Here is a 57671-nt window from a genome sequence, read left to right as displayed (position 1 = left end):
TGGGTACCGGCGGCGTTGCACGCGATGACGAACACCTGGTTGTCGACGGCGCGAGCGGAGGTCAGCAACCGCCAGTGCTCCCGACGCGGGATCGGCCAGGCTGCCGGTACGATCACCAATTGCGCTCCGGCGAGGCCGATCTCGGACCAGAGCCCGGGAAATCGGAGGTCGTAACAGGTGGTCGCGGCGACCGGGCCGAAGGCTGTGTCCACGGCGTGGACCTGCTCGCCCGGTTCCAGCAGCCGAGCCTCCTGCGACTGATATCCGAACACGTGCACCTTGCTGTAGTGGTGCACGACGGTACCGTCCGGCCCGAGCAGTACGGCGGTGTTGCGCAGGCGGTTCGAACCACGATCCTCGACGATGCTGCCCGCGTGGACGAGACAGCTCCGTCGACGCGCGATGGCAGCCATGGTCGACACCGTGGGCCCGTACAGGTCCTCGGCCGAGGCCGGATAGTCGTCGAAGTGGTTGTAACCGACCCGCCACAGCTCCGGCAGGACGATGAGGTCGATGTCGTCGGGCAGGCCGTCGACGAGCGTGCGCACGCGGTCGAGACGATGTGCGGCGGTCTCGTCGTCGGGACTGGCCACCTGGACCAGTGCGATCTTCATGAAGGTCTCCTCGGTACAGATCTAGAGATGGGAGTGGCGCAGGGAGTCGTGCGTGGTCCGAAGGTGCTCGCGCACACTGCGAACCGCCGCGTCGACGTCTCCTGCCCGGATTGCGTCCGCGATCGCCCGGTGCTCGACCAGCACCTGCTTCTTGCGGTGCTCGTCGTTCATGACGATGCGGACACCCATGCGCATCTGGCGATCGCGCAGTGAGTTGTAGAAGTCACCCATGAGGCTGTTGCCGGCCGCTCGGATGATCGTCGTGTGGAATTCGAGGTCGTGCGCGATGAAGTCGACGGGGTCCTGGTCGTCTTCCTGCTGTTGCAAGAGGAGCGCCAGTTTGTCCGGGACGAGTCCCGGCCGCGGTGCCACCTCGTGCACCGACCACTCCTCGACGACACGTCGCGCCTGCATGACCTCGTCGACATCGCGATCCGACAGCGCCGGGATGTAGGCCCCCTTGTGTGGAACGCGGCGGATGAAACCCTCCGCCTCGAGCCGCATCAGGGCCTCGCGGACCGGGGTGCGCGAGATTCCCGACGACGCCGCGACCTGAGCCTCGGACAGAAACATCTCCTCGTCGCGCGGGAGCGTGATGATGGTCTGCTTCAGCCATTCGTAGGCGAGTTCGGGCGCGGTTGTCGTGCCGGAGCGCGATGTCGACATGATGTGGTCTCCTCTCAGAGCGTCACCGAGCAACGGCGGTGGACGGCTGCTGCTTTGTGCCGGTCGTGGTCGTTTCGCCTGCGGCGGTGCGATCTTCGTCGGGTTCGTGATCGAGCCCCGCGTCGTCCCTCGTGGTGCCGACCGTCGCCAGGTCGACCGACTGCGTCTCGCGGGCGATGATGGCGGCGATCAGTGAGATGACGCCCATGACTGCGAGGTACGCGCCGATGGCGTAACCGGTGTCGAACCAGTTGTAGAGCGCGATCGCGATGATCGGGGCCAGCGAACCGGCGAGCACCGAGGCCAGGTTGTAGGCCAGGGAGACACCCGAATAGCGGACCTCGGTCGGGAACAGCTCGGAGAAGAACGCCCCGATCACCGCACTGTAGGCCGCGAAGATCAGCAGACCGACGGAGACGGCGACGATGATCGCCACGGTGTTCTTGGTGTCGAGCAGCCCGAAGAAGACGAAGGCCCACACAATCGTCGCCAGGGAGGCCGAGATGTAGATGGGGCGCCTGCCGATCCGGTCGGCCAGGATGGCGAACAACGGAATCGTCACCAGGGCCACCACCATTCCGATCATCACGGCGTTGAGCCCGGTCGATCGGTCGAGGTCGAGGATCTGGGTCAGATAGGTGATGACGAACAGCGAGAAGATGTAGAAGCCGGCGTTCTCACCGAAACGGGTGAACGCTGCCAGCAGGATCTGACGCCAGTACCCACGCACCGCGGCCCCCAGGGGCATCCGGCGGGTCTCCGACTTCGCCTTCTGCTGTGACTTCTCGAAGAGCGGGGTCTCGGCGACGTAGAGGCGCAGCACGAGCCCGACGATCACCATCACGGCCGAGAGCGCGAAGGCGATCCGCCAGCCCCAGGACAGGAACGCTTCCTCCGACATCACCCCGGACAGGATCGCGAGCGCACCGGCGGCCATGAGATTTCCCAGTGGCGGACCGAGATTGGGCCAGGACGACCAGAACGCCCGGCGTGTCGAGTCACCGTGCTCGCTGACCAGGAGCACTGCACCACCCCATTCTCCGCCGAGCGCGAACCCTTGGACCAGGCGCAGGAAGACCAGCAGCAGCGGCGCGCCGACACCGATGGCGGCGTAGGACGGCAGGAACGCGATCAGGAAGGTCGAGACACCCATGAGCATGAGGCTCGCGATGAGGGTGGCGCGCCGGCCTTTGACGTCGCCATAGTGGCCGAGCACCGCCGCGCCCAGCGGTCGGGCGATGAAGCCCACAGCGTAGGTGGCGAAGGCCAGCATGGTGCCGACGAGCGGGTCGTCGGCGGGGAAGAAGACCTCGTTGAACACCAGCGCGGCGGCGGTGCCGTAGAGGAAGAAGTCGTACCACTCCACGGCGGTTCCGGCGAGGCTGGAACCGGCGATCACCGGAAGGCTGGTGTGGGATCTACGACTGCTAGATTTCGTGGTGGCAGTTGCCATATGTCGACTCCTCAGTCGAATCGTCGTTGCGTGACGACTGCGCGACCGGCGCCTACCTGCCAGTAGGCGAACGTCCGGACGTGCAGGTGGAGCTGTCCGGCTCGGTGGTTGTTGCTGCAACCACCGAGCCACCCCGAGACCATTGATCACCGTGTGAAGCGGACCACATCAAGGCCGTACACCAGTTGTATACGACCCGTACACGATCGGGCAAGGGGCGTAAACGAATTGTCACGGAAGGCAACCTGGCGGTAACGCGGCCGCGGCGAATGTCCAGGCCGCGCGTCGTTTCGGGGGCGTATGCGGGCCGATACGGTCGGTTCGAGACGCACCGGGACATATCCTGATCCGATGAACAGCCTCGTCACCGTGGTCGTCGTCGACGACCACCCGTTCTTCCGCGACGGTGTGTCCCGGGGCCTGACGGCCAGTGGCCGGGTGCGGGTCGTCGGCGAGGCGGGCGATGGCGCCGCGGGTCTCGAGCTGATCCGACGCGAGAACCCCGATGTCGCGGTCGTCGACCATCAGATGCCGCTCATGACCGGCGTCGAGGTCGCGCATGCGGTGTCGCGGGACGGGCTGGCGACGAGGGTGTTGCTGCTGTCGGCGGTCACCGACGGCCCGATCGTCTTCCGGGCGCTGCAGGAGGGTGCGGCCGGTTATCTGTCCAAGGATGCCGATCGCGACGACATCGTCGGCGCGGTGACTCGGGTGGCACGAGGCGAGACCGTGGTGCCACCCGAGCTCGCGGCCGGACTGGCCGGCGAGATCCGGGCGCAGACCCAGCGTGATGCGCCGGCGCTGAGCGAGCGGGAACGACAGGTGCTCACGGGTTTCGCTCGTGGACAATCGATCCCGCAGGTAGCCGCCGAGCTCTACATCGGTGCGTCGACGGTCAAGACCCACACCCAGCGTCTGTACGAGAAGCTGGGCGTGTCCGACCGCGCGGCCGCGGTCGCCGAAGCGATGCGCCGTGGCCTCCTCGAGTAGCGCGGACCCCGCGAGTCGGGGGTCCGACGCGGGCGACAGCGACAGGATCGCCGGGGCCACACGCTATCTGGGTCTCGACGAATTCGCCGACGAGCCGCGGATCCACAACATCCTGATCGATCACGCGATCCGCGGGATCCGCATTCAGGTGGTCCTGCGGTTGTTCCTGTCGTTGTTCGTGTTGCTGACCGTCAGTCTCGATCCACCCGCGCACGCCGAGACCTTCAGCGTCGTGACCGCACTCCTGTACGCGGCCTGGTGCATCGGTGGGGCGATCGTCGTCGTCCGACACGAGTCGGCAATGATCCGCTACTCGTGGATCGCGTTGCCCATCGACCTCCTGCTGCTCACGGCGCTCGCCGTGGCGGCGAGCCGGTCCAACGAATTGAGTTGGACCACCGACGTTCTCCTCAGCGGTTTCGTCCTCGTGCCGATGATCGCGGCGATCGCACTGCAACCCAGGACATGCGCCGTGGTCGTGGTCGTCACGACCGCGGTGTACGCGGTCTCGTCCGCGTTGGCTCGCACCTCGAATGGCGAACCGTGGTCGGTGATCGTGCTGCGCGTCCTCGTCGTCGCGGCGCTGGCCGTGGGCGCGATCCTGCTGTCCCGGTTGCAGCGATCGCGGGTGACGACGATCGGGGCGCTCGCCGCCGAACGCGCCCGATTGCTCGATGCGACGATGGAGATCGAGGAGCGCGAACGGCGGGCCCTCGCCGACAACCTGCACGACGGGGCCCTGCAGTACGTGCTGGCCGCGCGTCAGGAACTCGCCACACTGCGCGATTCCGCCGACCCCGTGACCCTCGACCGCGTCGACGGTGCACTGCGCGACGCCGCCCAGCTCCTGCGTTCGACGCTGAGCGAGTTGCACCCGGCGGTACTCGAACAGGCCGGGCTGTCGATCGCCCTGACCGACCTCGCCTCGTCGTTCGGCAGCCGCGCCGGCGCACCCGCGGTCGCCGTCGACACCGCAGGCTGGCCGCCGGAACTGCGGACCTCTGCCGACTCGCTGCTGTTCGCCACCGCCCGCGAGTTGCTGACGAACGTGATCAAGCACGCGTCCGCGACGTCAGTCGATGTCACTGCCGAGTTCGACGATGGACGAGCGCGTCTCGTCGTCGTAGACGACGGCACCGGACTGCCGGCCGACATCGACGTCGACGAGCTGATGCGTCGGCGACAGGCCAACGGCCACATCGGACTTGCCTCACGACGCGTGCGTATCGAGGGCAGCGGCGGCACGTTGTCGCTGTCGAAGCATCCGGGCGGTGGAACCGTCGCGGTCGTCGAGGTACCGGCCCGCGGAGTGTGACGCGCGGAGCGCACATCCCGAATCGGTGTCCCCCGATCGGTGGATGCAGCGTTCACCCCCACCATCACCCGGTCAGCGGAAACCACCACACCCACATCCCGAGGAAAGTCACTGGTGTCACCACAACAACCCCCACACCACCGGGAGCACACCATGAAGACCACCACCCGCATCGCCACCGCCACCCTCGGACTCGCCGCCGCAACAGGCATCGCCCTCGGCGCCGCCGGAGCAGCCCACGCCGGCACCCTCCCCATCACCCGCCCCGGCGAACCCACCGTCGCCATGACCATCACCAACCACACCGACAAGCCCGAATACCTCCAAGGCGCCAACGCCGACGGCGGCCAATGGGTCAACGCACCCCAACACATCCTCTACCCCGGCGCCACCGAAACCATCACCGCCACCGCACCCTTCACCAACCACCTCGACGTCAACGCCATCTACCGCATCGGCGCCTTCGGCCCCACCGCCAACTACCAACTCACCAACCACCCCCACAACGTCAACACCGCCATGAGCACCATCTGGGGACCCCACGCCCAGAACTACTGGATGAACAACCACATCGACACCGGATACCCCCAGATCAACGTCGGCTTCGACCAGTGGTGAGAAATCCGAGAGGAGGATGAGGGGATCGGTTCGGGGGTGGTGCTCCCGCCCCCGAACCCCGCCCCTTTCACCATAAGTCAGGGACCGGGGCTTGCGGCAAGACCCCGGTGGCCGGGCACAATCGCTCGACGACCGACGACTGGGAGGGCAATCGATGCCAGACATGGCGGACACACCGGAACGTTTCCGGGTGCACGAGTCCGGGGACTATTTCCACGGCACCAAGGCAGATCTCCGCGTCGGCGACTTCCTGAGACCGGGTCACCGGTCGAACTACCGGCCCGAGCACATCTCGAACTTCGTCTACATGACCAAGGTGCTCGACGGCGCCGTGCTCGCGGCCGAGATGGCCGTGGGTGACGGTCCACCCCGGGTCTACGTCGTGGAACCGCAGGACGACGTGCACGACGACCCGAACGTCACCGACAAGAAGTTCCCCGGCAACCCGACCCACTCCTACCGGAGCGCCCGGCCGGTCCGGGTCGTCGGCGAGATGACCGATTGGGAGGGTCATTCACCGGAGTACCTCGAGCGGTTCCGCGCGGGGCTCGAGGAACTCAAGAAGCGTGGCGACGCGGTGCTCTACGACTGAAGCGCCTCACCCGATCCACCGATCCCGTCCGCAGGACGCGAGAGTGTCGCCAGTCGACGTCGGCTCCGACCAGTGGTGAGGTCGGAGTCCCTCGGGTGAGCGGATGACACCCGCTCACCTCCGGTGGGAGGAAACGGGCCCGCGACCGATCGCCGGTCGCGGGCCCGCCTGCTGCAGTGTCGAACTCACGGATCAGGGAAAGATGTTCTCCAGCGATCCGAATGCTCCGCCGGCACCTGATGCGGCGAAGTTGGTGGTGCAGCCGTTGAACGAGACGTTGTCGACGTTGACCTTGCCGGTCTTCTCGTTGGGCTGGCTCGAGATCCCGTAGTGGTCCACCACCGTGGTGTGACCCTCGGTGTTGGCCGCCTTCACCAGATCGTCCAACGTGGCGTTGGTGCCCTTCTCGATGTCACCGAGGTCGCGCGTGGCCCACCACTGATCGGAGCCGGCGGCGTCCTGCTTCCCCGCGCCCGCCGGAGCGGTCCAGACGAGCGTGGCAAATCCGTTGCCCTGTCCGGTGTTCGCCCCGGTCACGCGGATCTGCCAGTTCGCCTGACCGTCGGACTTCTCGAAACTGAGCGGTTTGGTCGCGGCGTCGGCCAACTCGAGCTGTCCGGCACGGTGGTACGAGGCCTGGCGCGGTGTCTGCTCGGAGGTCACGAACTCGAGCGACCCGTCCTGGTCGACGACGGTGGTGGCGGTCACCTTGCCCGCCTGGCCCTGCTCGTCGCCGAAGGTGTTGCCCCACCCCGCGGGGTTCGCGGGTGTCGAGGTCCTGGCGCAGTTCGCCTCGGATACCGGGGCTGCGGTGGCCACCGCGGGAGCGATCAGAGCCGCGACCCCGAGGGCCGCGCCAGCTGTGGTCACACGGATGAGATTATTTCGCACTGGTTCTTTCCTCCTTTGTCATTCGGTCCATCGATCTCCCGCAAGCTAACAAAGAGATTTATCGGATACCAGCGCGATTGACGGGAATTGAATGAGGAACACCTTTACACAGCGAACCTGACCAGCACGCACATCGCACAGTGGACTATGCCGTATGTGCTTTTCTTGATCCGGAACTCCCGACCATCTGCCTATTCCGCACTGCCCTCTGACCGTGCGTCGGATCCCGTTGACCGTGCACCCAATCCCGTTGACCGTGCGCCGGATTTCGTTGACTGTGCGCCGTATTTCGTTGACCGTGCGTCGGATCCCGTCGACTGGACTCAGGGGTCAGAGCGTTGTCGCGATCCCGCCGTCGACCGGGATCACGGTGCCGGTGAGATAACAACCGGCACGGCTGGCGAGGAACACCACCGTCCCGATCATGTCGTCGGCTCGACCGATACGCCCCAGCGGCGAAGCCGCGGCGACCTCGTCCCCCAGCTCGGCCAGGATCGGCGCCATCATCTTGGACTCGAACGGCCCTGGCGCAATGGCATTCACGGTGACGTGGCGCGGGCCGAGGTCCCGTGCGAGATGCCGCGTCAGCTGGTGGACGGCCGCCTTGCTCGACGAGTAGGAGTACGACGCGGTGCGCGGCACCCGGATCCCGTCGACGCTCCCGATCATGATGACCCGCGACGGGTTGTCAGCCGTTGCGGTACCGGTCAGCAACGGCAGCAGCGTCTGCGTGAGCACGAACGGCGTCTGCACGTTGAGCTTCAGCACCCGGTCCCAGGCCGAGTCCGGAAACTCCTCGAGCGGCGCGCCCCAGGTCGCACCGGCGTTGTTCACCAGGACGTCGAGGGTGTCGGTCTCCGACGCCACCTGCTCCGCGAGCGCGCGCGCACCCTCGGCGGTCGACAGATTCGCTTGCAGCGCAGTGAGTCCCGCAGCGCGCGCGTCGGCGAGCGCGTCATCGTTGCGGCCCGTGATCAGCACCCGGGCCCCACGGTCGTGCAGGCCGTGAGCGATCATCGCCCCGATACCCGACGTGCCACCGGTGACCAGCACCGTCTTGCCACTCACATCGAACAGGTCAGAAGTCATCGTCGTCGGTACCTCGGTGCTCGTTTCTCCAGGAAGGCGGCGGTCGCCTCGCCCCGATCTTCGGTCATCGCCGTGATCATCTGCTGCCGGTTCTCGAATTCCACGGTAGCACTGAAGGAATCGGACTCCACCGCGGCCCACATCCCGACCTTGGTGAGCTCCACCGACAGCGGCGGATTGGCCAGGATCGCTTGGGCCGTCGAGTGTGCCCGATCAAGCAATTCCCCGGGCTCGGCCAGATCGACCAGCAATCCGTACCGCTCCGCCTCGACGGCCGTGAACTTGCGTCCCGTCAGCATCAGTTCGTGCGCCCGGCCCGTCCCCACGAGGCGCGGGAGCAACCAGGACACGCCGATGTCGCAGGCGGAGAACCCGGCCCGGATGAACCCGACCGCGTACACGCTCGTCGTGGACCCGATGCGGATGTCGCTCGCGCACACCAGGGCCAGACCACCGCCGGCGGCGGGCCCGTTGACCGCGGCGATCACCGGCTGGCGCAGCCCGTGCAACCGGCGTGCGAGACCGGCGATGTCCTGCTGGCGCTCGAACATCGGGATCACCCCACCGCGGTCGGTGACGGAATCGTCGTCGCCGTAGCCGTTCAGGTCGAGGCCGGCGCAGAACGCGCGGCCCGCCCCGGTCAGGATCACGACCCGGCACCCGGGATCCTCGTCGACGGCATCGAGGGCACCGGTCAGTTCCCGAACCAGGTCGACGTTCAAGGTGTTCAGCGCGTCCGGGCGGTTGAGGGTGAGCGTCGTGATCTCACCGTCGCGCTCGATGAGGACCGCCGGCATCAGAGCGGCTCTCGATCACCGGGGCACAGCATGTGTTCCATGACCTGTTGGTACCACCGCCGGGTTCCGATCCGTGGCATCTCCGCGCGGGCCGTCGTCGAAACGACCCGGAAGCCACCCCAGGGAAGTCGACCGACGACCTATCGTCCCCGGCGGCCTCTCCTGGGGCGGTTCTCAGCGCGAGGGCAGAGTCGTCACCGATACCCGGCCGCGCGCAGGGCAGCCATCAGGTCCGAGCGGGATCCGGCGTCGAGCCTGCGTCGGATCCGGGCGACGTGGTGTTCGACGGTCTTCGCCGAGATGTACAGTCGCTCACCGATCTCCCGGTAGGTGAAGCCCTGGAGTAGTTCGTGGGCGACCTCTGCCTCGCGTTCGGTGAGCGGTCCACCGATCGGCGGGGTGCGACGCCGTTCCTCATCGGCCGAGCGGGCGGTGTCGAGGAGCCCGGCCGCGGTCGACGGGTCGTCGGTTCGCTGCGCGGCCATACCTGCGAGCCGGGCTGCCTCCCAGTGCAATCCGACACTCCGCAACGCGTCGACCGCCGCCGTGACCTCAACCGCGGTGGCGGCGACAGCCTCGGAGTCATCGGGTGTCAGCGACACCCAGACGCGGGCGGCGACGGCGAGCGAGCGGGCCGTCCGGTTCTCCGCCGCTGCGAGGTCGAGACGAGCCAACCGGTGCGCCATGGCGGTGTCGTCATGCGCGGTGGCCGCTGCCTGCACGCCGGCGAAGTCCCAGAACTGTGTCCATGCCGGGGGATCCTCCAGACGGGCGAGCAACCGGTCGGCGGTGTCCACGTGTCGATCGACCGCCGACAACCGGCCCACACTCGCTGCGGCGATCCAGAACTCGCCGAACGCCCGCAGCAGAAAGAGGTCCACCTCGGTGCCGGCGAGCAGCGACAACCCGTGCTGCCACGCCGCGGCCAGTGCAGCAGCGTCGCCTCGGCGTCGTGCGAGTCCGAGTCGAATCGCCTGCCATCGAAGACGTTCGGGCACAGGAACCGGATCATCCGACGGGATCAGGCGCGCCGTCATCTCGAGATCGCCGACGGCCAAGGCGATCTCGGCGTCGATCAGGGCGCGCCCGGACTCGGGGGCCACCGACCTGATCGTCTGTGCCCCGACGATGTCACCGTGATTCAGCGCCACCGCGGTGGCCGCCTGCAGAATCCGGCCCGCATACGGACCCCGGAACCCCGCACCCCCGGCCGAGAGCCCCCGGATCACGGCGTCGACCGCGTCGTCGCCGGTGGGCGCGTCGTCCGCATCGCCGAGGGTGGCCAGCAGCCCACGGGTCACCAGCGACCGTGCGGCCCTGCTTGCGACCGGCGCGCGGCCTCGATCCGCCGCGGCGATGGCGGTGACCGCCGCGCGATCACCGACGGCGAGCAGGGCCACCGCGGCCGGGAGCGATTGCACCCCGGACGAACTCGAGCCGACCCACCGGTGGAGGTCGGCGGCATGCGACGCCAGTCCGCGATGCGCGGCGACGGTGGCGGCGAGCTCCACCCACTCCGCGACCCCGGGGTCGGCCGGACCGGCCGTCTCCAACCGCTGATCGGCCGCGTCGCCCGCGCCATCGAGGTCACCGGACGCCAGTGCTCGTTGCGCCATCAGCAACCGGACGTCATCGCGTCCCGGCGCCACCCGGTCGGCGGCCCGGAGGAGGACCGCCGCCCGCGCCCCGGTGGCGTCGGTGGCGCCGGCCAGCAACGCGTCGACGATGCGTGGGTCGTCGACACCGGCCTCGGCGGCCAGCAGCGCGGTGTCCGGGGTGAGTTCGGCCGCGCGCAGTGCGGCGACGACGGATCTGTGGCGGAGCTCGCCGATCCGTCGGTCCCCCAGCACATCTCGCAACGGTCCGGCGGCGGCCGACACGAAGACGTCCGAGCCGCGCAACAGGCCGCAGCCCCGTGCCCGGTCGAGAGCCCCGGCCGCGGCAGCCCGGTCGACTCCGGCCGCGTCGGCCAGGCTGTCGGGGTCGAGGGGCGCCCGGACCGAGGCGAGGGCGAGCACGGCGAGCGTCAGCGGATCGAGCCCGCGCAACAATCGGTGATGCCAGTCGCGGGCCACCCGTTCGACGATCGCGATCACGTCGGCGGACGGTTCGTCGGCGGTGTTCCCGACGCCGAGTCCGGCATTCCGGATCGCCTCGAGTGCGCTGTCGACGAGTACTGGGGCACCACCACAGCGTCGGCGGATCTGCGATGCCGTGGTCGGGTCGAGCGTCAGACCCGTGCGCGTCGCGCGGGTCAGGACGTCGGCGGTGCCCAGAGCCTCGAGTTCGAGGACGGCACCGTATGGCCGGGAGCGGTCCCGGAGCAGGCGGACGCTCGGGTCCAGTTCCCTCGGTTCGGTGGTGGCGATCAACCCGATCGTCCCGGCGTCGAGCATCCCCAGGGCGGTCTCGATCACGGGCCCGGGCCACAAGTGCATGTCGTCGGCGAGGACGAACACCGGGCCGGTCTCGCTGCCCGTGGGCAGCCCGACACTCACCGGGAGACCCCGCTGTCGCAGTTGTTCCCGGACGCCGCCCAGCAGCGTCGACCGTCCGCTTCCCGGGGTTCCGACGACCACGGCGCACAGCGGATGGCCGCCCTGCGCGCGGTCGACGACGCCCGAGATCCACGACGAGATACGCGACGCAGCGGGTGACAGGTCGCCGATCATCGAGACCGGTGTCGTCGGCGTCATCGCACAGACCAGGGGTGGCCGGGAGTCACCGGGCTCAGCAGTCGACGCCGATGACGCCGGTGACGCCGCAGACGATCTGGCCGGTGCCGTCGAGGACCCGACCGGGAGCTTCCAGGACCCCGCCCGGGGTGACTCCGCCACCCCCGGAGCCGCCACCGGTGCCCGGATCGGGGACTTCCGGTTCTGGCTGGCTGGGCACCGACGGGGTGCCGGGTGCCGACGGGACCGACGGCGCCGCCGGAGCCGGTCCCGGCGCGGGTGCGGGTGCCGTCCGGCCAGGGGTGGTTCCGGGGGCGGGCGCTCCACCCGTCGGCGTGTTGGTCGCGGCGCGTCCGGGTGTGCCGGTTCCGGCGCCGGGAGCCCGGGTGCCCGCACCGGTCACCGGCGCGGCCGAGGTTCCCGGACGCGCACCCGCCACCGTGGTACCCGGACCGCCCCCGGGATTCGGGGACGAGGTCGCCGTCGTCGTCGCTGCTCCCGCGGGTGGGGGCGTGGACTCCCCGACCGAGCCGACGAGTCCGGTGCCGACGGAGAGTCCGGTTGCCGTCACGAGCGCCAGGGCGGCGGCGCCGAGCGTGATCAGCGTGCCGCGCTTGCGTCGCGACAACCGCGGGGCGGGTTCGGTCACCGGAGTGCTCGGCGCCGGGGCGATCTCGCGGAGCGGGCGCTCGTCGGGCGAGGCCGAGACGACGGCAGTGGTGGAGGCGGCGGGCGCGATCGCCGACCGGTGGGCGGCGAGTGCGGCGCCGGCCATCAGTGCGCCACCGGCCGCCGAGGCGGACGCCGGGTCCGGGTCGCCGACGACCGGCAGGCGCAGGGTCGAGGACAGCATCTCGGTGACGAGCGGGATCGCGGCACCGCCACCACCGAGGAGCACCGCGGTCGCACCGGCCGGATTCAACCCTGTCGCGGCCGCCCCGGAGGAGTCGAGGCCGACCGCCGAGGCCGTGAGCGCTTCACGAACCAGCGCAACCGATTCCAGAACCGGGGCGCGGAGCAGATCCTCGATGTCGTCCCGGACCAGCCGCGCCTCGGTGCGGACGTCTCCGACCCGCACGTCGACGACGGTGTCGGTGTCGACCGACAGACACTCCTTGGCCCGTCGACAGTCGCCACGCAGCCGGTTCACGTCGTCGAGGATCGCGCCGCTGCGCTGCGGGTCGGCAAGGCCCGAGTCGACCTCGGCGTCGGCACCGGTGACCCGGAGCGTGTGCGCCAGCACCAGGCGGTCGAACTCGTTGCCGCTCACCGTCTCCAGCCGCACCGGGCGGCCCACCGGAGCCGCGTCGGAGCCGGTGGTCAGGACGGAGACGGTGACGCCGGTCGCGCCGAGATCACAGACGACGACGGTGCCGTCGCCGAAGGCGCCCTCGGCATGCTCGGCCGCGGCCAGGGTGGCGCGCGATTCGGGAACCCAGGTCGTCGACTCCGCCGGCACCGCGTCGGGGTGGGCCGCGAGCGCTGTCCTGGCCTCGTCGACGGCCTGATCGGTCCAGTTGTCGGGAAACACGACACTCAGGTGCGCGTCGTCGAACCGTGACGAGTCCGTCCCGAGGTCGAGCCGGGCGAGCAGCGCTGTGACCGCGTCCGCGTAGATCTCGGCGGCCGCGATCGTGTGCCCGTGGTCGTCGAGCATCGGTACCGGGTCGCCGACCCGGGCGACGAAGTCGTCGGCATCCACCAGAGCGGAGGTCTCGACCGAGACCGCACCCTCCCAGGAATGTTCCGAGGCAGCTACCGCGACGCTGTTCGCGGTCCCGATCTTCACACCGATCCCGATGGCCATGACGGTCACTCCTGTTCGCACCTGCAGACGGTGGTCGGTGACGGTCCCTCATCTCGAGCACACCGTCGATGTCACGTGCCCCGGCCCCGGCGGTGCACGTCACCCAGTGTGTCGCGCACTGATGCCCAGGTGTTAGCCCTTCGGCGGAGATTAGGGGGAAAGTCCCGACACCCCTATACGTGGGATGCGACGAGCCCGGCCCCAGCCGAATCCCCGGGGGCGCCGGCCCACCCCCCTCCTCGACAGGACTGGGGATTTACCCCGATGTCGTCCGGCGCCGGAGTCCATACGGTCGAACTCGACACGGGATCGAACTCCGATCTCCCCGACGCAAGGAACGACGCCATGCCGAGCAACGCGGTACTCGACTTCATCCTCGGTCTGCTTCGCGACGAGGAATCCTTCAACGCCTACTGCGGCAACCCCCAGGCCGCGATCGATCGCGCCGGTCTCACCGGCGTCACCCCGGCCGATGTCTCCGCGGCAGCACCGCTGGTGGCGGATGCCGGCCTGGCCGCCGGGGCCGGCGGCGGACTCGGCGCGATCATCGGTGCCGGCGGCGGCGCCGTCGGTGGGGCCGTGGGCGGCGCAGTCGGCGGGGGTGTGATCGGCGGCGGTGGCGTCGGCCTGGGCGGTCTGAACCTCGGCGACATCAATCTCGGCGGCGGGAACGTCGCCCTGGGCGACGTGAACTTCGGCGGAATCGGTGGACTCGATCTGGGCGGCTTCGGCGTGGGCGGACTCGACCTCGGTGGAATCGATCTGGGTGGAATCGATTTGGGCGACATCGACTTCGGTGGTCTCCTCGGCGGCATCGGGCTGGGTGACATCGACCTCTCCGGTCTGTCGCTGGCCGATCTCGATCTCGGCGGCGTCGCCTTCGGTGACCTCGACCTGGCCGGACAGCTGGCCGTTGCACTCGGCGCGGCGCTGTCCGCCGGTGTGGGTGCCGGCGGCGCGGTCGCAGCGCAGTTCGGTGCGGCACTGGGTGCAGCGCTCGACACCGTCGTCGACCGTGGGATCGAGATCGCCGCAGGCATCGGGCCGGTCATCGCCGGGTCGCTGGCCGGCGCGATCGGTGCCGAAGGCGCGCTGGTCGCTCAACTCGGGGCTTCGCTCGATGCACTCCTCGCCGCCGGCGCCGACCTCGGACTCGGCCTCGGGGGCGGTCTCGCCGCGCAGCTGTCGGCCGCACTCGGTGCGGGCGGCGCGCTCGCCGGTTCCTTCGGTGCGACCCTGGGCGGTCTGCTCGGTGCGACGATCGGTGCGGGCGGCGCGCTCGGCGCCGACCTCGCGGCCGCACTCGGCGCCGGTCTCGGTGCGGGCGGTGCCATCTCGGCGGTCCTCACCGGTGCCCTCGGCCTGGGCGCCGAACTGTCCGGCGATCTGACCGCCGCACTCACCTCCACTCTCGACGTCGCCGGCGACCTCTCCGCGACGCTGTCGGGTCTGCTCGACGCGCAGGCCATCGCCGATCTGTCCGGCGAACTGGGCGCCACCCTCAGCGGCGCCCTCAGCTCCACCCTGGCCGCGGGCGGTACGGCCGCCGCGTCGCTCGGCACCGCACTGGGCGTGGCCCTGACCTCGACGGCAGCCGCGACCGGTGGCCTGGTCCTGACCGGCGCAGCCGGTGCGAACGCCGTCCTCGGCGGCGCCCTGACCGCCGCACTCGGTGTCGGCGGCGGCGCTCAGGCCGGACTCGCCGCGGCACTCGAATCCGTCCTCGAAGCCGGCGGGATCGTCGACGTCGAGGCACTGCTCGAGGCAGGTGGCGATCTCGGTACCACTCTGGCCGGAGCCCTGTCCGCCGGCCTCGAGGTCGGCGGTGAGGCCGCAGCCGGTCTCGGCGCGGCCCTGGGCGGCACGCTCGCCGCGGCACTCGAAGGTGGTCTCGCAGCCGACCTCACCGCCGGACTCGGTGGCGCACTCGACGCCGGACTCGGTCTCGGTGGCGCACTCGAAGCCGGGGTCGGCGGGGCACTCGACGCGGGTCTGGGCCTCGGTGCCGGACTTGGCGCCGGTCTCGGTGGCGCCGTCGAAGGCGCCCTCGGCGGCGGGCTCGGGGTCGTGGGCGGGCTCGGCACCGAACTCGGCGCCGCGCTCAACGGACTGCTGTCGGCCGGCGCCGGCCTCGACACCGCGCTGAGCACCGTGCTCACCGGCGTCCTGGGTGCCGCCGCGGGCGCCGATCTGGGAGCCGCGCTGGGTGGCGCACTCGAACTGGGCGGCGTCCTCGGTGCCGACCTCACGGGTCTGCTCGAGGGCGGCCTGGCCACCGATCTCGCCGCGCAACTGGGTGCGATCGTCGGCGGAGGCGGTGACCTCGCAGCCGGACTCGGCGCCACCCTGGGCGGCGTGCTGGGCGCGACCACCGGCATCGAGGGCATCCTCGACGCCGCGGCCGGTGCCGGACTGAACCTCGGCGAACTGCTCGCTGCGGACCTCGGCGGCGCACTCGGCGTCGACGGCGCACTGATCGCCCAGCTCGGCGGCGCGCTGGACGCCGCACTCGACGCCGGCGCAGGACTCGGCCTGGTGACCGAGACCGCGGCCGACCTCGGCGGAACCCTCGAGACCGTGCTGGCTGCCGGCGGCGATGTCGGCGCCGACCTGGGCGCATCCCTCGGCGCCGTCCTCGGGACCGCGCTGAGTGGAGAGCTCGGCGGTTCGCTGGCCGGCCAGCTGGCAGGCGGAGCCGAACTCCCCGCGGCCCTCAGCACCGTACTCAGCACCGCGCTCGACGTGGACCTGTCGGCCACCGACGGCCTCGTTGCCACCCTGGACTCCACCCTGGAGGCGACAGGTGGTCTCGGCGGGGCGCTGACCGGCGAACTCGAGGCGATCATCAACCCGAGCCTCATCCTCTCCCCCGAGGGCACCATCACCGTCGGCGGACCGATCCTGGTCACCGAGGGGCTCGGCGGCACGGTCGTCGACGGCCTCACCGGCAACCTGGGCGCCGGCACACTGGCCGGCCTGGGCACCGTGGCCGAGACCGGCACGGACCTGGTGGCCGGAGTGGACAGCACCCTGCAGGGCGGCCTCGGCGGCACCCTGGAGACCGGACTCGCCGGGCTGGGCGCCGGGAGCGGAGCGAGCGGGCTCGATTCAATCGGCGACGCCGCACTGGGGGCCACCGCCGGTCCGGTGCTCGACGGCGCGCTGGGTCTCGACTCCGGCACCGGCCTCGGCGGCGGCCTGGGCGGGGACCTGGGTCTGGGCGGGGACCTGGGCCTGGGTGGCGCACTCGACACCGAGCTGCCCGCGGATGTCACTGCCGACCTGACCACCGCGATCTCCGGCGCCGCCGGCGGTGCGGCAGACGTGGCCGGCGCGACCGCGGGCTCGCTCGAAACCGGGATCGGCGGCACCCTCGACACGACTGTCGGCGGAACCCTCGACACGACGACGGACGTCGTCGGTGGCGTGACCGGCGGACTGACCGGTGGCACGGTCGCCGGTGGCGGCGTCGGAGCAGGGGGCGAGGCCGACAGCGGTCTGGACCTGGGTGGCGCGGCCGACACCGGAGCCGGACTCGGCGGCGCACTCGACACGACCGTCGGCGGCGTGGCCGACACGACCGCCGGCCTCACCGGCGGATTGACCGGGGGCCTCACCGGCGGCCTGACCGGTGGCCTCGGTGGCGACACAGACACCGGGATCGGCGTCGACACCCCGGACGCCGGACCCGAGGCCGACTGACCCATCCAGGTCGGCAACCCGCCCCGGGACCGCTCACCGATCCAGCAACCCTGGACGTGGGCAGGTCCCGGGGCGGTCCTCGTCCGATGCCGACCGGACACGCCGACTCACCGCTACCGTGAGGACACCATGACCACTCCACCCGCCGAACCACCTCGGGTCGGCCGGCACGCCGCCGACCGGGACGCACCCGAACCCGACCCGGTCCCGGCACCGCCGACCCCGACACCGCGGACGCCGACACCACCGACCCCGACACCACCGGCCGCGGTCACGCCGGCGCGATCAGCCCCCACCGCAACGCCCCAGTCGCCCAGCACCATCGGCGAATTGCTGTCGACGATGTCGGACGTGGCCCGGGAGGCCGGTCGCAACGATCTCGTCAGCCGACTCGACGGCGCACGCACCCGGATCACCGACCCCCGGCTGCGGATCGTCGTGGTGGGTCAGCTGAAGCAGGGCAAGAGCTCTTTCGTCAACGCGCTGCTCAACCTCGACGTGTGCTCGGTCGGCGACGACGAGACGACCGCGGTGCCGACCGTCATCTCGCACGCCGCGCAACCGTCGGCCCATCTGATCGTCGACGGCCCGGCCACCGACAGCCGCATCCCGGTGCCGATCGAGGCGATCGCCGGCATCACCCCCGATTCCCCGCTCGCCGGTGGCCGCGAAGTTCTGCGTCTCGAGATCGAGGCACCCGGCCCGTTGCTCGCCGACGGCCTCGTCCTGGTCGACACCCCCGGCGTCGGCGGTCACGGACATCCCTATGCCGCAGCGACATTGGGTATGGTCGCAGCGGCCGACGCAGTGCTCGTCATATCCGATGCCAGCCAGGAGTTCACCGCACCGGAGATGGCGTTCCTCCAACAGGTGGCCGGTCTGTGCCCGACGCTGGCGTGCCTGGTCACGAAGACCGACCTGTATCCGCACTGGCGGGCCATCGTCGACGCCGACCGGTCGCATCTGCAGACCGCGGGCCTCGACGTCCCGCTGCTGCCGGTGTCGTCGGTACTCCGTTCCCACGCACTGCGTCTCGGTGACGAGAAACTGAACGCGGAGGCCGGGTTCCTCGATCTGTACCGCTATCTGCGCGAGCGCGTGGTGGCCACCGCGCGACAGGCGACGCGAGCCACCGTCGCCACCGATCTACGAGTCGTCAGTGAGCATCTCGCGCTCACCCTGGGCAGCGAACTCGCCGCCCTGCGTGACCCCGAGACCGCCGGCCGCGCCGTCGGGGCACTCCGGGAAGCCAAGTCCGACGCCGAGGCCATGCGCCGACAGTCCGCGCAATGGCAGCAGACGCTGGCCGATGGGATCGCCGATCTCGCCGCCGACATCGACCACGACCTGCGGGACCGTCTGCGTGCGGTGACCCGGGAGGCCGAGCGGGCGATCGACGAGGGCGACCCGGGGGTCGACTGGGAGCAGTTGAGCGAGTGGTTGGCCGACCAGACCGCGGCGGTGATCGGCGACAACTTCGTCTGGGCGCACGAGCGTTCGGTGTGGCTCGCCGAACGGGTCGCCGACCACTTCGCGGCCGCCGGCCAGAACTCGCTCCCCGACATCGACGTCGCGGATCTCACCGGCGTTCTCGACTCGGTTGCCGAACTCGCCGAACTCGACAGCGGCCGAGTCGGTGTCGCCCAGAAACTGCTGATCGGGATGCGCGGCTCCTACGGCGGCGTGCTGATGTTCGGCCTCATCTCGACGATGGTCGGCATGGCTCTCATCAACCCGGTGTCCGTCGGCGCCGGACTGTTGCTGGGTACCAAGGCCTATCGGGATGACAAGGAGGCCAAGGTCCTCGAGCGTCGCGCGAAGGCGAAGGTCGCCGTACGCGCCTTCACCGACGACGTCAGCTTCCAGGTCGGCAAGGAGTCCCGCGACCGGCTACGGGTGATCCAGCGAGTCCTCCGTGACCATTTCACCTCGGTCGCCGAACAGACCGCGCGCTCGATCTCGGAATCCCTCAGTGCTGCACAGTCCGCCGCGACCCTCGCGGACTCGGAACGATCCGGACGGGTTGCCGAACTCGAATCGCGGCTCCATGCGGTCGCCGCCCTGCGCAGAGCGGCCGACCATCTCGATCCCGACGACACCGCCGCGGAGCTTCCTCACCGATGACCGACATCGCCCGTGTCCGAGGGCTTCTCGAGGCCACCCGCGCCGCGCTCGCCGACGACCCGCATGCACAGGCCGAGCTCGACGTGTGCGCCCACCGGTTGTATCAGCCGGTGCGGATCGCGCTGGCCGGTTCGCTCAAGGCAGGCAAGTCGACGCTGCTCAATGCCCTAGTCGGACAGGACATCGCCCCCACCGACGCCACCGAGTGCACACGTGTGGTCACCTGGTACCGCAACGGACGGTCCCCGTCGGTCACCGCGCACGTCGACGACGGCCGCGCGGTCGGCATCCCGGTCACCCGCATCGACGGCCGGTTGGGCTTCGACTTCGGGCGCCTGACCGCCGACCGCGTCGACCGCCTGGACGTCGAATGGCCTGCGCGGGCGCTGCAGTCGACGACCATCGTCGACACCCCGGGCACGGCCTCGCTCTCGACGGAGCTGTCCGCGTCCACACTCGCGCTCCTCACCCCCGACGACGGCCTGTCCGGCGTCGACGCCGTCGTCTACCTGCTGCGTTCCCTGACCGCCACCGACACGACGATGCTGCGCCGCATCGGTTCGGCCATCGGCGGATCGTCGGGTCCCCTGGGCGTGATCGGTGTGGTCTCCCGCGCCGACGAGCTCGGCGCCGGCCGGATGGACGCGATGATCTCGGCACATCAGATCGCCGGGCGGTTCGCCGGCGAACTCGAACGCACCGGGCTCTGTCAGGCGGTCGTGCCGGTCGCGGGACTCCTGGCGCTCGCCGCCCGGACGATGCGGGAAGTCGAGTTCCGCGCGCTGGCAGAGCTGGCCGCGACCCCGGGTCCCGATCTCGAGGCGGCACTGCTCACCATGGACCGGTTCTCGCGCCCCGACATCCTGCCTGCCATCCCGGCCGATCTGCGCCGTTCGCTGGCCGAACGCTTCGGCGCCTTCGGCATCCGCATGGCGGTCACGCTCATCCGGTTCGGCGCCACCTCGTCGTCGGCGCTGGCCGCCGAACTCGTCGAGCGCAGCGGGCTCTCGGAATTGAGTGCCATCATCGACACCCAGTTCGGCCAGCGCGCCGACCAGCTCAAATCCCATTCCGCACTGGTGACGATGGATCACCTTCTCGCCGCCTCACCGTCGGCGGGAGCGCGCGACGTCCGGGCCTCGGTCCGTCGGGAGCTCGCGGACGTGCACGGCTTCCGTGAACTGCGTCTGCTCGGCACCATCCGGGCCGGCGGCGTCGATCTTCCCCCGGATCAGGCGGCCGAGATCACCCGACTCATCGGCGGATCGGGCATCGATCCCGCGGTCCGCCTCGGGCTGCCACCGACCGCGGACCTGTATGCGTTGCGCGACGCGGCCATCGAGGCCGCGCGTGTCTGGCGGGCGCGTGCCGGCCATCCGCTCCTCGGTCCGGCGTCGGCGTCGGCATGTCAGGTCGCGGTTCGCAGCGCCGAGGGCATCGTCGCGCAACTCGACGCGGTGGTCCGGACCGGCGACGTCGAGGGCTTCAGCGCAGGGAGGCTGTGACCGACCGGGTGTAGGCGATCCCGGTGGCGATGACCGCAACGAGGGCGGCGGCCGCCGGAAGCCACTGTGCGACAACCGGCATGCCGATATCGGCCAGGGCGGTCGCGGACGGACTGACGGTGAGATGGAACGCCACGGCGCCGGCGACAGCCGCCGCGGCACCGATCGTCAGGATGGTGCGACCGGACCATCGGCTGTCCCAGAGTCGGGCTGATCCCCACAGACCCAGGACCACCACGACCACGGCGATGACCGCGCCGACCATCAGTGAGATGTCCACGGCACGTGCGGCGTCGGTTCCGCTCTCCGGGTGGGCCCGCACGAGATCGGCGGCCAGTGTGGACCGAATGTCGTTGAGGGACAGGAGTGTCAGTCCCACGGTCACGATGACGAGGGCGACCGACACCAGCCAGCCGACGATCACGTACCGGACGGCCGCGGCGCGTCCGGCCGGCCGTTGCGGACGCATCGGCGTGACGGCGACGCGTGGGCGGGGCGGTGGGGAGCCGTCGGCGTTCGACATCCCTCGATGGTAGTTGCCCGACGACTCCCACCCGTCGAACTCGGCGCATCCTCGTGTCCGGGTCCGCATGTCCCCCGATCGGTGGATGCAGCGTTCACCCCACCCATCACCCGGTCAGCGGAAACCACCACACCCACATCCCGAGGAAAGTCAGTGGTGTCACCAACACAACCCCCACACCACACCGGGAGCACACCATGAAGACCACCACCCGCATCGCCACCGCCACCCTCGGACTCGCCGCCGCAACCGGCATCGCCCTCGGCGCCGCCGGAGCCGCCCACGCCGGCACCCTCCCCATCACCCGACCCGGCGAACCCACCGTCGCCATGACCATCACCAACCACACCGACAAGCCCGAATACCTCCAAGGCGCCAACGCCGACGGCGGCCAATGGATCAACGCACCCCAACACATCCTCTACCCCGGCGCCACCGAAACCATCACCGCCACCGCACCCTTCACCAACCACCTCGACGTCAACGCCATCTACCGCATCGGCGCCTTCGGCCCCACCGCCAACTACCAACTCACCAACCACCCCCACAACGTCAACACCGCCATGAGCACCATCTGGGGACCCCACGCCCAGAACTACTGGATGAACAACCACATCGACACCGGATACCCCCAAGTCAACGTCGGCTTCGACCAGTGGTGAACCAGCCCGGACAGACACAGAATGCGTCGTCCGTATCGGATTTCGATACGGACGACGCATTCTGTGTGGGATCGAGCTCAGGGGCCGGCGGTGGCCCCCGTCAGCGGCGGCGACGCCGCCAGGACCTCGTTCTCCTCGTCGGTGAAAGTCCTTGCGCGTGAAAGGAACCGGACGCCTTCCGGTGCCTCGAGACTGAATCCGGCGCCGCGACCCTTCACGACGTCGAGGATCAGCTGGGTGTGCTTCCACAGCTCGAACTGGTCACCGTTGATCCAGACCCGTACAGCCGGAATGGGTTCGGGGAGTTCGATCTCGCCGACCAGCACATCCCGCTGGCCCACTCGATACTCCCCGACCGGGTAACACATCGGGGCCGAGCCGTCACAGCACCCACCGGACTGGTGGATCATGAGGCCGCCGTGCAGCTCCGACAACTTGGTCAGGAGCTGCACGGCGGAGTCTGTGGCGACCACGCGATCAGGAACACTCTGCTCGGCGGTCATCGTCAATCACCTTCTCTTCGCTGGTACTTGCACCGCTATCGCGTGGAGAGGGCCCCGCTGCTCACCGCTCACGCGAGGAGCGCGGCCCCCTGCTCCCTGAGGTGCGAGGAGCGCTAGCGACGAGCCTCGAAGGGTCAGAAGAAACCCTTGGCGCTCTGAGCGTAACCGACCAGGAGGTTCTTGGTCTGCTGGTAGTGCTCGAGCATCATGAGGTGGTTCTCGCGACCGATACCGGACTGCTTGTACCCGCCGAAGGCGGCGTGCGCCGGGTAGTCGTGGTAGGTGTTCGTCCACACCCGGCCGGCCTGGATCTCGCGGCCCGCCCGGTAGGCGGTCGCACCGTCACGGCTCCACACGCCGGCGCCGAGCCCGTAGAGCGTGTCGTTGGCGATGTGCATGGCGTCGGCGAAGTCCTTGAAGGTGGTGACCGCGAGGACCGGGCCGAAGATCTCTTCCTGGAAGATGCGCATCTTGTTGTTGCCCTGGAAGACAGTCGGTTTGATGTAGAAGCCGCCGGCCAGGTCGCCGTCGAGTTCGGCTGCCTCTCCGCCGATCAGCACCTCGGCGCCCTCGTCCTTGCCGATGGCGAGGTAGGAGGAGATCTTCTCGAACTGATCGTTGGAGGCCTGTGCGCCCATCATCGTGTCGGTGTCGAGGGGGTTGCCCTGCTTGATCTTTCCGACGCGGTCGACGGCCTTGGCGATGAACTCGTCGTAGATGTCCTGCTGGATGAGCGCGCGGCTGGGGCAGGTGCACACCTCGCCCTGGTTGAGCGCGAACATCGAGAAGCCTTCCAGCGCACGGTCGAGGAACCCGTCGTCGGCGGACATCACGTCGTTGAAGAAGATGTTCGGGCTCTTGCCGCCCAGCTCGAGGGTGACCGGGATCAGGTTCTCCGAGGCGTACTGCATGATGAGCCGGCCGGTGGTGGTCTCACCGGTGAACGCGATCTTGCGGATACGGTTGCTCGACGCGAGCGGCTTGCCCGCCTCGACGCCGAACCCGTTGACCACGTTGAGGACTCCGGCGGGAAGCAGGTCGCTGATGAGGCTGACCAGGTACAGGATCGACGCGGGTGTCTGCTCGGCGGGCTTGAGCACGACCGCGTTGCCGGCGGCGAGCGCGGGCGCCAGCTTCCACACCGCCATCAGGATCGGGAAGTTCCAGGGGATGATCTGGCCGACGACGCCGAGCGGCTCGTGGAAGTGGTAGGCGACGGTGTCCTCGTCGACCTCGGAGATCGAGCCCTCCTGGGCGCGGAGGGCGCCGGCGAAGTAGCGGAAGTGGTCGATGGCCAGCGGGATGTCGGCGGCCATGGTCTCGCGGACGGCCTTGCCGTTGTCCCAGGTCTCGGCGACGGCCAGCTTCTCGAGGTTCTCCTCCATGCGATCGGCGATGCGCAGCAGGGCCAGCGAGCGCTCGGCGACGGGGGTCTTGCCCCATCCGGGTGCGGCCTTGTGGGCGGCGTCGAGCGCGAGGTCGATGTCCTCGGCGGTCGAGCGTGCGACCTCGCAGAAGATCTTGCCGTCGACGGGCGACGGGTTCTCGAAGTACTGACCCTTCACCGGCGGGGTCCACTGTCCGCCGATCCAGTTGTCGTAGCGCGACTCGTAGCTCATCACCGAGCCATCGGCACCCGGCTTTGCGAAGACGGTCATGGTTGCTCCTTGCGTGTGGGCCTCAAGCTGAGGACGCTCTGCGGATGTCACACGGGACACCGGAGGCGTCCGTTGTGATCTGCTCCACACTCTAGGAGCGGGGTGGTTGCACAAGCGTTGCAACGTTGGCCACCAGCTGTTCACGCAGCTCAGCCGGTTACGCCCCGTACCGCTTGTCCAGGAGTCGGATGCGTCCGCCGACGACGGCCCGGTCGGGGTCGCCGACCGGCAGGCGGTGTTCGAGGCGGCGCCAGGCGGCGAGGTCGTCGCGTCCGTGGGTCGACGACGTCCACCGGCGCAGGGCCGCGACGTCGCCGGACGCGAAGAGACGCGACCGCAGGTCTTCCCGGAGTTCCTCGAAGATGTCGACGATGCCCGGCGCGCTCGACTCGGCGAGCAGTCCGCCGCGACCTAGGTCGTCGACGACCGACGCGAGGTCCGAACCCGACGCGATGCGCGACCGGAGGGTGTCGACGTCGGAGGTGATGTCGAGAGTGAGGCGGTAGGGCCTGCTTGCCACGACGTCGGCACCGAGGTCGCGGCGGAGCCGGGAGATCTCGGCTCGCACCGTGACCGGGTCGAGCCCGTCCTCGGCCAGCTTCAGCGCGAGCTGCTCGGTGTTCAGTCCTTCCGGAAATGCTTGTAGCAGAACGAGTATCTCCGCATGTCGACGGGACAGCGTGCGGGCGCCCGGCCCGTCGGCGACTCGGTGCCAGCGTCCCGAACCGTCTCCGAGGACGGTGAGATGCGCCGCGCCCTGCGGTCTGGGCGCCGGATCGAAGGTGGACGGGTCGGCGAGGTCGACAGCACCCGCCCGCAGTTCACGCTCGACGGCCGCGACCACCGAGCGGACGGCCGCCAGCGCGAACGGTGCCGCGACCTCACGTCCACCGGTCACGTCGATGACACCGATCACGTGCCCGGTCAGCGGGTCGTGCACGGGCGCCGCGGCACAGCTCCACTCCTGCACGGGGCCGGCGAAGTGTTCGGGTCCGACGACCTGTACGCCTCGGTCGACGGCCAGCGCGAGTCCCGGGGCATTGGTGCCGACGACCTCTTCGCTCCACACCGTGCCCTCGACGAAGTTGATGTGACCGGCCCGATCGCGGGCGGCCGTGTCGCCCTCGATCCACAGCAGGCGCCCGGCCTGATCCGTCAGCGCGACGACGACACCGGTGTCGGCGATGGCATCGACCATCAGCGACTGCACCAATGGCCGGACGGCGGTGATGGGATGTGCGGCTCGGTAGGCGGCGAACTCCGCGGGTGACATCACGGACGCACGGTCGCCGTCCGCGGCGGCCTCACTCGGGTCGACGCCCCTGGTCAGCGACCTCGCCCACGAGTCGCGGACGATCGATCGGACCGCATCCGCGGGCGGGTTCCCGCCGGAGAGGAAGTCCTCGTACGCCCGGCGGATGCGCGTGGCCACCAACGCCGCGTCAGTCATGCACCCTCCGTTGATTGCCCGATATGTCGACGATTCTGCCTGCACCGATGTGATCTCGGCAACATTCGACCGGCCCCGCCGTCGCGTGCCGGTCCGCGATCCCGCGCCCGGTCCACGATCCCGGCCTAGCCGAACCGCGCCGAGAACGTCCGCGGGGTCATGCCGGTGACGGTCTTGAAGTCACGCACGAAGTGCGCCTCGTCGGCGTAGGCCAGCTCCGCCGCGAGCGAGGCGAGCGTTCCCGACCGGTCGCGCAGACGCTCGGCCGCCTCGTGCAACCGGCGGCGCTGGATCAGCCACTTCGGGGTCAGGCCGAGGCGACGCCGGGTCAGCCGCTGCAGGCTCCGTTCGGTGAGATGGAACCGTTCGCAGATCTGGGCGACCGCCACAACGGTCGAATCGGTCTCGACGTACTCCACGATCGCGTTGATCAGCCTGCCGTCGTCGTCGAGCGGGAGATACGAGCGCAGCCAGTCCTCGACCCGATCGGTCGCGACACGCTGGGTCTCCTCGATCCCGGGGTCCACGGCCATCGCCGAGCGCACCGACCGCTCGAGATCGCTGCCCTTCTCGCCGAAGACCTCGGCGAGTTCGGCATGTCGATCGGTCCACGCCCCGACATCGCCGGTCAGCAACCCCCCGGCCCCCGGCGTCAGCATCACCCCGATCGCCCAGCCGTCGCCCGTCAGCACCGTCTCCGACAGTCCGGTCACCACGCCGTAGAAACGCGCATAGGTGTTGCTGATGACGATGAGGCAGACCGGGTACTGCAGAACGCGCTGCGGCGCCTCGGCGCCGGGTGGCACCCACCAGACCGGAACCCAGAAGCGGCGCACCAGCTCGTCGAGATCGGGGCTCGGCGCCCACCGCCCGATGCGATAGCTCGCGTCCGACGGGTCGACGAGGTGTGCGCGCTCGACATCGTCGAGCCGCGCGCGCCCCTCATTGTCGGGTTTCATCAATCACCGTCCCGTACTCGTGCGGTTGACTTTCATCATGACCGCAATCAACGACACCTCACCATTGCTCGACCACTACGCCCTCCTCGCCGACGGTTTCGCCGCCGTCCTCGACGACGCTCCCGCGGACACCTGGACCGCATCCTCCCCGTGCGAGGGCTGGACCGGACGCGACGTCGTCGGTCACGTCATCGACACGCAGCGCGAGTTCTTCGCACGCCACGACGTCGATCTCGGACCCACTCCCTCCCTCGACGATCCGGCCGCCGCCTGGCACACCCACCGCGACACCGTCGCCGGCCTGCTCGCCGACCCGAGCGTCGGCGAGCGCGCCTTCGACGGCCACTTCGGACCGACCACCATCGGCGAGACCCTCATCCGGTTCTACGGATTCGACATGATCGCCCACCGGTGGGACATCGCCCGGGCCGCCGGGGCAGAGCATCGGTTCACCGACGACGAACTGTCCGAGATGGAAACGGCAGTCGACGGTTTCGGTGACGCGCTCTACTCCGAGGGCGTGTGCCGCAAGGTCGAGATCCCCGCCGGCGCCGACCGTCAGACGACGCTTCTCGCGAAGTTGGGTCGCGTCGCGTCCTGACTCCCTCCGCCTCTGAGGCGCGAGCCCCCATGCTCCCTGAGGTGCGAGCCTCCCCATGCTCCCTGAGGTGCGAGCGAAGCGAGCCACGAAGGGCATGGCGAGGCACCCTCACCACGCCCTTCGTGGCTCGTCGCTATCGCTCCTCGCACCTCAGGGAGCACAAGGTTCGCAACTCAGCGAGCCGGGGCGGGACTCCGCGCGCAGCTCAGGGAGCAAGGGGGTCAGCACCACTCACGGGATCCACCCGTTGTGCCGCGGATAGCGCGCGCGGAGGTGACCGTAGACATAGGTGCTGACCAGGAGTGCGACGCCCGCACCGATCGACGGCCACAGGAACACGTTGTCGAGTGAATCGCGGATCGCCGCGACCGCCCAGCCGATCACGAACAGCACGAGCGCGATGGTCGCCAGGATGCGGATGACGAGCACCACGGTGGCGAGCACCGCCCACAACGCCTCCCGCGCACGCCCCGGCCGTCCACCCACGACGTCATCGTAGTGTCGTGCCGGCCCGCGGGTGCTCTCCTGCGTCTCGCATTTGTGCCCACCGGCCGGCACCACATGGACAATGGAGGAATGAAGACCATCCTCAACGTCATCTGGCTCGTCCTGTGCGGACTGTGGATGGCGATCGGCTACGTCGTCGCGGGCATCATCTGCTGCATCCTCATCATCACCATCCCCTTCGGCATCGCGTCGTTCCGGATGGCGAGCTACGCGCTCTGGCCCTTCGGACGAACCGTGATCCGCAAGCCGACCGCGGGTGTGGCATCGACGATCGGCAACGTCATCTGGATCATCGTGGCCGGCCTCTGGCTCGCGATCGGTCACATCACGACCGGCCTGGCGATGTGCCTGACGATCATCGGCATCCCCCTCGGCATCGCGAGTTTCAAGATGGTTCCGGTGTCGCTGCTCCCGCTGGGTGCCGAGATCGTCCCGACCGATCAGCAGATGCCCGGCGGTACGCCGGTGCGGATGTGACCCACCGAACGTCGCGCTGACCTCCCCCGACCCATCCGCCTCGCCGGTGGATCCGAACAGGTGGCATGACACACGGGTCCCAGACTGACGTCGCGAGCGCCAGGCCCGGTACGGACGCGGCGCTGCCGCCGGTGGCGATGACCCATTTCTCGCTGCACGCCACCGGCGCCCGACTCCACCAGGAGTCGTTCAGCCGACGGCCCGGATACCCCGATCACCCGCAGCGCACGTCATACTTCTTGCCGCAGCCCCGTTGCCTCCGGGCCCACGCGGAAACGTGACACCCGCCCGCCGGAAGCGGCGTTCGGGGGGACAACGACACATCGTTCGACGACGGCAGGAGGCACGCGATGTCTGAGCATCTCGATCCCGACGCTGCCGAACTGCTGGAGATGGCACCGCTCGTCGCCCTCGACGCACTCTCCGATGACGAACTACGCGACGTCCAGGCGCGCGTCGCAGGGGCGCCGCACGATGTACGCGCCCTGTTCGACAAGCAGGTCCGCGCGACCCGCGAGGCACTGGCCGCGATGAGCAAGACGACCGCCACGCCACCTCCGCCGACGCTCCGCGACCGCATCCTGTCCGCCGCGCGTGCCGACGCGGGTCTCGACGCACCGGACGTCGCCGAACCGGCCGGCGCGTCGGCGTCCGGACCGGTCGTGTCCGGCGCGTCGGATCATCCGATGCCCCAGCAGGACCCCGCATCAGCCGGCACCGACGTCGGGCAACCGGAATCCGCCGCCGGCTCCCCGGCGACCGGGACCGATGACCGACGCAGGCCTCGCCGGTGGACATATCTCGCCGCCGCGGCGGTCCTCGCCGTCGCCATCGGCGCCGCCGGGTGGGTCATCGGACAGTCGAGTTCCCCGGAACCGGAGGTGCGCCCGCTCGCTTCCCCGGCCGAGCAGGTCTTCTCCGCGGAGGACCTGCGATCGACCGGCGGTCCGGTCGCGACCGGGAACGTCACCGTCTACCTCGCGAAGTCTGCTGACACTGGCGTACTGGTCATGGATTCGGTCCCGCCGCCTCAACCGGGGACGGTGTATCAGATGTGGCTCATCGGGCCGAACGGTGCCCGCTCGGCCGGCACGATGACCGACAAGGACGTCGAACCGGTCACCACCGCCGTGTTGTCCGGGATCAACTCCGCCTCGACGCTGGCGTTCACCGTCGAACCACCCGGCGGCTCGGACCGGCCCACCACCACCCCGGTGGCGCAGTTGTCGCTGACCTGACCGGGCCGTTTCCTGGAAACCACCCCGTGGAGCCGGGCCGGCGGCATATCGGCGGCTGTCCGGTTTCCACGGGTGGCTTCCAGAGTCACTTCAACAACGCGCGGATCGCCTCGATGCTGTCGGCTTGGGCCGCGGTCTTGTCCGGCCGATACCGGACCACGCGCGCGAAGCGCAGCGCGACACCACCCGGGTAGCGCGAACTCCGTTGCGCACCATCGAGTTCGATTTCGACGACGATCTCGGGACGCAGGTGGATCGTGTACGAGTCCCGGTGCGTCTCGTGTTTCGGGAACTCCTCGGTCTGCCAGCGCAGCAGCTCATCGGTCAGGCCCTTGAACGTCTTGCCGACCATCACGAGTTCCCCCGTCTCCGGATCGCGGGCGCCGAGATGCAGGTTCGACAGCCAGCCCGAGCGACGCCCCGACCCCCACTCGGCACCCAGCACGACGAGGTCGAAGGTGTGCGTCGGTTTGACCTTCTGCCATGCCTTTCCACGACGGCCGGCCACGTACAGGCCGTCGAGCGACTTCACCATCACACCCTCGTGACCGTCGGCCATCGCGGCGTCGAAGTGATTGCGCGCCTCCTCGACACTCGGCCGCGTCACGGCCGGGATACGCAGCTGCGGGGCGATCGAGTCGATGGCGGCGAGCCGCTCGGACAGCGGGCGGTCGATCAGGTCGGTGCCGTCGAGATGCAGGCAGTCGAAGAAGAACGGCTTGAGCAGGCGTTCGGGTTCACCCGCCGCCGTGGGCCCGGAACCGAAGCGGCTCATGGTGTCCTGGAACGACCGCGGTCGGCCGTCGTCGGACAGCATCAACGTCTCCCCGTCGAGGATGACCGAGTCGCACGGTAGCGCGGCGATCACCGAGACGAGGTCGGGCACGTTGGCCGTCACGTTCCGCAATGTGCGGGTGAACACCGAGACCTCGGTCCCCCTGCGGTGAACCTGGATCCGCGCTCCGTCGAGTTTGTAGTCGACGATGAGGTCGGGCCCGAGGAGCGCGAGAGCGGAATCGAGATCGTCGGCGGGGGTCGCGAGCATGGGTTCGACGGCACGACCGACCTCGAGGCCCACCGCGGCCAACGCTTCGGCCCCGAACCGGGCCAGCGCCGCGGTCTCCGGCAGCGAACCGGTCAGCATGTTCGCCCGACGCACCAGCACCAGATCCTGGCCGGTGACCTTGGCGATGGCGTCGGTCATGACGCCGGCGAGTGCTCCCTGCCGCAGTTCGCCGGTGAGCAGTGCCACGAGGAACTTCTGCTCGGCTTCGGTCGACGCCGCGAACAGGGACGCGATGATCTCGCCGCGGCGCTTCGTCGAACCGGGGCCCGACGCCGACGCGAGCTCACCAAGGGCGGCATCGACAGCCGCGACCTCCAGAGTCGGCGACTCCGCGGGTGCCGCAATCAGTTTCGACAACGACCGCCATCCGACGCCGAGACGCCCTTGGGGGATCTCGCCGGAAAGCCATGCGACGACGATCGGCAGTTCCGCGTCCGTCGTCGCCGAGAGCACCTCCGCGAGCACCGCTGTCTTGCGGGTTCGCGACCGGTCGCGCGCGACATCCGCGGAGGTCTGGACGACGTCGGTCAGCTTCATGTCGCCTCACCTGCAACCGGACGGGCATTCACCCGTTCGACGGTACGCCGCGCCGCCGACAATCCCGGTCGGCAGCGCGCCCGTGACTCAGACCTCGGTGAGGTCGACGGTCTTGGTCTCCTTGACGCTGAGCAGGGCGATCATGGTGGCGCAGGCGGCGACCGCGAGGTACACGCCCACCCAGCCGACGCCGTAGTCCGCGACGATCCACGTCGCGATGAACGGGGCCACGGCGGCGCCGAGGATCGACGCCACGTTGTAGGCGATCCCCGAACCCGTGTAGCGCACGTTGGTCGGGAACAGCTCGGGCAGGATCGCGCTCATCGGCCCGAAGGTGAGCCCCATCAACGTCATCCCGAGGATCAGGAAGAACAGCATCATTCCGTCGGTCATCGATGACGGATCGAGCAACCACTGGAAGCACAGGCCGAACACGATGATCGCAGCGGTGATGATGATGAGGAACGCACGGCGCCCGTACCGATCGGCCAGGCGTCCCGAGATCGGCACGCATGCGGCGAAGAAGAGGACCGCGACAAGCTGCAGCTGCAGGAAGTCGACGTAGCTGATGGAGAGCTTGACACCCGATTCGTCGGTCACCTTGCCGGTGCCGTAGGAGATCACCCAGGTGGTCACGATGTAGAACAGCGTGTACGTCGCGACCATGATGAACGTGCCCGCGATGAGCGGACGCCAACTGGTCTTGACGACCTCGGCGAGCGGCGCCTTGACCTTCTTGCCGTCGGCGACGGCCTTCGCGAACACCGGTGTCTCGGTGAGCTTCAGCCGGACATACAGCCCCACGGCCACCATGATGGCGCTGGCCAGGAACGGGATTCGCCAGCCCCAGGTCATGAAGGCATGGTCGGGGTCGGCGGACGCGGCGTCGAAGTCGAGGGCGAGCATCAGCAGCAGGAAGGTGCCGTTGGCGAAGAAGAAGCCGATCGGTGCGCCGAGTTGCGGCCACATCGCCGCCCACGCGCGCTTGCCCTTCTCGGCCGTCTCGGTCGCGAGAAGCGCTGCGCCCGACCACTCTCCGCCCAGTCCGAGGCCCTGGCAGAAGCGCATGAGCGCGAGCAGCGCCGGTGCGAGGTAGCCGACGGAGTCGTACGTGGGCAGCAGACCGATCACGAAGGTGGCTATACCCATGGTGAGGAGCGACCCCACCAGTGTCGCCTTCCGGCCGACGCGATCCCCGAAGTGGCCGAACAGGATCGAGCCGATGGGTCGCGCCACGAAGGCGAGACCGAAGGTCGCGAACGACGACAGCAGCGCCGCGGTGTCGTCCCCCTTGGGGAAGAACAGGACCGGGAACACGAGGACCGCGGCCGTCGCATAGATGTAGAAGTCGAAGAACTCGATGCTCGTCCCGATCATCGACGCGATCACGATGCGGCTACGGGGTACCGGCGCCTGGTCGGGATGGTCGATGTTGCGGACCGCGGAATCGCTCATCCGCGCGACGTTACGCCTGCGGCTCGAGCCGCCGATTCCGACCCCTGAGAAAAAGCTGAGCGGACGGCGACACCCGGCGGGTGCGGCTCATCGCAGTCCCACCGCGACTCCTCACTTGTCCCGGTGTGGACCCGACAGTTGGACGAGGACGTCGACTGCCGTTGCCAGATCGGCATCCTCGATGTGCGAGAGCATCGTCTGGATGACCCCTCGAACGATGTCGGGTCGCGGCTGATACCGGATGTCGATTGCGGTGGCGATGTTCCACGTGAGCAAGAAGGCATCGCGGACCGCGCGCTCGTAGAGTGCACCCGCGGTTGTGTGGGTGCCGTCTAGGTCGACGACCCGGTGCGTGTCGAGGACTCCGGCGAAGGCGGCGACCATCAGGCCGGCACTTCGACGGTATCGGTGATCGAAACCGCCTCCGTACTGGTCCGCCACCAACGGGAACGATGCCCTGTCGATCGGTGCAGCTCGCCGAGAAATCAGCTCATCGCCGGCGAGGAGCGCGATGAGACGCGCGTTTCGATCGACGGCCGCCACGAACAGATCGCCGAGGTCACCGTTCGTGGCGGCGGCCGGAATGCTCATGTCGCCGACGGTCATCTCGGAGAGATGTGCGCCGACATCGTCGGTCGTCGCCCGAAGTGCCGCTGTGTCCATCCGACGCCCCTTCTCGAAGACAGTGCCCATCCGAACTGTCGATCCGTCCCGTCGGCCCGCGATGATGAGAGGACGCTTCCGCATCGAGCGGGAGTGACCGGCCGCAACGATCGTCTACCACGGTAGACGATCTGAGAGGGGATGTCGATGGCGGACGACGACCGGGTTTCGAGTGCGGAGCCCGATCTCGGCGCACTTCTCGGGCGACTGATCCCGCACCTGATCAGCCTCGAGGAGCCGATCCTCCGGGCCGCCGGCCTGTCGATGTGGGAGTACGCCATCGTGGGCGAGGTCGCCGCGACGCCGGCTGTGTCGCAGCGTGCGTTGTCCGAACGCACCGGGCGAGATCCGACGCGACTCGGCAAACATCTGGACGAACTCCAGCGGCGGGGCATCGTGTCCAGGGAGAGGTCGGGCAGTCATCGCCAGTGGACCGTTTCGATCACCTCGGAGGGGCATGCACTGCACGAGCGCGTCCAGGCCGAGATACGGGCCGTGGAGGACGAGCTACTCCACGGCGCCATGTCCGACAGTCAGGCAACGACCTTTCGACGACTGCTGCGAGTCCTCGTCGCGTCCGTCTCCTGACGCATCCTCCGCGGCCGTCACCCGCCCGCGCCGACTACCGAGAACGGCCGGTAGTCGGCCGAGCGGATGCCGCGTTCGGCCTGTCAGCTACCGCGTTTGATCCATTCTTCGAGGTGGGGTGCCTCGGCGCCGACGGTGGTGCCGTCGCCGTGGCCGGTGTAGACCTTCGTCTCCGGGTCGAGGGTGAAGATCTTCTCGGTGATCGAGGCGATGATCGTGGGGAAACTCGAATACGAACGCCCGGTCGCGCCCGGACCGCCCTGGAACAGGGTGTCACCGGAGAACAGGACCTTCGCCTCGGGCAGATGGATCACCGACGACCCCGGCGAGTGGCCGGGGGTGTTGATGATCGTCAACTCGGTCCCACCGACGCTGATCCGCTGGCCGTCCTCCAGATCCTGATGCGCGACACCGGGATGGGTGTCGTTCCACAACATGTCATCGCCGGGGTGCAGCAGGATCGGCGCGCCGGTCGCCTCCGACAGCTCCGGGGCCACGGTGACGTGATCGTTGTGCCCGTGGGTCAGCACGATCGCGGTCACCGTCCGGTTGCCGACGCCGTCGAGGATCGGCTTCGCCGAGTGCGCGGCGTCGATGATGATCACCTCGTCGTCATCACCGACGAGCCACACGTTGTTGTCGACGTCCCAGGTGCCGCCGTCGAGACTGAACGTGCCCGAGATGACGACGTTGTCGATCCGCAACTCGCCGCTCACAACTCCACCACCGATCGCAGCACCTTGCCGGCCTCCATCGCCGAGAACGCGGCCTCGACATCGTTGATGCCGATGCGTTCGGTGACGAACTTGTCCAACGGCAGACGCCCCTGCTCGTACAGGTCGATCAGCATCGGGAAATCACGCTCGGGCAGGCAGTCGCCATACCAGGACGACTTGAGTGCGCCACCGCGGGAGAAGAAGTCGACCAGCGGCATCTCCAGGGTCATCTCCGGGGTCGGCACACCCACCAACACCACAACTCCGGCCAGATCACGGGCGTAGAACGCCTGCTTGTAGGTTTCCGGGCGGCCGACCGCATCGATCACGACATCGGCGCCGTTGCCGTCGGTCAGTTCCTGCACCGCGGCGATCACATCGTCGACCTTCGACCCGTCGATCGTGTGCGTCGCACCGAGGTCGGTGGCCCATTCCAGCTTCGACGCATCACGGTCGATCGCGATGATCGTCGTCGCACCGGCCAACCGCGCCCCGGCGATCGCCGCATCACCCACACCACCGCAGCCGATCACCGCAACCGAGTCACCACGACCCACGTTGCCGGTGTTCATCGCCGCACCGATCCCGGCCATCACACCGCAACCGAGCAGACCCGCCACCGCCGGGTCGGTGTCGGGATTGACCTTGGTGCACTGCAATTCGTGGATCAACGTCTTCTCCGCGAACGCGCCGATACCCAGCGCCGGGGTCAGTTCGGTGCCGTCGGTCAATGTCATCGGCACACTGGCGTTGAAGGTGTCGAAGCAGTACCACGGACGACCCCGCTTACACGCCCGACACTGACCACACACCGCCCGCCAGTTCAGGACGACGAAGTCGCCGACCTCGACATGGGTGACATCGGAACCGACCGACTCGACCACACCCGCGGCCTCGTGCCCGAGCAGGAACGGGTACTCGTCGTTGATCCCACCCTCGCGGTAGGCCAGGTCGGTGTGGCAGACACCGCACGCCTTGATCGCCACCACCACATCACGCGCACCCGGGTCCGGGATCACCACGTCCACGACCTCCGTCGGCGCCTTCTTACTGCGCGAGATGACTCCCTTGACTGTCTGCGACATGCGTTCTTCCTTCCGCAACTGCGTTGTTCGGGGTACGTGTGCAACGTGTGTTCGCAAGGACGGCGACGCGTCGTGGCATCGCCGGAACACATCGCCACAACCTTATCGGTAGGGCGGACACCGATCTATTGTGAGTAGCCGTCGTCCACTGCTGGTAGCCAAACCCAGCGGTGGTCCGCCGCCGTCGCCCGCTCGGACCTCACCCTAGGCTCGCGATCGGCCGATTCGACTCCGTTTCGGCCATTACGAACACCGAGCCCGCGGCGTCCATGCCGACGCAGGTTGTTTCACGACGGCCACGTCGGGGCAACCCTGCGACGTACTCAGCATCTCGACCACGAGGAGGTACACCATGGCAGAGAACAAGAAGGACCCTGGACCTTCGGTCAAGGACGACGAGCTCTACGAGAAGCTGCGCGACGAGGGCAACTCGAAGGAAAAATCCGCTCGGATCGCCAACGCCGCGGCCAACAGCTCGCGGTCGGACGTCGGCAAGAGCGGGGGCAAGTCCGGTTCCTACGAGGACTGGACGGTCGACGAACTCAAGAAGCGCGCGAAGGAACTGGACCTCTCCGGTTATTCGGACCTGAAGAAGGACGAGCTGATCGAGAAGCTCCGCGATCACTGAAACCCGATCCGCCGGGCCCGACACCACCGAAGCCGCCGACCCCTGAGGGTTCGGCGGCTTCGGTGTGAAAAGGGACGGTGCCGGCCAGTGCGCCTCTCGGCAAACAGGCCGCTCGAAGCGGCAAAAGGGTGGGACCCGGGGCAATGGATCCGTCACCGTCGAGGGCTTCAACCGCGTCCCTCGGCGACTTATTCCACCTGGCTCGTCCGCACGCGGCCCAAGCGTTCCAAGCAGTGGTCAGCGAACCAGACCGACACGCTGGAATGCCGTGAGCGCGGTCTCCCCGGTGTTCCAGAGCGCGTTGACGTCGCCGCGCGCGCCGGGCGCCGCACGGACGTCTTGGAGCGCGAGGCCGTTGCGGAACGTCAGTACGTTGTAGCCCACATCGGCGGCGCGCAACATCGGCCCGGTCGCGCGCCCGGCACCGGCCACCCGGTCGAGTCCCTCACCGACGACGTAGAAGCGGAAGATCGGACCCAGGTCGACGCCGTACTCCCGCAGTGTTTCCGTGACGATCGAGTTCCCATGCGCAGCAATGGCGTCGACGATGAAGAAGAAGTCCCGAGCGTTCGATGGTGTGGCCCGGGCGTCGGCGGTCGCATACGCCAGGTCGACGGTGATGTGCGAGTTGTAGCCGGCCATGGCCACCCGCTGGCCGGGGACCGCGCAATCGTCGGCCATGTCGAAGTAGTGCCGCCACTGGGGCGCGACCGGTCCCCCGCCGAACTCGCCTCGCACGGCGTCGAGGAACCGGTTGAGGAGTTCGAGACTGATCACCGGGGCCCACCGCGGCGTCTGGAACACGCGCGGATTGTTCTGCAGCGGCATCACCGCGTCGCGTTCCACTGCGGCCAGTCCGAGGGCGAACAATCCGCGACGGTCGCGGCGGTCGGTGAGGATGTCGACGATCCCGTACAGCTTCGCGACGTTGCGTCGTAGCTGCACGAGCGGGAGGTCCCGCGAATCCTGATCGTAGGTACTGAGTTCGACGATCCGCTCGCGGTCGGCCGGGCGGAGCTCGGTGCCACACGTCTCGGCCGGTTCCGCCGTCGACGTTGCCGGCGCGGCGACGAGAAGTGTTCCTAGCAGAGCTGCGGTCAGCAGTGTCGCCGAGAGTGTTCGCATGGAACCCGGTGTTACCCCTCCGCGCGCGGATCAACCCTCCGACCGGGGTCGCGAGACCCTTCGTGACGCGCCCTCCGCAAGCTCCGGGCGCTCCTCAGGGAGCAGGGTGACGCGCCGCCGCCCTCCGCAAGCTCCGGGCGCTCCTCACTGAGTGGAGTCCGTCAGGGCAGGAGGCCGGCGCTGCGGGCGGTCACCACGGCCTCCAGTCGCGACGACGCCCCGAGCTTGCGCATCGCATCCTTCATGTAGCCCTTCACCGTGTACACGGTGACGCCGAGGGTCTCGGCGATCCGGGCGTTCGAGTAACCCAGTGCGGCAAGGGAGATCACGTCCTGCTCCCGACCGGTCAGGTCCACCTGTGTCTGCGCCACCGGGTTCGCGGCAACCAGGACCTCGGTGATCGCGGCGAGTTCATCGGCGAGCCGGGCGTCGTCGACGGTGTCGGCCAGCGATCGGAGTCGGGCGTAGGCCGCCGTCATCCGGTCGCGCATCTCGGCCTCGTCCTGAGCGGCGTGCTCCAGACGTGCGCGGGATGCGACGATCTCGTGTTCGACGGTGCGCGCCTCCATGGCGAGGACGTCGAGCATCCGTCCGCCGATCGGGTCCGGCGTGTGCAACGCGCCGTAGAGCACCGCGACGGGCGAGCGGTCGACGATCACCGGCGCGGCCATCATCGCGCGCAGTCCCTCCCGCTCGATGATCGTGTTGTAGCGATGGGTGATGCGTGGGGTGCGGAGGTAGTCGTCGACGACCATCGGGCGGTTCAGCGAGACGACCTTGCCGCCCAGACCGTGGCCGACGTCGACCGACACGCCGTTCAACGCTCCCACCGTCGATCCGGCGAAATGCTGCAGGCGCAGGTTCGACGGACCGCTGAGGACGCCCGCGAAGGCCAGCGGCACCCCGCTGGACCTGCGCACACGACGCAACGCCTCGGTGACGATCCCGCTCAGCGGCTCGGGCATCTCACCTCACTTCTCCCCCTCTTCAGGGGGTGTTCCGGGGGCATGTCGCGGAGGACACTGTGACTCAGCTTACTCAGTACGGAGCGAGGTTCACGATGACACAGGCCACCACGAAGCCCGTCGACATGGTCGACCGCTGGTTGGGAATCTACGGGGCGCCCGACGCCGACGCCGCGTCGCTGCTCGTCGACGGTCACGATCCCGACGCGATCGCCTTCACCGTGATCGAGGTCGAGCAGACCGGCGATCAGCAGTCCGGCGGTGTTCGCCCGGTCACCACCGACATCACATATGGCGAGCTCGCCGAGCGGTCCAAGCGACTCGCCGCGGCTCTCGCGGAGATGGGCGTCGGTCGCGGCGACACGGTGGGCGTCCTCATGGGCAAACGCGAGGAACTCGTCGTGTCGCTCCTCGCGATCGCCCGACTCGGCGCGATCTACATCCCGCTGTTCACCGCGTTCGCCACACCCGCGATCGAGATGCGCCTGGCGGCCGGCGACGCGAAGGTCGTCATCACCGAGCCGAGTCAGGCGGACAAACTCGCCGGCATCGACGGGATCACCACGGTGATCGCCGGCGAGCAGTTCGAGGAACTCATCTCCTCGCATGAACCGGTCACCGAGTCGGTGGCGGTCGGGGGCGACGGCACCCTGATCCTGCTCTTCACCAGCGGCACCACCGGGGCGCCGAAGGGTGTTCCGGTCCCGGTCAAGGCGCTCGCCTCGTTCGTCGCCTACATGCACTTCGGCCTCGATGTCCGCGCCGACGACGTGTTCTGGAACGCCGCCGACCCCGGCTGGGCCTATGGCCTCTACTACGGCGTGCTCGGTCCGCTGGCCGCCGGCCGGCGCAACCTCCTGCTGCACGCCGGCTTCACCCCCGAGCTGACCGCGAAGATCCTCGGCGAGCTCGGTGTCACCAATTTCGCGGCCGCGCCGACCGTGTACCGCGCGCTCAGCAAGGACTCGCGCATCTCCGGGTTCTCGCTGCGCCGGGCGTCCTCGGCCGGCGAACCGCTGACCCCCGACGTCATCGACTGGGCGCTCCGCGCCATCGGCACCGAGGTCCGCGACCACTACGGCCAGACCGAACACGGCATGTTCATCAACAACCACTGGCACGAGTCGGTGCACGAGACCCTCGTGCCCGGTTCGATGGGTCAGCCGATGCCCGGCTTCGCCGCAGGCATCGTCGACGGCCAGATCGCCATCGATGTCCCGGCCAGCCCGCTGATGTGGTTCGAGGGCTACTTGGACGCACCGGAGAAGACCAAGCAGCGGTTCTCGCCGGACGGGCGGTGGTACCTGACCGGCGACACCGGCCGGGTCGACGACGAGGGTCGCTACTTCTTCACGGCACGAGACGACGACGTGATCATCATGGCCGGATACCGGATCGGCCCGTTCGACGTCGAGAGCGTCCTGATCACCCACCCGTCGGTCGTCGACGTCGCCGTCGTGGGTCGCCCGGACGAACTCCGCGGTGAGGTCCTCGAGGCCTTCGTCGTCACCGCCGACGGGGTCGAGGGCTCCGACGCTCTCGAGGCCGAGCTCCAGCAGTTGGTCAAGACGCAGTTCGCGGCGCACGCCTACCCGCGCACCGTGCACTTCGTCGACGCCCTGCCCAAGACACCCAGCGGCAAGATCCAGCGGTTCCTGCTCCGCCAGAGATGAGTCGCTCGGGCGCGTAACGGCGCCACCGCGCGGGAGCGATGAACCGGTTGCGCGGCCCACCGAGCCCGGCCGCGCCCAGACCGACCCCGTCGGCCGGGCTTCGACGACCTCGCCCGGCCCGCCGCGGTCACCGGACGCGCAACCAGCGGATCACACCCCTATCCGCTGGTTGCGCTTCTCCGTCACTCGCCCGCTTCGGTCGACGGCGACGGGCCCACCAGCGCCCGTACCGAATCGGGCGGCACCTCTCCGCTGTGGGTGAGCGGGGCGTCGTACACCGTTCGTACCGGGACCACCCCGGTCCAGTCCGTCGACTCCCCGCCCGGCCCACCGGTCCGTGCCTTGGCGATCCACTGACCGTCGGCGATCGGCAACCGGAGGGCGACGGTCGCCGCCAGCTCCTTGCGGGTCGTCGGCCGAACCTCGGCCACACGTCCGGGAATCAGCTTGTCCGACAGCACTTCCAGGTCCGTCTGAGCATCAGCTGACACTTCGAGTACGCCCCGGATCACCGCCGAACGGTAATTCGCCGAGTGGTCGAAGAGGGTGTCGGCGACGACGAGGCCGTCCAGGACGAACACCGTGAAGGTCACCGGCGCACCGGCGGCCACGTGCCGTAGTGCGCCCGCCCCGGTGGAACCGTGCAGCAGGATCGAATCGCCGTCCCGGGCGAAGAGCATCGGCACCGACCACGGCAGTCCGTCGACGACGGTACCGAGGGTCCCGACCTTCGCCTCGTCGAGCAGCGCGTCGAGCAACGCACGGTCGGCGGCCCGTTCGGGTTTGCGCGTCAGGGACGCGAGCGGCGAAGTCGCGTCAGTCGGGGTGCCGCCGTTCGAGGTCATGCGGACATGGTCGCCCGTGCCGGCCCCCGGTTCAACAGATTTGCTGACTCAGACCAGGACTCTGCCACCCGGCTGAAAACCACTCAGCAGACCCAATCGGGCGACATATCGTCGCCGGCGTCGCGCTGCTGGGCGCATTCCAGACGGTTTCCACGACTGGTGGAAGAACTCGGCTGAACGAGGACCGAATCTGTCCTCTATCGCTCATAACGTGGTCCTCACACCAACCGAGAGGACACATCATGGGCACCTACACCCCCGCGGAAGTCAGCGTCGACGTCACCGGCGAGAAGAAGGAGCTGCTCACCGTCCTGCAGGACCAGCGCAACATGCTCAAGATCACCGCGCGTGGCCTCTCCGACGCCGACGCGCGCAAGCAGACGACGGTCAGCACCCTCACCATCGGCGCCCTGATCAAGCACCTCGCGCATGGCGAGGAGAACGCTGCCCGCATCATCACCGAGCGGGACGAGAACGCCGAGTTCGACATGAGTCAGGCCATGACCGAGTACGTGATGAGCGACGACGAGACCATCGCCGGGTGGCTGGCCGAGTACGACCGTGCGGCGCTCGAGCTCGATCGCGTGATCGCCGACGCCGAGAACCTCGACGAGCTGATTCCCCAGCCCACCGCGCCGTGGGCGCCCGAGCGCGAGTGGTCGTCGATCCGGACGATGATCATCCATCTCATCCGGGAAACCGCGCACCACTGCGGCCACGCGGACATCATCCGCGAGGCGCTGGACGGCCAGACCACCATGGGCGCGGTCTCCGAAGGCCAGGACTGGGCCGAGGGCTGGGCCGACCAGGATTGGGCCCAGTGACGCCCTCGACGGCCTGACCGACAAGGCGCCCTTCACGATCAGTCTCGTCGTTGACCAATCCGCGGATCGCCCGGCACCGAAGACGTTGTGAGGCTGCCGGCACGGCGCAGTCGACACCCCAACACAGATTGGATCGACGATGATCAAGCGAGTTCCCCGCGTAGCAGGAGCGTTGACCGGACTGGTCCTCGCCGTCGGCGTGATGGCCGGCTGTTCCAGCGACGACTCTGACACCTCGAGCGAGACCACCGGCGCGGCAACCGAATCCAGCGCCATGATGAGCGAGAGCGCGATGGCCGATCCCGCCGCCAATCTCGTCGGACCCGGTTGCGCCGCATACGCCGAGGCCAACCCCTCGGGCCCGGCATCGGTCAACGGCATGTCCAGCGTGCCGGTCGCCACCGCGGCTGCCACCAACCCCGAGCTCACCACGCTGACACAAGCACTTTCGGGCCAGCTGAATCCCGAGGTGAACCTCGTGAAGACGCTGAACGAGGGCGAGTTCACCGTGTTCGCGCCGACCGATGACGCGTTCGCGAAGCTGCCCCCGGAGACCGTCGAGCAGCTCAAGACCGATGCCCCCCTGCTGAACAAGATCCTGACCTACCACGTGGTCGAGGGCCAGGCGGCTCCGGACAAGATCGTCGGTGAGCACACCACTCTCGAAGGTCAGCAGGTGACCGTGACCGGTTCGGGCGACAACCTGAAGGTCAACGAGTCGGGCGTCGTCTGCGGCGGCGTCACCACGTCGAACGCTCAGGTCTACCTGATCGACACGGTGCTGATGCCCCCGGCCGGCGAGTGATCTCACCGTAGCCGCTGTGTGACAGCACTTTCCACGATTCTCACCGACGAGACCCGTCGGTGAGGATCGTGCTGTGCGCGGTCAGTGCCGGGCCGGCTCCACCGTGTCGGCCGACTGAAGGCGACTCTCGGACATCGCCGACACCTGGATCGGCACCCCGGTCATGTTGGCCATCCCCGCGAGTCGCTCGAGATCGGCCGGATCGGAGGAGATGAGCGCGTTGACGTTCACTCCGCCGGCACCCAGATCATTCTCCGCCGCCGTATTCGCCTGCGTCCATCCGCCGGAGCCGTTGTGGCCCCAGCCATGCGGAATCGCGACGACACCGGGCTTGATGTCCTCGGTGATGGTGACCGGCAACGAGATCCGTCCGTGTCGGGACGCGACCGTCGCCAGGTCGCCCTCGGCCAGGCCGCGTGCCGTGGCATCGTCCGGATGTATCCGGGCCGCGTGAGACCGTCCGCCGCGCAGCAGCATCGGCGCGTTGTGCTGCCAGCTGTTCTCCGAACGTATCTCGCGCATTCCGATGAGCCACAACGGATAACCCGTGTCGGCGTCGACGCCCAGTTGACCGATCTCGGACATCAGTTCCGGCGCAGCCAACCGGATTCGACCGTCGAGGTATGTGACATTCTTGCTCAGCTGCCCGGGTGCGAGGTTGTCGGCGACCACGACCCCATGCGGGTGATCCTCGACCAGGCGGCGGTAGGTCAAGCCGCCTCGACGCAGACCGAATCGGTCCCCGCCCAACCCCATTCGGATCACCAGGTCGGAGATCCCGCGCGGGGTGACCGGACGACCGATGCGTCGCGCCAACCGATTGCCGACATGTAGCGAACGGATCAGCACATTCTCCGGAGCGAGGAAGCCGATGAGCTCGTTGATCACCGTCCACTCCTCCCGTGCTTCACCCTGCGGGGGGATCACCGCCTCGGTCGCCTGCTTGAACGGGGTGGTGAACAGCGCCTGGAACGGGAGCAGGAAATCCTCGCGCTCGTACATCGTGGTTGCCGGCAAGATGTAGTCGGCCCGCGCGTTCGTCTCGTTGCGGTAGATGTCCAGCGACACCATGAGATCGAGTTCGTCCAACGCCGAACGTAGTTCGTCGCCGTTGGGTACCGACAGCACCGGATTGCCCGCGCTGACGAACAGGGCGCGCAGCTGGCCGCGGCCGGGCGTGGTGATCTCCTTGGCCATCAGCGACGCCGGCGCCGTCCCGAGGACCTGTGGCAGATCGCCGACCCGGCTCCGACGTCCGGCCCACCGGAAGCTCGACACCCGTTGCAGCGCGCTCACTCCCAGCCGCTGCCCGGGGACTCCCAGATCGCCGAACATGGACCCGCCCGGCACGTCCAGGTTCCCGGCGACGAGGTTGACCATGTCCAGGAGCGCGGTCGTCAGTGTCCCGGTGCGCCCCAACGACGTCCCGACCCGGCCGTACACGGCCGCCCGCTCCGTCCGGGCGAGCGAGCGAGCGACCTCACGGACGCGCTCCGGGTCGATGTCGGTGCGATCCGCGGTCGTCTCCGGTGCATAGGCCGCGACGAGCGTCTCGAGCTCCCCCACTCCCCGCGCCTGCCGTCGAAGCCGGTCGCGGTCGGCGAGGTCCTCGTCGAACAGCACATGCAGCACGGACAGCAGGAACAGTGCGTCGGTGTCGGGTGTGATCGGCAGCCAGTCGAACTCGCGGGCGGTCTCGGTGTGGCGGGGATCGACGACGACGACGGACCCGCCGCGTGCGGTGATGGCGTTCAGACCCTCGCGGATCCGCGGGGAGCTCATCACACTGCCGTGCGACACGACCGGGTTCGCACCGATGATCACCAGGTAGTCGACGCGATTGATGTCGGGGATCGGTGCGGTCAGCGGGTTCCCGTACAGGAAGTGACTGGCGACGAACCGGTTGTTCACGTCCTGCGATCCGGCCGAATACACGTGCGGTGTGCCGAGCAGGTTCATGAAGATCGCGGTCCACAGCACGTGCCCGGTGGAGAACGTCGCCGGGTTTCCGAAGTACCAACCGATCGAGTCGCTGCCGGAGGTCTGGTGGACCTCGACGAGCCTGCGGCCGATCTCATCGAGCGCGGTCTCCCATGAGACCTGTTCGAACTCGCCGTCCGGGCGTCGCCGGAGCGGGTGCCGGAGACGGTCCGGGTCGTTGACGATCTCGGTGAACGCGATCCCCTTCGGGCATGCGAAACCCCGCGACAGCGGATGCTCCTTGTCGGGCCGCAGCGAGATCAGCCGGTCGTCCTCGACGGTGGCGATCATGCCGCACAGCGGCTCGCAGATCCGGCAATAGGTGTGCTTCTCCATCGGCATCTGTGCGTCCCCTCGACCTCGCTCGATGACGACCGCAGACGGGCTGGCCTGCGGTTCGGTGTGATTCCGTTCACATCTGAGGACAAGTGTTGCATGATGACAGCACGCCAGGCAGCCCCACCGAGGAGGTCCCCGTGACCGACAGCGACACCGACGCCACACAGCCATCCGTGCGCGACATGATCATCATCGGCGCCGGCCTGTCCGGCATCGACTGCGCTTACCGGTTCACAGAGCAGAATCCCGGCGCCGACTATCTGATCCTGGAACGCCGCGAACGCATGGGCGGCACCTGGGACCTCTTCCGGTATCCCGGCGTGCGGTCGGACAGCGACATCTATTCGCTGAGCTACCCGTTCGAGCCGTGGCGCAAGCCGCGCGCGTTGGCCCACGGTAACGACATCCGGGAGTACATCGAGGACACCGCCGCCAAGTACTCGATCACCGACCAGATCAGGTTCGGTCAGCATGTCCTGACCGCCGACTGGGATTCGACGACCGACACCTGGACGCTCGGGGTCGAGGTCGGCGAGGACCGGCGCCGCGAGACCTACCGCGCCAGGTTCGTCATCTTCGCGACCGGCTACTACGACTACGACAACCCGTACACGCCGAGGTTCGCCGGTGCCGACGACTTCACCGGTCAGATCGTGCACCCGCAGCACTGGCCGGAGGACCTCGACTGCCGAGGCAAGAAGATCGTGGTGATCGGCAGCGGCGCGACGGCGGTGAGCCTCATCCCGAGCCTCGCCGAGCAGGCCGAGCACGTCACCATGCTCCAACGCTCACCGTCGTACATCTTCTCGTCCAAGCAGAAGCAATACCTCGCGCCACTCGTGCAGAAGCTGCTGCCGCCCCACGCCGCGCACAAGGTCATCCGCACCCGATATGCGGCGCAGACCGCGGCGATCGTGCACCTCACCCACCGGTTCCCGAAGCTCGGGCGCAAGATGATCCGGAGCAACGTCGTGGCGAACCTGCCCGAGGACTATCCGGTCGACCTCCACTTCAATCCCACCTACAACCCGTGGGATCAGCGCATGTGCATGGTCCCCGACGCCGATCTGTTCGCCGACATCGCCGAGGGCACCGTCGAGATGGTCACCGACCACATCGACCGGTTCGACGCCTCCGGCGTCACCCTCACCTCGGGTCGCCACCTCGACGCCGACATCATCGTCACCGCGACCGGGCTCCAACTCCTCGGCTTCGGCGGCACCCGGCTCCGCGTCGACGGCGCCGAGGTGAAACCCCACGACCGATTCGTCTTCAAGAGCTACCTCATCGAGGACGTGCCGAACCTCGCCTGGTCGGTCGGCTACACGAACGCGTCGTGGACCCTGCGCGCGGACATGACCGCTCGCGCCGTCGCCGACCTGGTCAAGTACATGCGGACCAACGGCTACACCCATGCCTATCCCCATCTCGGTTCGGAGGTCATGGGTTCGCGGCCGCTGTGGGACCTCAAGGCGGGTTACGTCGAACGGTCCCCGGAGGCGCTGCCGAAGTCGGGCACGCGGGGTCACTGGCAGGTGCGGCACAACTACTACCGCGATGCCATCGACCACCGGATCAACAAGGTCGAGGACTCCATGGTGTTCGGCCGGGTCTGACTCAGCTCACGCAGACCGGGGTGGTGTCGGCCGACCCGCGCGAGGCGTTACGCCGGTGTGGTCCAAACGGTCGAGATTTCGCCTCAGCACCGTAAATATGCTGGTCAAGCCTTGCTCCTCGCGAGACGCCGCGCCGATACTGGGCTCGGCGAGCGAGCCGTCTCGCTGAATCCGCCCCGCCGCCGCGGAGCGCCACTCCACGGCATGCGTCCCGGCAGGAGTGGACCAGTAGGAGCTCCGAGATGACCTATCCGCCCGGTCCCCCGTCCCACCCGTCGAACCCGTACGGCCCGGTGCCGCCGCAGTCCGACAGCCGGCGCGCCCTCACTCTCGTGCTCGGCGCGATCGTCGTCGTCCTGGCGCTGATCCTCGCCGCGGGCATCGTCTTCGTCGTCAAGGCGCGCGATGGGGACATCTTCGTACCCGGCCTCACCCTCACCGCGGCCAACGATCCGGGGATCGACCCGTTCACCGATCCGGTCCTCGTAGCCGGGGCGGGCGACCTGCCGGCGAATGTCGCCCTCACCGGCACGGCGGGGGCCGCCGACCTCGGCGGCCGCGCGGTGAACGGTACCGACGCCGGGCTGTACGGCTCCGGCGACGCCGCAGCCTGCGACACCGCCGCGCTCAGCAACCGGCTGCTCGCCGATCCGCCGGCGGCGCGCGCGTGGGCCGGGGTCTACGGCATCGATACCGCCGACATCCCGCACTACCTGAACACGCTGACCCCGGTGGTTCTGACGACCGACACCTGGGTCACCAATCACTCGTACACCTCCGGCCGGGCGGTCCCGTTCCAGTCGGTCCTGGAACGCGGCACCGCGGTCTACGTCGATTCCGCCGGCGTGCCGCGCGCGATGTGTTCCTGCGGGAATCCGCTCGCCCCGCCGGCCGCCGCCCCGCTCGGTGGGTATCGACTCGACGGACAGCCGTGGGAGGGCTACAAGAGCCGGTCGGTCGCCCGGATCGCGTACAACAACCAGCACGTCACCGCGGTCGGCAAGTCGACGACGATCGTCCCCGCGCCGCCGGTCCCGGACCCCAGGGCGCCCGCCGGCGACGTTCTCCAGCTCTTGAATTTCCTCACCGGACAGATCTTTTCGCAACCGGCGGGCGGGTTGCTCGACCTGAGCGGATTCCCGCCACCGTCCGGTCCGCTGCCCACCCCGGCCGCGTTGAACACCCCGTTCGAGGCGGCCACCGACGAAGACGCCGAGCACAACGGCCTCCTCGCAGCGGGCAATCCCGCGGCCGCGCCCGCACTGGAGAAGCGTGCCGAGGAGCACGACGGCCTGCCGGAAGGCGCGCCGTCGACGGACTCCTCGGCCCCCGACTCATCGGGACCGGACTCGGCTGCCCCCGACACCCCCGGTCCCGGCCCGGATTCCCCGGCCCCGGACGCCCCGGTGCCGGCTTCCGACGTACCCGTCCCGGAGGAGCCCGGCTACGAGGCCCCGGGCTCCGAGCTCCCCGGACCTGCGACGGAACCCGGCGCACCCGGCGCGCCCGGGCCCGACCAACCGGCCGAAACGCCGACGACGCCGACCTCGTTCAGTGGATCGGGGGAGGTCGTCGGCAGTTTCAGCTTCGTCGACGCCGGGCTGTCGGTGGGCTGTACGGTTCCCGGCGGTCCCGCACTCGGTACCGTCACGCTCTCGTGCACCGACGGCGTGACCCGGTCGGTCGCCGGTTCCGCGCTGCACCGCCCTGCGGTGTCGGGCTCCACCACCGGCACCGGGGTGTGGACCCTGACGCTGACGGCGGTCGGCGCGTCGCGATCGGTGACCGTCCGATCGGCGAACTGGATCGCCGCGCCGCCGGCGGCCCCGGCTTCCGAACCACCGGCATCCGAGCCACCGGCATCCGACGGCTCCGCGGATCCCGCAACCCCTGCCGAGGAGCTCCCCGACGACACGACCACGACGACGACCACGGAGAGCCCGCCTCCGGCCGACGCCCCCGCCGACCCGGAAGCACCTGCGGGGACTCCGTGACCGCACCACGGGTGTGAGCTGTCCAACAGCAGGCACCCTGGGACGTCCGTACCATCGCGCGCATGTCTGCTCTGACGACGTCGACCCGACGCCCCTCTCGTGACCTCCGCCCGGAATCCGCCCGTAGGCGAGTGCGGGTACGTCTGGCGAGCGTCGCGATCGTGGCGGCGATGGCGTCGCTGGTGATGTTCGCGCCGAGCGCGCATGCGGACCGCGTCATCAACGGGCACCTGGTGGGCGGGAAGATCGAGCAGGCGTACGCCTCGACGGGCGGGTTCTTCAAGTGGGGCGTCCCGACCGGTCCCGAACGCGCGGCCGCCAAGCGCGGCCGTTTCCAGACGTTCTCGCGCGACACGTCGTTCTACTGGCACCCGGCAGCCGACGGCGGCACCGCGCATCAGGTCGGCGGCGCGATCCGGAGTCGATGGCAGCAGGCCGGCGCGGAGCGCGGCGCGCTGGGCTACCCCGTGAGCAACGAGTACCGGTCGGGCAGCGGGCGGAGCAACGACTTCCAGGGCGGCGTCGTCACGTGGTCCAAGACCGGTGGCGCACAGATCGTGTGGGGCCAGATCCGGCAGAAGTGGGAGAACACCGGCGGTGCGGGCGGGTACTTCGGGGTTCCGCTCGGCGGGGAGTACCGGACCGGCGGCCGGTTCGCGCAGGACTTCCTGAACGGCACCATCTTCTGGCCCTGATGGGCGGAACCCACCTCACGCAATCGGTGGTGTGTCACTAGGACGTCCAAGTATCGTCGTCGGTATGGCTCCGCGACTCTCCTCCACGAACAGCATCGACGGGATTCTCCGCAGGTCCGCCGCGCGGCATCCCGACCGCACCGCGCTGGTCTTCGACGACCGCGACTACACCTATCGTCAGCTCGACGACGCTGTGTCCGCTGCCGCCGCCGGCCTGCTCGCCCGCGGCCTGGAGCAGGGGGACCGGGTCGCGGCCTATGGCACGAACTCGGATGCCTACGTCATCGGCTTCCTGGCATGCTGTCGCGCCGGACTCGTCCACGTGCCGATCAACTACGCGCTCCGGGGTGACGAGCTCCGCTACCTCGTGGTGCAGTCGGGCGCACGCGCCGTCCTCGTCGACCCCGCGCTGTCCGAGCGGGTCGAGGAGATCCGCGGCGATCTCGCCGACGTCGAGGCAGTCGTCCCGTTGCGTGACGCCGACGACTCGCTGCTCGCGTCGGCCGCATCCGAACCGCCCGCCGCATTCGACTCCCGGGCCTCGGGTGACGACCTCGCGCAGCTGTTGTACACCTCGGGGACCACGTCGAAGCCCAAGGGCGCCATGATGTCCCACGCCGCACTGATCAGCGAGTACGTCTCGTCGGTCATCGCGCTGGACTTCACGGCCGAGGACAATCCGCTGATCGCCATGCCGCTCTACCACTCGGCGGGCATGCACGTCTTCATGCTGCCGTACCTCTCCGTGGGCGCGACCGTCCGACTCATGGCCACGCCGGACATCCCGGAGATCCTGCGGCGCGTCGAGGCCGACCGCATCGGTTCGCTGTTCCTCGCTCCGACCGTGTGGGTTCCGCTGGCCAATCATCCCGACCTCGCCACCAGCGATCTGTCCTCCTTGCGCAAGGCGCAGTACGGCGCGTCGATCATGCCGGTGACCGTGCTGAACCGGCTCCGCGACCAGTTCCCCGGCATGCAGTTCTACAACTGCTTCGGGCAATCCGAGATCGGCCCGCTCGCAACGGTTCTGCGCCCGGAGGAACACGACGACCGGCCGTCGTCGTGCGGTCGCCCGGTGTTCTTCGTCGAGACGCGCGTCGTCGACACCGACGGGAACGACGTCGAGCCCGGGGTCCCCGGCGAGATCCTCTATCGTTCGCCGCAACTCTGCCGCGGATACTGGGACAACCCCGCGGCCACCGAGGAGGCGTTCCGAGACGGCTGGTTCCACTCCGGCGACCTCGTCACCCGCGATGCCGAGGGCTTCATCACCGTGGTCGACCGCATCAAGGACGTGATCAACACCGGCGGCATCCTGGTCGCCTCACGTGAGGTCGAGGACACCGTCTACACCCATGAGGCGGTGTCGGAGGTGGCCGTCATCGGCGAGCCGGACGAGAAGTGGATCGAGGCCATCACCGCAGTCGTCGTGGTGCGGGACGGCCGGTCGGTGACCGAGGAGGAACTGATCGAGCACGTCCGGTCCCGGATCGCGCCGTTCAAGGTCCCGAAGAAGGTGCGGTTCGTCGACGAGCTCCCCCGCAATCAGAGCGGCAAACTGCTCAAGCGGGAGCTGCGCTCGCAGTGACGGACGTGCGGCGCGTCGGACCTGACATCGTCAGAACCGTTGCGCCGCAGCCACTGCCCCGGGGATGTCGGCGTGTGCGCCCGCCGGCCCGAGTATCCGTTGCAGACCCGCCGCGGTCACCTCGGCCCCGGGCTCGATGATCTCCCGCACACGGGCACGGATGTCGGCCGGGAGCGCCAGTCGCAATTCGACGAACCAGTTCGCCAGCAGATCGTCGAGCGCATCGACGGTCTTCTGGTCATCGGTGAACGGCAGCCCGACACTGGTGAAACCGTCGGCGAGGTCGTAACCGGATCGGGTCCATCGGCCGTCGAAACCGTAGACGAATCCGATCCACATGCCGTCGGTGCGCTGCCTCTCGAGGTGAGACGCGATGGCCGGTTCCCACCACGGCGGCGCGCCGCCGAGCAGGTCGGTCTCCGACTCGCCGAAATATGTGGCGCCCTCGCGGAAGTACGTCTCGGAGTACTCGTGATCGTGGCCGACGAGCACCGCCCGGTCGGCACCGACCAGCACCACGTCGACCCAGTTGCCGCCACCGTCGTCGTAGTGCCACCCGTCCGGCGTCGCATGCGCGCCCTGCGCCCAGCGTTCTCCTCGTACCGCCAGGAGAGCTGCGTAGGCAGCCCACCTGGATCGCATCTCCGCCGGAGCCGGCAGGTCGACCGCCTGCAACGCCATGTCGTGGCACCTGTCTGTCGGGATTGTCCGACCCAGCGTATTGCCGCGGCCACCGGCCCCGCTCACCGAATCCGGTACCGCTCACCGAAATGGCTGCGCAGCAACGGGATAGGTGAGCGAATCGACGACCGGGACTCGTCCGCAGTACGGTGAGGACCGTGACTCGATGGCATCGCAAGGTTCTGGCATTCGCCGCGTGTGCGGCCGTCGTGATCGGGAGTTCCGGCGCGGCCGGGACCCTCGCCGCCGGTCCGGCGATCGCCTCACCGTCGACTCTCGGCGACACCGGTTCGGTCGTCTCGTCGCGACCGCTGGCGCCGCAGTTCTGGGTGCCCGGATCCGCCGACGCCACCGTCCTGACCTACGTCACCACCGACACGTTCGGGAACAAGGCGCTGAGCACCGGGACCGTCTTCATCCCCGAGGGCACCGCCCCGCCCGGCGGCTGGCCGGTGATCTCGTGGGCCCACGGGACCTCCGGGATCGGCGACGACTGCGCGCCGTCGGTCCGGGGACCAGGCCTCCCGGAGCGTGACCTGCCGTACCTGGCCAGGTGGATGCAGCAGGGATACGCCATCGTCGCCAGCGATTACGCCGGCCTGGGCACCCCCGGCCTGCATGCCTACCTCGACGGCCGGACCACGGCCCACAATGTAGTCGACATGGTGCGGGCGGGTCGCGAGTTCTCCGCGAGTCTTCCTGCCGCACAGCGGTTGTCACGATCCTGGGCGGCAGTCGGGCAGTCGCAGGGCGGCGGCGCGGCGATCTATACCGCGCGCTACGCCACGCAATTCGGCGGTGCCGCACTCGACTACCGCGGCGCCGTGGGCACCGGTACGCCGGCCTACATCGAACGCCTCGTGCAGATCGCCGGCCCGGGCGTACCGCCGGTGGCGATCACGCCCGCGCTGACCGCCTACCTCAGCTACATCACGGCCGGCCTCCGATACGCACACCCCGAACTCGGCATCGATCGCATCCTCACGCCGACCGGCCGGAAGTATGTGGCGCTCGCCGAGACACAGTGTGTCGGCGAGTTCGAGGAGCAGCTCCGGGGAGTCTCCGTCGGCGACTACTTCTCCGCTCCGCTGACCAGCCTGCCGAACTTCTCGGCGACCCTCGCCGACTACCTCGGCATGCCCGAAAAGGGTTTCGACAAGCCGTTTTTCATGGGCCACGGCCTGCTGGACACCGACGTGCCGTATCCCACCACCGCGGCGTACGCCGGGACGCTGGCGGCCAACGGCGAACCCGTGACCTTCCGGACCTATCCGAGTGACCACAGCGGAACACTGGTTCGGTCGCAAGCCGACACGATCCCGTTCCTCGACCGACTCTTCGGCAGGTAGTCACTCATAGCGCCGGAAATCTCTCGCTCACCCCGGTACCGGCGCGACGGCGTCCCATGGCACGATGGACGGCACCGGTTGAGCAACTGCCGTCATACGTTTCGCCGGGACGGGGCCGCACGCCGGCCTGCTGTAGTCCCCCGTAGAGAGGGCCACCACCGATGCAGGCAGAACATCCTGACGCTGTGATCGTCGACGACAACGGCCTGAGTGCCGGACGCGCCCTGATGACGGTGGTGTCCGCGGCACATGAGCAGCTGGTGATCCTGACCGTGGAGGGCAGCATCGACGTGCTCACCGCTCCGCAGTTGTCCGACGCGGTCTCCCAGGCGCTGAGCGGGCAACCGGACGGCCTGATCATCGACCTGACCACCACCGAATTCCTCGCCTCGGCGGGCATGGCAGCGCTCGTCGCCGCCCATGAGGCGATCGCGCCGAGAGGCATGTTCGGGGTCGTGGCCGCCGGTCCGGCAACCACACGGCCCCTCACCGTGATGGGACTCGACCAGACGATGGTGCTCTACCCGACACTGAACGACGCGGTCACGGCCATGACCACCACAGAGGGGCTGGCCGACCGTCCGGCTGGTTAGACGCCGATGGTCCGGATTTCATCGGCCCACCCGCGCCCCGAGGACTCGGACGGCGGCTTGACGCTGTCGGTGACAGCCACGCCCGAGTCCGCCCACCTCTTTCGACAGCACTTCACACGGTGGCTGGACGCGACGCTCGACGTGGACGCCGAACGTCGCAGCGACATCGTCCTCGCGGTCTACGAGGCCGTGGCCAACGCGGCCGAGCACGCGTACGCCGCTGACGCGCCCTCGCCCGCCGCCCAGTCCCCCGCCGCCCAGTCCTCCGCCACACGGTCCCGTGCCATCGAGGTTCGCGCCCAGGTGACGCGCGACGAATCGTTGGAGGTCACGGTCACCGACTCGGGGCGCTGGAAATCCGATGCCTCGTCGTCGCCCTATCGCGGGCGCGGCCTCGCATTGATCTCGGCGCTCAGCGACGCATCCGACGTGACCAGCGGGCCCGACGGGACCTCGGTGACATTGCGCTGGCATCAGCGGCTCAGCGTCTGAGCGGCGGTCCGAGTGCGTGTCCCCAAGCCTGGGGACACAACTACTCGTTGTCGGTTGACAACCTGTGCCTGACTCAGCCGGGTCACCGACCTTGGAGTACGGTTCGGGCAACGAGTTCATCGCGGGGTCTGTTCAACCGACCAAGTCTGTCGGCCAGGTCACCTAACCTGAACTCCGAGGCGGGTTCGGGGCCGGCCGTCGAACAGCTCGGTGGAGCGTGCTCCCGATCCCGACATCGCTGCACAATGCGCATGCTCGTCAGCGCACGAGGAAGGGAGTCGACATGACCGACTTCACCGTGGACTCGAACATCGACGACGCCTGGCGCACGTTCGCCTTGCACGTCGGCGATCGCCTGTCGCATCTCGAGCCGGGCGAGACCCTCACGATCCAGCAGGACCCGATGATCCCGGAGGGACCCCACGGGACGCTGCGGTTCACGATCACCGGTTCACGTCGGCTGCGCTGCACGATCGACGACACCGACCTGCATCCCACCCCGGAGTACTTCGCCGAGCACGTGACCATGCTCGCCTCTCTCGGCTGGCGGCGCCTGCGCAACGGCAGCCACATCTTCGAGGTCGGCCGACGCCGCGTGGATCAGCTCGCGCACGTGACGGTGCTGACGCTGCGTCAGGTCTGGGAGGTCGTGCACCCCGCGTTCCTCGACCATTCCCCCGCCGCTCGCCCCGAACCCCGCATCGAGGTCGCGGTCCAGCCCTTCGACGCCGACCATCTGCGCGCGTTGCTCGTCGGCTCGCTCGAAGACCTCACCGGTTGCCGCATCCAGACCGACGCCGACGGTGACATCGCCCTGCCCACCAAGCCGGTCTCGTCGTGGCTGAGTCCGCGCAGTGACGCCCCGCGGCTCGAGTTCTTCGCTCGCCTGGCCGGCGACATCACCGACCGCCGGCGCGCCGCCGACATCGTCGCCGCCCAGCCGACCATGGGTTCGGCGGTGCGCGTGCACCTGCTCGAGAACGAGGTCTTCGCGACGCTGACCGTCGAGTGCGCGGTCTTCCACCCGCACAACCTCAGTTCGGCCCTGGCCGAGTGGTTCTCGTTCCTTGCCGACTGCGCACCGTCCGTCATCGCCAAGGTCGGCGAGGACACACCCCTGACCGCGCGGAACGACGGCCGGCTCCCCGACGCCCTGCAGACCCTGCTCGAGCTCGACCCGGACGGCCGGTCGTTGAGCGCCCGCGAGGTCGCCAAGATCTGCCGCTACAACCAGGCCGACATCCTCTCCTACATCCACACCAGCGAAGAACAGCACCTCACGTGGCGGCGCTCGGCGGTCGACGCGGCCGCCGCGTCGGACTCGGTGGAGGCCGATGCGTGTCGTCACGAGGCCGACACCTGGAAGGCGACCACGCACAACCTGCGGGCCGCTCTCCGCGTCGTCGTGCTGTCCGACGACGACACCGCGGACAGCAGCTCATCAGCCAAGTGATCCCGGCAAATCGGGATCCGAATCATCGGCGCACGTAGTCTGCGCGGACGATTTTCGACGCCGCCCATCGCGCCGGCGGCCGGCGAGGCGTTCAATTCTTTAGGCCACCCTCAGCGGTTCGCGTCACCGATCGGAGCCCTCGCATGGCCATCACCACTGATCGCGGCGCGCTCACGTTCACCTTTCCCGAACTCGGTCGCGACGCGCGCTTGCACGTCACGTTCCAGCGAACGCTGCGGACCCCCGACCCGGTCGGAGGATGCGGCTCGGCCGGCGGCGACGGTGCCCTGCGCCTCGCCCAGGGCTCTCCCGACGGGGACGCACACGCGACGATCCCGATGTGGCAGTCCGAGGCCACCTGGCTGGATTTCTCCTCGCCGCACCTGCATCCGTTCCTGGTGATGGTCGGCGTCGACGGTGTCAACGCGATCAGCGGTGAGGTGTTCACCGGGGTGCCGGACTTCGACGCCGGCGACTATCTCGAAGTCCCCACGCAACCGTCGCTCGCCTCGCACCGGGGGCCGGCCGGCGGTGGATTCGACGATCGGCAGTTCCTCGCCCCCTCGACGCACACCGTCGGGGACGGCGGCCGACTCGGGACGCTCGTGCAGCTGGCCGTCATCCCGATGCGCGCCGACGCGTGGGCCCGGCGACGACGCCATCGTCCGTCAGCGCCCGGCACCTGCGTGCTCTGCGACATCTCTCGAGCCGAACGAGAACGAGCGCATCCCCGCCTCGCCGCGCCGCTCGTGACGGGTCCGCTCGAGTCCGTCGACACCTGGCACCCGACGATCTCCGACGCCGCCACGGTCCGCATCGTCAACTCGATCGCATGGAGGTCGATGACCGGTGAACCGGTGCCGCGGGCCGCGCCGACGAGGGCCGACTACGCCGCGCACAGCCTTCCCTGGCACCCCGTCTTCGACGAGACGGTCGAGCACTCGGCACCCCGCTAGTTCTGTCGCGGGTGTCGCCCCGGGTGTCTGCTCCGCGTCGTACTATTCGGATCCGATCCGCGTACGTCCCGCCCAGGAGGAACCCGCATGTCCCCCGACTTCGACGCCGTCCTCGAGGCGGCCTGGCGGGACTTCGCCGACACTCTCGCGGTCCGGGTGCCACGCCTCCTGCCGGGTCAGAGTCTCGCCATCGTCGAGGCGGCCGCCGGGGGATGGCGTCGACGGATGACCTTTGCGGTGACCGGAACCCTCGGGTCGACCGAACGCCTCCGCTGCACCATCTCCGCGGGTGACCTCACCTGGACCGACAAGGACCGGTGGATGCGACAGGCCACCTACATCGTCGACCGCGGCTGGTGTCGGCTCGAAGGTCGGAGCGCCTTCTGTTTCGAGGTCGACCCCCTCCGGTTCGCCGACCTCGCCGACGCCGCCGTGCGGGCCCTGCGCGAGGTGTGGGGTGTCATCCATCCGTCATTCGTCAGCATCGGCGACCCGTCCTTCGCCCGCCACCACTCACCTCTGCCCGCAGACGATCTCGACGCCGAGCGGGACCAGGCCCGGTCATCGGAGTCGAGCCGCGTGGTCGGCGAGGATCCCGACGACACCGTCCGCATCACCGACGCCGACACACTCCGCTTCACCGCGCCGCCCCGATTCGTCGACGCCCCCGCGGAGGGCGGGGTGATCCCGCAGTCGAAAGACCATCTCGTCGAACTGGTCCGCGCCGCGATGACCGCGGCGGGCCGTCCCGCCGTGGTCAGTCCGCGCAAGGCCATCTTCCTGCGGTCGACGGGCACCTCGCTGCTACGACCGACCCGAGATGCCCGCTCGCTGGAGATCGTGACCATCCTCAGCTCGTCGGTGCCCGCACCCTCGCTGCTCGGGATGGTGGTCGCGGAGTTCTCCCCGCGATGGCCCGAAGTCGCGGTGGTCGTACGCAACGGACTCGTGTACGCGCAGCGCCGGATCGACGTCGCGGTGTTCAGTCCCGCGAACCTCGATGCCGCCCTCCGGCGCTGGGACGACTTCGCCAGGTCGGCCCGCGGCGACATGATCAGGCGGCTCGGCAGCCAGCCGAAACTGGATCATCGCGGCCGCGGCGATCGGTTGCCCGGCGCCCTGCTCAGTCTCCTGCGGGTCAACCAGAAGCTCGACAACAAGCTGTCCCCGACGACGGTTCTCGCGGCGTGCCACCGGGATCGGGAGCGTGTGCACGAGTTCTTCGACATCTGTGCCGCCGAGATGCGCGAGTGGATGGACAATCTGACGACAGCCCGCAATGCCGAGCTCGGCGACGAGGAGATCGCACTGTGCGAGGCCGAGCACCAGGCCTACGCCCGCGTCGCCCGCCTGCTCCTCAGCGCCATGGACCTCGCCGACGGGGCATCGGAGCCGTCGCAACGCCCCCCTGCTCCCTAGTCCGAAAGGAGCGACCCCCTCTGCTCCCTGAGCCTGGATCCGTGGACTGGCCCGGGGTGTCGATAACGTGAAAATGCCCTCTGAGCTGGAATGATTGGTGGTGTTGAGACACTAAAACAATCCAG

The 57671-nt window shown here is 68.9% G+C and carries 50 protein-coding genes (1 of these 50 running past the window's edge); 26 read left to right on the top strand and 24 right to left on the bottom strand.

The features are described 5' to 3' along the window. The 3 genes in view from ABIC25_RS23950 to ABIC25_RS23940 are tightly spaced (at most 22 nt apart) and all read right to left on the bottom strand, a layout consistent with a single transcriptional unit that may run on beyond the window. Positions 1 to 614, bottom strand: partial view of a carbon-nitrogen family hydrolase gene (locus ABIC25_RS23950; protein WP_354563465.1) — the 5' portion only. Its footprint begins 199 nt before the window's first position; only the first 614 of its 813 coding nucleotides appear in the window; it begins with the start codon at positions 612 to 614; its stop codon lies off the left edge, out of view. A 21-nt stretch (positions 615 to 635) separates the two neighbouring features. Next, entirely contained in the window at positions 636 to 1280 is a 645-nt protein-coding gene (locus tag ABIC25_RS23945) for a GntR family transcriptional regulator (RefSeq protein WP_101821854.1), read from the bottom strand. Between the two features lie 22 nt (positions 1281 to 1302). Next, positions 1303 to 2733 (bottom strand): MFS transporter, encoded by a 1431-nt coding sequence (locus ABIC25_RS23940; RefSeq protein ID WP_354563464.1) that lies wholly within the window; start codon positions 2731 to 2733, stop codon positions 1303 to 1305. Between the two features lie 351 nt (positions 2734 to 3084). On the opposite strand from ABIC25_RS23940, the gene ABIC25_RS23935 reads away from it, so the two are divergent. From ABIC25_RS23935 to arr, 4 genes are all read left to right on the top strand, one after another. Beyond that, positions 3085 to 3723: a response regulator gene (locus ABIC25_RS23935; protein ID WP_101821782.1), complete on the top strand. Its 639-nt coding sequence runs from the start codon at positions 3085 to 3087 to the stop codon at positions 3721 to 3723. Further along, complete coding sequence (locus ABIC25_RS23930) at positions 3707 to 5038, top strand: sensor histidine kinase (RefSeq protein WP_354563463.1); 1332 nt, start codon at positions 3707 to 3709, stop codon at positions 5036 to 5038. The genes ABIC25_RS23935 and ABIC25_RS23930 overlap by 17 nt, the downstream gene beginning before the upstream one ends. Before the next feature lie 153 nt (positions 5039 to 5191). Continuing rightward, the gene (locus ABIC25_RS23925; RefSeq protein ID WP_239403079.1) at positions 5192 to 5656 is read left to right on the top strand and encodes a hypothetical protein; all 465 of its coding nucleotides are present in this window, start codon (positions 5192 to 5194) and stop codon (positions 5654 to 5656) included. A 163-nt stretch (positions 5657 to 5819) separates the two neighbouring features. Continuing rightward, complete coding sequence (arr, locus tag ABIC25_RS23920; protein WP_239403212.1) at positions 5820 to 6248, top strand: NAD(+)--rifampin ADP-ribosyltransferase; 429 nt, start codon at positions 5820 to 5822, stop codon at positions 6246 to 6248. 192 nt (positions 6249 to 6440) lie between these two features. On the opposite strand, the gene ABIC25_RS23915 is transcribed toward arr, so the two are convergent. The 5 genes from ABIC25_RS23915 to ABIC25_RS23895 form a co-directional block, all read right to left on the bottom strand. Further along, a complete protein-coding gene (locus ABIC25_RS23915; protein WP_354563461.1) occupies positions 6441 to 7118 on the bottom strand; it encodes a hypothetical protein in 678 nt (225 codons plus the stop codon). A 351-nt stretch (positions 7119 to 7469) separates the two neighbouring features. After that, positions 7470 to 8228: an SDR family oxidoreductase gene (locus ABIC25_RS23910; protein WP_064572087.1), complete on the bottom strand. Its 759-nt coding sequence runs from the start codon at positions 8226 to 8228 to the stop codon at positions 7470 to 7472. Further along, positions 8225 to 9025, bottom strand: a complete 801-nt coding sequence (locus tag ABIC25_RS23905) for an enoyl-CoA hydratase/isomerase family protein (RefSeq protein ID WP_239403081.1) — start codon at positions 9023 to 9025, stop codon at positions 8225 to 8227. Before ABIC25_RS23905 ends, ABIC25_RS23910 begins: the two co-directional genes overlap by 4 nt. Before the next feature lie 194 nt (positions 9026 to 9219). Next, positions 9220 to 11721 (bottom strand): helix-turn-helix transcriptional regulator, encoded by a 2502-nt coding sequence (locus ABIC25_RS23900; protein ID WP_354563460.1) that lies wholly within the window; start codon positions 11719 to 11721, stop codon positions 9220 to 9222. Positions 11722 to 11755: 34 nt separating this feature from the next. Further along, positions 11756 to 13507 (bottom strand): Hsp70 family protein, encoded by a 1752-nt coding sequence (locus ABIC25_RS23895; RefSeq protein WP_354563458.1) that lies wholly within the window; start codon positions 13505 to 13507, stop codon positions 11756 to 11758. Positions 13508 to 13852: 345 nt separating this feature from the next. Between ABIC25_RS23895 and ABIC25_RS23890 the strand changes: the two genes are divergently transcribed. The 3 genes from ABIC25_RS23890 to ABIC25_RS23880 all read left to right on the top strand — a co-directional run bounded on the left by ABIC25_RS23890 (position 13853) and on the right by ABIC25_RS23880 (position 20838). Further along, positions 13853 to 17209, top strand: coding sequence for an IniB N-terminal domain-containing protein (locus ABIC25_RS23890; protein WP_354563456.1), 3357 nt, complete (start codon positions 13853 to 13855; stop codon positions 17207 to 17209). 129 nt (positions 17210 to 17338) lie between these two features. Next, positions 17339 to 19333 (top strand): dynamin family protein, encoded by a 1995-nt coding sequence (locus ABIC25_RS23885; RefSeq protein ID WP_354563455.1) that lies wholly within the window; start codon positions 17339 to 17341, stop codon positions 19331 to 19333. Beyond that, on the top strand, positions 19330 to 20838 hold the full coding sequence (locus ABIC25_RS23880; RefSeq protein WP_354563454.1) for a dynamin family protein: 1509 nt from the start codon (positions 19330 to 19332) through the stop codon (positions 20836 to 20838). The genes ABIC25_RS23885 and ABIC25_RS23880 overlap by 4 nt, the downstream gene beginning before the upstream one ends. On the opposite strand, the gene ABIC25_RS23875 is transcribed toward ABIC25_RS23880, so the two are convergent. Further along, positions 20819 to 21361, bottom strand: a complete 543-nt coding sequence (locus ABIC25_RS23875; protein WP_354563453.1) for a hypothetical protein — start codon at positions 21359 to 21361, stop codon at positions 20819 to 20821. The genes ABIC25_RS23880 and ABIC25_RS23875 overlap by 20 nt on opposite strands. Before the next feature lie 197 nt (positions 21362 to 21558). Between ABIC25_RS23875 and ABIC25_RS23870 the strand changes: the two genes are divergently transcribed. Next, the gene (locus ABIC25_RS23870; RefSeq protein ID WP_354563451.1) at positions 21559 to 22023 is read left to right on the top strand and encodes a hypothetical protein; all 465 of its coding nucleotides are present in this window, start codon (positions 21559 to 21561) and stop codon (positions 22021 to 22023) included. Between the two features lie 77 nt (positions 22024 to 22100). On the opposite strand, the gene ABIC25_RS23865 is transcribed toward ABIC25_RS23870, so the two are convergent. From ABIC25_RS23865 to ABIC25_RS23850, 4 genes are all read right to left on the bottom strand, one after another. Further along, a complete protein-coding gene (locus ABIC25_RS23865; RefSeq protein ID WP_010844677.1) occupies positions 22101 to 22526 on the bottom strand; it encodes a DUF779 domain-containing protein in 426 nt (141 codons plus the stop codon). 134 nt (positions 22527 to 22660) lie between these two features. Next, entirely contained in the window at positions 22661 to 24184 is a 1524-nt protein-coding gene (exaC, locus tag ABIC25_RS23860; RefSeq protein WP_004021499.1) for an acetaldehyde dehydrogenase ExaC, read from the bottom strand. Positions 24185 to 24341: 157 nt separating this feature from the next. Continuing rightward, on the bottom strand, positions 24342 to 25634 hold the full coding sequence (locus ABIC25_RS23855) for a GAF domain-containing protein (RefSeq protein ID WP_354563449.1): 1293 nt from the start codon (positions 25632 to 25634) through the stop codon (positions 24342 to 24344). A 125-nt stretch (positions 25635 to 25759) separates the two neighbouring features. Next, on the bottom strand, positions 25760 to 26593 hold the full coding sequence (locus ABIC25_RS23850; protein ID WP_354563448.1) for a helix-turn-helix domain-containing protein: 834 nt from the start codon (positions 26591 to 26593) through the stop codon (positions 25760 to 25762). Between the two features lie 37 nt (positions 26594 to 26630). Between ABIC25_RS23850 and ABIC25_RS23845 the strand changes: the two genes are divergently transcribed. Next, the gene (locus ABIC25_RS23845) at positions 26631 to 27194 is read left to right on the top strand and encodes a maleylpyruvate isomerase family mycothiol-dependent enzyme (RefSeq protein ID WP_354563447.1); all 564 of its coding nucleotides are present in this window, start codon (positions 26631 to 26633) and stop codon (positions 27192 to 27194) included. 231 nt (positions 27195 to 27425) lie between these two features. On the opposite strand, the gene ABIC25_RS23840 is transcribed toward ABIC25_RS23845, so the two are convergent. Continuing rightward, positions 27426 to 27680, bottom strand: coding sequence for a hypothetical protein (locus tag ABIC25_RS23840; RefSeq protein ID WP_033206618.1), 255 nt, complete (start codon positions 27678 to 27680; stop codon positions 27426 to 27428). A gap of 90 nt (positions 27681 to 27770) precedes the next feature. Here ABIC25_RS23840 and ABIC25_RS23835 point away from each other — a divergent pair, with 90 nt between their 5' ends. Together ABIC25_RS23835 and ABIC25_RS23830 are read left to right on the top strand one after the other, a co-directional pair. Then, positions 27771 to 28178, top strand: a complete 408-nt coding sequence (locus ABIC25_RS23835) for a YccF domain-containing protein (protein WP_248644261.1) — start codon at positions 27771 to 27773, stop codon at positions 28176 to 28178. A gap of 350 nt (positions 28179 to 28528) precedes the next feature. Then, positions 28529 to 29416, top strand: a complete 888-nt coding sequence (locus ABIC25_RS23830) for an anti-sigma factor (RefSeq protein ID WP_354563446.1) — start codon at positions 28529 to 28531, stop codon at positions 29414 to 29416. 85 nt (positions 29417 to 29501) lie between these two features. Here ABIC25_RS23830 and ABIC25_RS23825 read toward each other — a convergent pair whose 3' ends face one another. From ABIC25_RS23825 to ABIC25_RS23815, 3 genes are all read right to left on the bottom strand, one after another. Next, entirely contained in the window at positions 29502 to 31019 is a 1518-nt protein-coding gene (locus tag ABIC25_RS23825) for an ATP-dependent DNA ligase (protein ID WP_248644259.1), read from the bottom strand. Positions 31020 to 31106: 87 nt separating this feature from the next. Continuing rightward, complete coding sequence (locus ABIC25_RS23820; RefSeq protein ID WP_004022229.1) at positions 31107 to 32474, bottom strand: MFS transporter; 1368 nt, start codon at positions 32472 to 32474, stop codon at positions 31107 to 31109. 111 nt (positions 32475 to 32585) lie between these two features. After that, complete coding sequence (locus ABIC25_RS23815) at positions 32586 to 33167, bottom strand: hypothetical protein (RefSeq protein WP_354563444.1); 582 nt, start codon at positions 33165 to 33167, stop codon at positions 32586 to 32588. Between the two features lie 117 nt (positions 33168 to 33284). Between ABIC25_RS23815 and ABIC25_RS23810 the strand changes: the two genes are divergently transcribed. Next, entirely contained in the window at positions 33285 to 33725 is a 441-nt protein-coding gene (locus tag ABIC25_RS23810) for a MarR family winged helix-turn-helix transcriptional regulator (protein WP_064570926.1), read from the top strand. Between the two features lie 83 nt (positions 33726 to 33808). On the opposite strand, the gene ABIC25_RS23805 is transcribed toward ABIC25_RS23810, so the two are convergent. Then, positions 33809 to 34441 (bottom strand): MBL fold metallo-hydrolase, encoded by a 633-nt coding sequence (locus ABIC25_RS23805; protein WP_354563442.1) that lies wholly within the window; start codon positions 34439 to 34441, stop codon positions 33809 to 33811. Then, positions 34438 to 35526, bottom strand: a complete 1089-nt coding sequence (locus ABIC25_RS23800; protein ID WP_239403106.1) for an S-(hydroxymethyl)mycothiol dehydrogenase — start codon at positions 35524 to 35526, stop codon at positions 34438 to 34440. The genes ABIC25_RS23805 and ABIC25_RS23800 overlap by 4 nt, the downstream gene beginning before the upstream one ends. A gap of 352 nt (positions 35527 to 35878) precedes the next feature. Between ABIC25_RS23800 and ABIC25_RS23795 the strand changes: the two genes are divergently transcribed. Next, positions 35879 to 36154, top strand: coding sequence for a DUF7218 family protein (locus tag ABIC25_RS23795; protein WP_101822725.1), 276 nt, complete (start codon positions 35879 to 35881; stop codon positions 36152 to 36154). Positions 36155 to 36391: 237 nt separating this feature from the next. Here ABIC25_RS23795 and ABIC25_RS23790 read toward each other — a convergent pair whose 3' ends face one another. Together ABIC25_RS23790 and ABIC25_RS23785 are read right to left on the bottom strand one after the other, a co-directional pair. Beyond that, positions 36392 to 37279, bottom strand: coding sequence for a DUF5995 family protein (locus ABIC25_RS23790; RefSeq protein ID WP_354563440.1), 888 nt, complete (start codon positions 37277 to 37279; stop codon positions 36392 to 36394). Positions 37280 to 37440: 161 nt separating this feature from the next. Further along, positions 37441 to 38244, bottom strand: a complete 804-nt coding sequence (locus ABIC25_RS23785) for a helix-turn-helix transcriptional regulator (RefSeq protein WP_004019679.1) — start codon at positions 38242 to 38244, stop codon at positions 37441 to 37443. A 95-nt stretch (positions 38245 to 38339) separates the two neighbouring features. On the opposite strand from ABIC25_RS23785, the gene ABIC25_RS23780 reads away from it, so the two are divergent. Then, a complete protein-coding gene (locus ABIC25_RS23780) occupies positions 38340 to 39917 on the top strand; it encodes an AMP-binding protein (protein WP_004019681.1) in 1578 nt (525 codons plus the stop codon). A gap of 182 nt (positions 39918 to 40099) precedes the next feature. On the opposite strand, the gene ABIC25_RS23775 is transcribed toward ABIC25_RS23780, so the two are convergent. After that, a complete protein-coding gene (locus ABIC25_RS23775; protein WP_248644254.1) occupies positions 40100 to 40762 on the bottom strand; it encodes a pyridoxamine 5'-phosphate oxidase family protein in 663 nt (220 codons plus the stop codon). Positions 40763 to 41004: 242 nt separating this feature from the next. Between ABIC25_RS23775 and ABIC25_RS23770 the strand changes: the two genes are divergently transcribed. Both ABIC25_RS23770 and ABIC25_RS23765 read left to right on the top strand, forming a co-directional pair. Further along, positions 41005 to 41586 carry a DinB family protein gene (locus tag ABIC25_RS23770; protein WP_058253408.1) on the top strand — a complete coding sequence of 194 codons (582 nt, stop codon included), beginning with the start codon at positions 41005 to 41007 and terminating at the stop codon, positions 41584 to 41586. Between the two features lie 139 nt (positions 41587 to 41725). After that, a complete protein-coding gene (locus ABIC25_RS23765) occupies positions 41726 to 42391 on the top strand; it encodes a fasciclin domain-containing protein (protein WP_004019684.1) in 666 nt (221 codons plus the stop codon). Positions 42392 to 42472: 81 nt separating this feature from the next. Here the strand turns inward: ABIC25_RS23765 and ABIC25_RS23760 are convergent, their stop codons facing one another. Beyond that, the gene (locus tag ABIC25_RS23760; RefSeq protein WP_354563439.1) at positions 42473 to 44713 is read right to left on the bottom strand and encodes a molybdopterin-containing oxidoreductase family protein; all 2241 of its coding nucleotides are present in this window, start codon (positions 44711 to 44713) and stop codon (positions 42473 to 42475) included. A gap of 179 nt (positions 44714 to 44892) precedes the next feature. Here ABIC25_RS23760 and ABIC25_RS23755 point away from each other — a divergent pair, with 179 nt between their 5' ends. From ABIC25_RS23755 to ABIC25_RS23740, 4 genes are all read left to right on the top strand, one after another. Continuing rightward, the gene (locus ABIC25_RS23755) at positions 44893 to 46326 is read left to right on the top strand and encodes a flavin-containing monooxygenase (RefSeq protein WP_435529126.1); all 1434 of its coding nucleotides are present in this window, start codon (positions 44893 to 44895) and stop codon (positions 46324 to 46326) included. Positions 46327 to 46568: 242 nt separating this feature from the next. Further along, the gene (locus ABIC25_RS23750; RefSeq protein WP_354563437.1) at positions 46569 to 48320 is read left to right on the top strand and encodes a DUF6777 domain-containing protein; all 1752 of its coding nucleotides are present in this window, start codon (positions 46569 to 46571) and stop codon (positions 48318 to 48320) included. 62 nt (positions 48321 to 48382) lie between these two features. After that, positions 48383 to 49015 (top strand): LGFP repeat-containing protein, encoded by a 633-nt coding sequence (locus ABIC25_RS23745; RefSeq protein WP_064571445.1) that lies wholly within the window; start codon positions 48383 to 48385, stop codon positions 49013 to 49015. A 64-nt stretch (positions 49016 to 49079) separates the two neighbouring features. Next, entirely contained in the window at positions 49080 to 50603 is a 1524-nt protein-coding gene (locus tag ABIC25_RS23740) for a fatty acyl-CoA synthetase (RefSeq protein ID WP_354563436.1), read from the top strand. A 30-nt stretch (positions 50604 to 50633) separates the two neighbouring features. Here the strand turns inward: ABIC25_RS23740 and ABIC25_RS23735 are convergent, their stop codons facing one another. Next, positions 50634 to 51284 (bottom strand): hypothetical protein, encoded by a 651-nt coding sequence (locus ABIC25_RS23735; protein WP_354563435.1) that lies wholly within the window; start codon positions 51282 to 51284, stop codon positions 50634 to 50636. 158 nt (positions 51285 to 51442) lie between these two features. Here ABIC25_RS23735 and ABIC25_RS23730 point away from each other — a divergent pair, with 158 nt between their 5' ends. From ABIC25_RS23730 to ABIC25_RS23705, 6 genes are all read left to right on the top strand, one after another. Further along, positions 51443 to 52633 (top strand): alpha/beta hydrolase family protein, encoded by a 1191-nt coding sequence (locus ABIC25_RS23730; protein WP_435529125.1) that lies wholly within the window; start codon positions 51443 to 51445, stop codon positions 52631 to 52633. A gap of 161 nt (positions 52634 to 52794) precedes the next feature. Then, on the top strand, positions 52795 to 53226 hold the full coding sequence (locus ABIC25_RS23725) for an STAS domain-containing protein (RefSeq protein WP_354563432.1): 432 nt from the start codon (positions 52795 to 52797) through the stop codon (positions 53224 to 53226). Positions 53227 to 53295: 69 nt separating this feature from the next. Next, a complete protein-coding gene (locus ABIC25_RS23720) occupies positions 53296 to 53718 on the top strand; it encodes an ATP-binding protein (protein WP_354563430.1) in 423 nt (140 codons plus the stop codon). A gap of 283 nt (positions 53719 to 54001) precedes the next feature. Continuing rightward, the gene (locus ABIC25_RS23715) at positions 54002 to 55171 is read left to right on the top strand and encodes a TY-Chap domain-containing protein (protein ID WP_354563429.1); all 1170 of its coding nucleotides are present in this window, start codon (positions 54002 to 54004) and stop codon (positions 55169 to 55171) included. A 143-nt stretch (positions 55172 to 55314) separates the two neighbouring features. Continuing rightward, positions 55315 to 56127, top strand: a complete 813-nt coding sequence (locus ABIC25_RS23710; protein WP_354563428.1) for a hypothetical protein — start codon at positions 55315 to 55317, stop codon at positions 56125 to 56127. An 87-nt stretch (positions 56128 to 56214) separates the two neighbouring features. Beyond that, positions 56215 to 57546, top strand: a complete 1332-nt coding sequence (locus ABIC25_RS23705) for a TY-Chap domain-containing protein (RefSeq protein WP_354563427.1) — start codon at positions 56215 to 56217, stop codon at positions 57544 to 57546. The last annotated feature ends 125 nt before the right edge of the window (positions 57547 to 57671 follow it).

Origin of the sequence: Gordonia sp. PvP123 (assembly GCF_040547295.1) — a bacterium.
GTDB lineage: Bacteria > Actinomycetota > Actinomycetes > Mycobacteriales > Mycobacteriaceae > Gordonia > Gordonia terrae.
The sequence above is the reverse complement of the archived record's forward strand: the minus strand, read 5'-3'. Positions and strand labels throughout refer to the sequence as shown.

Coding starts and splice junctions, on each gene's coding strand:
- ABIC25_RS23900 (WP_354563460.1), bottom strand. CDS start 11,721: ATGACGCCGACGACACCGGTCTCGATGATCGGCGACCTGTCACCCGCT.
- ABIC25_RS23850 (WP_354563448.1), bottom strand. CDS start 26,593: ATGAAACCCGACAATGAGGGGCGCGCGCGGCTCGACGATGTCGAGCGC.
- ABIC25_RS23775 (WP_248644254.1), bottom strand. CDS start 40,762: ATGACCTCGAACGGCGGCACCCCGACTGACGCGACTTCGCCGCTCGCG.
- ABIC25_RS23715 (WP_354563429.1), top strand. CDS start 54,002: ATGACCGACTTCACCGTGGACTCGAACATCGACGACGCCTGGCGCACG.
- ABIC25_RS23810 (WP_064570926.1), top strand. CDS start 33,285: ATGGCGGACGACGACCGGGTTTCGAGTGCGGAGCCCGATCTCGGCGCA.
- ABIC25_RS23800 (WP_239403106.1), bottom strand. CDS start 35,526: ATGTCGCAGACAGTCAAGGGAGTCATCTCGCGCAGTAAGAAGGCGCCG.
- ABIC25_RS23770 (WP_058253408.1), top strand. CDS start 41,005: ATGGGCACCTACACCCCCGCGGAAGTCAGCGTCGACGTCACCGGCGAG.
- ABIC25_RS23855 (WP_354563449.1), bottom strand. CDS start 25,634: ATGACTGACGCGGCGTTGGTGGCCACGCGCATCCGCCGGGCGTACGAG.
- ABIC25_RS23780 (WP_004019681.1), top strand. CDS start 38,340: ATGACACAGGCCACCACGAAGCCCGTCGACATGGTCGACCGCTGGTTG.
- ABIC25_RS23795 (WP_101822725.1), top strand. CDS start 35,879: ATGGCAGAGAACAAGAAGGACCCTGGACCTTCGGTCAAGGACGACGAG.
- ABIC25_RS23835 (WP_248644261.1), top strand. CDS start 27,771: ATGAAGACCATCCTCAACGTCATCTGGCTCGTCCTGTGCGGACTGTGG.
- ABIC25_RS23830 (WP_354563446.1), top strand. CDS start 28,529: ATGTCTGAGCATCTCGATCCCGACGCTGCCGAACTGCTGGAGATGGCA.
- ABIC25_RS23785 (WP_004019679.1), bottom strand. CDS start 38,244: ATGCCCGAGCCGCTGAGCGGGATCGTCACCGAGGCGTTGCGTCGTGTG.
- ABIC25_RS23880 (WP_354563454.1), top strand. CDS start 19,330: ATGACCGACATCGCCCGTGTCCGAGGGCTTCTCGAGGCCACCCGCGCC.
- ABIC25_RS23760 (WP_354563439.1), bottom strand. CDS start 44,713: ATGCCGATGGAGAAGCACACCTATTGCCGGATCTGCGAGCCGCTGTGC.
- exaC (WP_004021499.1), bottom strand. CDS start 24,184: ATGACCGTCTTCGCAAAGCCGGGTGCCGATGGCTCGGTGATGAGCTAC.
- ABIC25_RS23925 (WP_239403079.1), top strand. CDS start 5,192: ATGAAGACCACCACCCGCATCGCCACCGCCACCCTCGGACTCGCCGCC.
- ABIC25_RS23865 (WP_010844677.1), bottom strand. CDS start 22,526: ATGACCGCCGAGCAGAGTGTTCCTGATCGCGTGGTCGCCACAGACTCC.
- ABIC25_RS23705 (WP_354563427.1), top strand. CDS start 56,215: ATGTCCCCCGACTTCGACGCCGTCCTCGAGGCGGCCTGGCGGGACTTC.
- ABIC25_RS23910 (WP_064572087.1), bottom strand. CDS start 8,228: ATGACTTCTGACCTGTTCGATGTGAGTGGCAAGACGGTGCTGGTCACC.
- ABIC25_RS23890 (WP_354563456.1), top strand. CDS start 13,853: ATGCCGAGCAACGCGGTACTCGACTTCATCCTCGGTCTGCTTCGCGAC.
- ABIC25_RS23845 (WP_354563447.1), top strand. CDS start 26,631: ATGACCGCAATCAACGACACCTCACCATTGCTCGACCACTACGCCCTC.
- ABIC25_RS23735 (WP_354563435.1), bottom strand. CDS start 51,284: ATGGCGTTGCAGGCGGTCGACCTGCCGGCTCCGGCGGAGATGCGATCC.
- ABIC25_RS23725 (WP_354563432.1), top strand. CDS start 52,795: ATGCAGGCAGAACATCCTGACGCTGTGATCGTCGACGACAACGGCCTG.
- ABIC25_RS23875 (WP_354563453.1), bottom strand. CDS start 21,361: ATGTCGAACGCCGACGGCTCCCCACCGCCCCGCCCACGCGTCGCCGTC.
- ABIC25_RS23765 (WP_004019684.1), top strand. CDS start 41,726: ATGATCAAGCGAGTTCCCCGCGTAGCAGGAGCGTTGACCGGACTGGTC.
- ABIC25_RS23815 (WP_354563444.1), bottom strand. CDS start 33,167: ATGGGCACTGTCTTCGAGAAGGGGCGTCGGATGGACACAGCGGCACTT.
- ABIC25_RS23940 (WP_354563464.1), bottom strand. CDS start 2,733: ATGGCAACTGCCACCACGAAATCTAGCAGTCGTAGATCCCACACCAGC.
- ABIC25_RS23710 (WP_354563428.1), top strand. CDS start 55,315: ATGGCCATCACCACTGATCGCGGCGCGCTCACGTTCACCTTTCCCGAA.
- ABIC25_RS23945 (WP_101821854.1), bottom strand. CDS start 1,280: ATGTCGACATCGCGCTCCGGCACGACAACCGCGCCCGAACTCGCCTAC.
- ABIC25_RS23825 (WP_248644259.1), bottom strand. CDS start 31,019: ATGAAGCTGACCGACGTCGTCCAGACCTCCGCGGATGTCGCGCGCGAC.
- ABIC25_RS23740 (WP_354563436.1), top strand. CDS start 49,080: ATGGCTCCGCGACTCTCCTCCACGAACAGCATCGACGGGATTCTCCGC.
- ABIC25_RS23885 (WP_354563455.1), top strand. CDS start 17,339: ATGACCACTCCACCCGCCGAACCACCTCGGGTCGGCCGGCACGCCGCC.
- ABIC25_RS23790 (WP_354563440.1), bottom strand. CDS start 37,279: ATGCGAACACTCTCGGCGACACTGCTGACCGCAGCTCTGCTAGGAACA.
- ABIC25_RS23905 (WP_239403081.1), bottom strand. CDS start 9,025: ATGCCGGCGGTCCTCATCGAGCGCGACGGTGAGATCACGACGCTCACC.
- arr (WP_239403212.1), top strand. CDS start 5,820: ATGGCGGACACACCGGAACGTTTCCGGGTGCACGAGTCCGGGGACTAT.
- ABIC25_RS23935 (WP_101821782.1), top strand. CDS start 3,085: ATGAACAGCCTCGTCACCGTGGTCGTCGTCGACGACCACCCGTTCTTC.
- ABIC25_RS23820 (WP_004022229.1), bottom strand. CDS start 32,474: ATGAGCGATTCCGCGGTCCGCAACATCGACCATCCCGACCAGGCGCCG.
- ABIC25_RS23755 (WP_435529126.1), top strand. CDS start 44,893: ATGATCATCATCGGCGCCGGCCTGTCCGGCATCGACTGCGCTTACCGG.
- ABIC25_RS23750 (WP_354563437.1), top strand. CDS start 46,569: ATGACCTATCCGCCCGGTCCCCCGTCCCACCCGTCGAACCCGTACGGC.
- ABIC25_RS23745 (WP_064571445.1), top strand. CDS start 48,383: ATGTCTGCTCTGACGACGTCGACCCGACGCCCCTCTCGTGACCTCCGC.
- ABIC25_RS23870 (WP_354563451.1), top strand. CDS start 21,559: ATGAAGACCACCACCCGCATCGCCACCGCCACCCTCGGACTCGCCGCC.
- ABIC25_RS23895 (WP_354563458.1), bottom strand. CDS start 13,507: ATGGCCATCGGGATCGGTGTGAAGATCGGGACCGCGAACAGCGTCGCG.